Origin of the sequence: Amycolatopsis sp. MJM2582 (genome assembly GCF_000754115.1) — a bacterium.
Classification (GTDB): Bacteria; Actinomycetota; Actinomycetes; order Mycobacteriales; family Pseudonocardiaceae; genus Amycolatopsis; species Amycolatopsis japonica.
In genome coordinates this window covers 1581475-1637987 of the sequence record NZ_JPLW01000002.1, presented here as the reverse complement: position 1 = coordinate 1637987, position 56513 = coordinate 1581475, and the positions used below count along the sequence as shown (strand labels likewise).

Annotated in this window: 55 protein-coding genes (2 of these 55 only partly in view); 27 read left to right on the top strand and 28 right to left on the bottom strand. The window is 68.8% G+C overall.

Features of this window, described 5'->3' with window-relative positions:
- The 6 genes in view from ED92_RS17740 to ED92_RS43750 are tightly spaced (each overlapping or abutting the next) and all read left to right on the top strand, a layout consistent with a single transcriptional unit that may run on beyond the window.
- Positions 1 to 83, top strand: the 3' portion of a protein-coding gene (locus tag ED92_RS17740; RefSeq protein WP_037339342.1) for an MFS transporter. 1306 nt of this gene lie to the left of the window's left edge; 83 of the gene's 1389 nt are visible here — the last part of the coding sequence; the start codon falls outside the window, past its left edge; its stop codon occupies positions 81 to 83.
- Positions 80 to 946, top strand: coding sequence for a xanthine dehydrogenase family protein subunit M (locus ED92_RS17735; RefSeq protein WP_037339339.1), 867 nt, complete (start codon positions 80 to 82; stop codon positions 944 to 946). The genes ED92_RS17740 and ED92_RS17735 overlap by 4 nt, the downstream gene beginning before the upstream one ends.
- Complete coding sequence (locus ED92_RS17730) at positions 943 to 3348, top strand: xanthine dehydrogenase family protein molybdopterin-binding subunit (RefSeq protein ID WP_037339336.1); 2406 nt, start codon at positions 943 to 945, stop codon at positions 3346 to 3348. Before ED92_RS17735 ends, ED92_RS17730 begins: the two co-directional genes overlap by 4 nt.
- Positions 3345 to 3845 (top strand): (2Fe-2S)-binding protein, encoded by a 501-nt coding sequence (locus ED92_RS17725; RefSeq protein ID WP_037339332.1) that lies wholly within the window; start codon positions 3345 to 3347, stop codon positions 3843 to 3845. Before ED92_RS17730 ends, ED92_RS17725 begins: the two co-directional genes overlap by 4 nt.
- Positions 3842 to 4474 (top strand): SRPBCC family protein, encoded by a 633-nt coding sequence (locus ED92_RS17720; protein ID WP_037339330.1) that lies wholly within the window; start codon positions 3842 to 3844, stop codon positions 4472 to 4474. The genes ED92_RS17725 and ED92_RS17720 overlap by 4 nt, the downstream gene beginning before the upstream one ends.
- Positions 4461 to 5930, top strand: coding sequence for an isochorismatase family protein (locus tag ED92_RS43750; RefSeq protein WP_081975835.1), 1470 nt, complete (start codon positions 4461 to 4463; stop codon positions 5928 to 5930). The genes ED92_RS17720 and ED92_RS43750 overlap by 14 nt, the downstream gene beginning before the upstream one ends.
- Before the next feature lie 85 nt (positions 5931 to 6015).
- Here ED92_RS43750 and ED92_RS17710 read toward each other — a convergent pair whose 3' ends face one another.
- The 5 genes from ED92_RS17710 to ED92_RS41945 all read right to left on the bottom strand — a co-directional run bounded on the left by ED92_RS17710 (position 6016) and on the right by ED92_RS41945 (position 11798).
- On the bottom strand, positions 6016 to 6294 hold the full coding sequence (locus ED92_RS17710; RefSeq protein WP_152610948.1) for a hypothetical protein: 279 nt from the start codon (positions 6292 to 6294) through the stop codon (positions 6016 to 6018).
- A gap of 86 nt (positions 6295 to 6380) precedes the next feature.
- On the bottom strand, positions 6381 to 7421 hold the full coding sequence (locus ED92_RS17705) for a hypothetical protein (RefSeq protein ID WP_037339325.1): 1041 nt from the start codon (positions 7419 to 7421) through the stop codon (positions 6381 to 6383).
- A complete protein-coding gene (locus ED92_RS17700; RefSeq protein WP_037339322.1) occupies positions 7418 to 9472 on the bottom strand; it encodes a hypothetical protein in 2055 nt (684 codons plus the stop codon). The genes ED92_RS17705 and ED92_RS17700 overlap by 4 nt, the downstream gene beginning before the upstream one ends.
- 233 nt (positions 9473 to 9705) lie before the next feature.
- Positions 9706 to 10944: a hypothetical protein gene (locus tag ED92_RS41405; RefSeq protein WP_152610947.1), complete on the bottom strand. Its 1239-nt coding sequence runs from the start codon at positions 10942 to 10944 to the stop codon at positions 9706 to 9708.
- A 47-nt stretch (positions 10945 to 10991) separates the two neighbouring features.
- Complete coding sequence (locus tag ED92_RS41945) at positions 10992 to 11798, bottom strand: Crp/Fnr family transcriptional regulator (RefSeq protein ID WP_052120657.1); 807 nt, start codon at positions 11796 to 11798, stop codon at positions 10992 to 10994.
- Between the two features lie 510 nt (positions 11799 to 12308).
- Here ED92_RS41945 and ED92_RS42795 point away from each other — a divergent pair.
- Complete coding sequence (locus ED92_RS42795; RefSeq protein ID WP_161791117.1) at positions 12309 to 12461, top strand: hypothetical protein; 153 nt, start codon at positions 12309 to 12311, stop codon at positions 12459 to 12461.
- A 6-nt stretch (positions 12462 to 12467) separates the two neighbouring features.
- Here ED92_RS42795 and ED92_RS17680 read toward each other — a convergent pair whose 3' ends face one another.
- The 5 genes from ED92_RS17680 to ED92_RS41400 all read right to left on the bottom strand — a co-directional run bounded on the left by ED92_RS17680 (position 12468) and on the right by ED92_RS41400 (position 17588).
- Entirely contained in the window at positions 12468 to 13154 is a 687-nt protein-coding gene (locus tag ED92_RS17680) for a Crp/Fnr family transcriptional regulator (protein WP_037339316.1), read from the bottom strand.
- Between the two features lie 69 nt (positions 13155 to 13223).
- The gene (locus ED92_RS17675) at positions 13224 to 14324 is read right to left on the bottom strand and encodes a cytochrome P450 (protein ID WP_037339313.1); all 1101 of its coding nucleotides are present in this window, start codon (positions 14322 to 14324) and stop codon (positions 13224 to 13226) included.
- A 10-nt stretch (positions 14325 to 14334) separates the two neighbouring features.
- Entirely contained in the window at positions 14335 to 14856 is a 522-nt protein-coding gene (locus tag ED92_RS17670; RefSeq protein ID WP_037339310.1) for a MarR family winged helix-turn-helix transcriptional regulator, read from the bottom strand.
- Positions 14857 to 14903: 47 nt separating this feature from the next.
- Positions 14904 to 16745 carry a WD40 repeat domain-containing serine/threonine protein kinase gene (locus tag ED92_RS17665; protein ID WP_152610946.1) on the bottom strand — a complete coding sequence of 614 codons (1842 nt, stop codon included), beginning with the start codon at positions 16743 to 16745 and terminating at the stop codon, positions 14904 to 14906.
- Between the two features lie 39 nt (positions 16746 to 16784).
- The gene (locus tag ED92_RS41400) at positions 16785 to 17588 is read right to left on the bottom strand and encodes a helix-turn-helix transcriptional regulator (RefSeq protein ID WP_152610945.1); all 804 of its coding nucleotides are present in this window, start codon (positions 17586 to 17588) and stop codon (positions 16785 to 16787) included.
- Between the two features lie 86 nt (positions 17589 to 17674).
- Here ED92_RS41400 and ED92_RS17655 point away from each other — a divergent pair, with 86 nt between their 5' ends.
- Positions 17675 to 17932 (top strand): hypothetical protein, encoded by a 258-nt coding sequence (locus ED92_RS17655; protein WP_037339305.1) that lies wholly within the window; start codon positions 17675 to 17677, stop codon positions 17930 to 17932.
- 109 nt (positions 17933 to 18041) lie between these two features.
- Here ED92_RS17655 and eno read toward each other — a convergent pair whose 3' ends face one another.
- Positions 18042 to 19325: a phosphopyruvate hydratase gene (eno, locus tag ED92_RS17650; protein WP_037339303.1), complete on the bottom strand. Its 1284-nt coding sequence runs from the start codon at positions 19323 to 19325 to the stop codon at positions 18042 to 18044.
- Between the two features lie 229 nt (positions 19326 to 19554).
- Between eno and ED92_RS17645 the strand changes: the two genes are divergently transcribed.
- The 3 genes from ED92_RS17645 to ED92_RS17635 are packed head-to-tail and all read left to right on the top strand — an operon-like array spanning position 19555 to position 21574.
- Complete coding sequence (locus ED92_RS17645) at positions 19555 to 20259, top strand: ABC transporter ATP-binding protein (protein WP_037339301.1); 705 nt, start codon at positions 19555 to 19557, stop codon at positions 20257 to 20259.
- On the top strand, positions 20256 to 20972 hold the full coding sequence (locus ED92_RS17640) for an ABC transporter permease (RefSeq protein WP_037339298.1): 717 nt from the start codon (positions 20256 to 20258) through the stop codon (positions 20970 to 20972). Before ED92_RS17645 ends, ED92_RS17640 begins: the two co-directional genes overlap by 4 nt.
- Complete coding sequence (locus ED92_RS17635) at positions 20969 to 21574, top strand: ABC transporter permease (protein WP_037339295.1); 606 nt, start codon at positions 20969 to 20971, stop codon at positions 21572 to 21574. The genes ED92_RS17640 and ED92_RS17635 overlap by 4 nt, the downstream gene beginning before the upstream one ends.
- Here ED92_RS17635 and ED92_RS17630 read toward each other — a convergent pair.
- Genes ED92_RS17630 through ED92_RS17620 form a run of 3 tightly spaced genes read right to left on the bottom strand, consistent with a single transcriptional unit; the run spans position 21549 to position 23839 of the window.
- Positions 21549 to 22244: a response regulator transcription factor gene (locus ED92_RS17630; RefSeq protein WP_037339289.1), complete on the bottom strand. Its 696-nt coding sequence runs from the start codon at positions 22242 to 22244 to the stop codon at positions 21549 to 21551. The two genes, ED92_RS17635 and ED92_RS17630, sit on opposite strands and share 26 nt — an antisense overlap.
- Complete coding sequence (locus tag ED92_RS17625) at positions 22241 to 23101, bottom strand: sensor histidine kinase (protein ID WP_037339287.1); 861 nt, start codon at positions 23099 to 23101, stop codon at positions 22241 to 22243. The genes ED92_RS17630 and ED92_RS17625 overlap by 4 nt, the downstream gene beginning before the upstream one ends.
- 27 nt (positions 23102 to 23128) lie before the next feature.
- Positions 23129 to 23839, bottom strand: coding sequence for a sulfite exporter TauE/SafE family protein (locus ED92_RS17620; RefSeq protein ID WP_235213306.1), 711 nt, complete (start codon positions 23837 to 23839; stop codon positions 23129 to 23131).
- A 178-nt stretch (positions 23840 to 24017) separates the two neighbouring features.
- On the opposite strand from ED92_RS17620, the gene ald reads away from it, so the two are divergent.
- The 5 genes from ald to ED92_RS17595 all read left to right on the top strand — a co-directional run bounded on the left by ald (position 24018) and on the right by ED92_RS17595 (position 30066).
- Positions 24018 to 25133 (top strand): alanine dehydrogenase, encoded by a 1116-nt coding sequence (ald, locus tag ED92_RS17615; protein ID WP_037339286.1) that lies wholly within the window; start codon positions 24018 to 24020, stop codon positions 25131 to 25133.
- A gap of 64 nt (positions 25134 to 25197) precedes the next feature.
- A complete protein-coding gene (locus tag ED92_RS17610) occupies positions 25198 to 26658 on the top strand; it encodes a PLP-dependent aminotransferase family protein (protein ID WP_037340277.1) in 1461 nt (486 codons plus the stop codon).
- A 104-nt stretch (positions 26659 to 26762) separates the two neighbouring features.
- Positions 26763 to 28409, top strand: coding sequence for an amidohydrolase (locus tag ED92_RS17605; protein WP_037339285.1), 1647 nt, complete (start codon positions 26763 to 26765; stop codon positions 28407 to 28409).
- On the top strand, positions 28406 to 28618 hold the full coding sequence (locus ED92_RS17600) for a DUF3311 domain-containing protein (protein ID WP_037339284.1): 213 nt from the start codon (positions 28406 to 28408) through the stop codon (positions 28616 to 28618). Before ED92_RS17605 ends, ED92_RS17600 begins: the two co-directional genes overlap by 4 nt.
- Positions 28618 to 30066 (top strand): sodium:solute symporter, encoded by a 1449-nt coding sequence (locus ED92_RS17595; protein WP_037339283.1) that lies wholly within the window; start codon positions 28618 to 28620, stop codon positions 30064 to 30066. The genes ED92_RS17600 and ED92_RS17595 overlap by 1 nt, the downstream gene beginning before the upstream one ends.
- Here the strand turns inward: ED92_RS17595 and ED92_RS17590 are convergent.
- Both ED92_RS17590 and ED92_RS17585 read right to left on the bottom strand, forming a co-directional pair.
- Positions 30063 to 31301, bottom strand: coding sequence for a polysaccharide pyruvyl transferase family protein (locus tag ED92_RS17590; RefSeq protein ID WP_052120649.1), 1239 nt, complete (start codon positions 31299 to 31301; stop codon positions 30063 to 30065). The two genes, ED92_RS17595 and ED92_RS17590, sit on opposite strands and share 4 nt — an antisense overlap.
- Entirely contained in the window at positions 31298 to 31813 is a 516-nt protein-coding gene (locus tag ED92_RS17585; RefSeq protein WP_081975832.1) for an OmpA family protein, read from the bottom strand. Before ED92_RS17585 ends, ED92_RS17590 begins: the two co-directional genes overlap by 4 nt.
- Positions 31814 to 32212: 399 nt before the next feature.
- On the opposite strand from ED92_RS17585, the gene ED92_RS17580 reads away from it, so the two are divergent.
- Positions 32213 to 32410, top strand: coding sequence for an antitoxin (locus tag ED92_RS17580; RefSeq protein WP_037339279.1), 198 nt, complete (start codon positions 32213 to 32215; stop codon positions 32408 to 32410).
- On the opposite strand, the gene ED92_RS17575 is transcribed toward ED92_RS17580, so the two are convergent.
- The 3 genes from ED92_RS17575 to ED92_RS17565 are packed head-to-tail and all read right to left on the bottom strand — an operon-like array spanning position 32393 to position 35820.
- Positions 32393 to 34081 (bottom strand): cobalt chelatase, encoded by a 1689-nt coding sequence (locus ED92_RS17575; protein ID WP_037339276.1) that lies wholly within the window; start codon positions 34079 to 34081, stop codon positions 32393 to 32395. The genes ED92_RS17580 and ED92_RS17575 overlap by 18 nt on opposite strands.
- Complete coding sequence (locus tag ED92_RS17570; RefSeq protein WP_037339273.1) at positions 34078 to 35010, bottom strand: AAA family ATPase; 933 nt, start codon at positions 35008 to 35010, stop codon at positions 34078 to 34080. Before ED92_RS17570 ends, ED92_RS17575 begins: the two co-directional genes overlap by 4 nt.
- Before the next feature lie 9 nt (positions 35011 to 35019).
- On the bottom strand, positions 35020 to 35820 hold the full coding sequence (locus ED92_RS17565; RefSeq protein ID WP_037339270.1) for an IclR family transcriptional regulator: 801 nt from the start codon (positions 35818 to 35820) through the stop codon (positions 35020 to 35022).
- A gap of 144 nt (positions 35821 to 35964) precedes the next feature.
- Here ED92_RS17565 and xsc point away from each other — a divergent pair, with 144 nt between their 5' ends.
- The 3 genes from xsc (at position 35965) to ED92_RS17550 (ending at position 40447) form a co-directional block, all read left to right on the top strand.
- Entirely contained in the window at positions 35965 to 37773 is a 1809-nt protein-coding gene (gene xsc, locus ED92_RS17560) for a sulfoacetaldehyde acetyltransferase (protein WP_037339266.1), read from the top strand.
- 246 nt (positions 37774 to 38019) lie between these two features.
- Positions 38020 to 39384 carry an aspartate aminotransferase family protein gene (locus ED92_RS17555; protein WP_037339264.1) on the top strand — a complete coding sequence of 455 codons (1365 nt, stop codon included), beginning with the start codon at positions 38020 to 38022 and terminating at the stop codon, positions 39382 to 39384.
- Between the two features lie 70 nt (positions 39385 to 39454).
- The gene (locus ED92_RS17550; protein ID WP_037339261.1) at positions 39455 to 40447 is read left to right on the top strand and encodes a phosphotransacetylase; all 993 of its coding nucleotides are present in this window, start codon (positions 39455 to 39457) and stop codon (positions 40445 to 40447) included.
- Here the strand turns inward: ED92_RS17550 and ED92_RS17545 are convergent.
- Positions 40425 to 41420 (bottom strand): YeiH family protein, encoded by a 996-nt coding sequence (locus tag ED92_RS17545; RefSeq protein WP_037339259.1) that lies wholly within the window; start codon positions 41418 to 41420, stop codon positions 40425 to 40427. The two genes, ED92_RS17550 and ED92_RS17545, sit on opposite strands and share 23 nt — an antisense overlap.
- 72 nt (positions 41421 to 41492) lie before the next feature.
- Between ED92_RS17545 and ED92_RS17540 the strand changes: the two genes are divergently transcribed.
- Positions 41493 to 42380, top strand: a complete 888-nt coding sequence (locus ED92_RS17540; RefSeq protein ID WP_037339256.1) for a LysR family transcriptional regulator — start codon at positions 41493 to 41495, stop codon at positions 42378 to 42380.
- Between the two features lie 194 nt (positions 42381 to 42574).
- Positions 42575 to 43951: an amino acid permease gene (locus ED92_RS17535; protein WP_037339253.1), complete on the top strand. Its 1377-nt coding sequence runs from the start codon at positions 42575 to 42577 to the stop codon at positions 43949 to 43951.
- Positions 43952 to 44008: 57 nt separating this feature from the next.
- Here ED92_RS17535 and ED92_RS17530 read toward each other — a convergent pair whose 3' ends face one another.
- Positions 44009 to 44917 (bottom strand): RNA polymerase sigma-70 factor, encoded by a 909-nt coding sequence (locus tag ED92_RS17530; RefSeq protein WP_037339250.1) that lies wholly within the window; start codon positions 44915 to 44917, stop codon positions 44009 to 44011.
- Between the two features lie 172 nt (positions 44918 to 45089).
- Between ED92_RS17530 and ED92_RS17525 the strand changes: the two genes are divergently transcribed.
- A complete protein-coding gene (locus tag ED92_RS17525) occupies positions 45090 to 45836 on the top strand; it encodes an SDR family oxidoreductase (protein WP_037339247.1) in 747 nt (248 codons plus the stop codon).
- 13 nt (positions 45837 to 45849) lie between these two features.
- A complete protein-coding gene (locus ED92_RS17520; protein WP_037339245.1) occupies positions 45850 to 46914 on the top strand; it encodes a DUF6348 family protein in 1065 nt (354 codons plus the stop codon).
- Here the strand turns inward: ED92_RS17520 and ED92_RS17515 are convergent.
- Complete coding sequence (locus ED92_RS17515) at positions 46911 to 48230, bottom strand: MFS transporter (RefSeq protein ID WP_052120647.1); 1320 nt, start codon at positions 48228 to 48230, stop codon at positions 46911 to 46913. The two genes, ED92_RS17520 and ED92_RS17515, sit on opposite strands and share 4 nt — an antisense overlap.
- Positions 48231 to 48426: 196 nt before the next feature.
- Here ED92_RS17515 and ED92_RS17510 point away from each other — a divergent pair, with 196 nt between their 5' ends.
- A complete protein-coding gene (locus ED92_RS17510; RefSeq protein ID WP_037339242.1) occupies positions 48427 to 48990 on the top strand; it encodes a dihydrofolate reductase family protein in 564 nt (187 codons plus the stop codon).
- Positions 48991 to 49014: 24 nt separating this feature from the next.
- Here ED92_RS17510 and ED92_RS17505 read toward each other — a convergent pair whose 3' ends face one another.
- From ED92_RS17505 to ED92_RS17480, 6 genes are all read right to left on the bottom strand, one after another.
- Entirely contained in the window at positions 49015 to 49473 is a 459-nt protein-coding gene (locus ED92_RS17505) for a GNAT family N-acetyltransferase (RefSeq protein ID WP_037339240.1), read from the bottom strand.
- Positions 49474 to 49582: 109 nt separating this feature from the next.
- On the bottom strand, positions 49583 to 50023 hold the full coding sequence (locus ED92_RS41395; RefSeq protein ID WP_052120644.1) for a DUF1579 family protein: 441 nt from the start codon (positions 50021 to 50023) through the stop codon (positions 49583 to 49585).
- Between the two features lie 39 nt (positions 50024 to 50062).
- Positions 50063 to 51412 (bottom strand): NAD(P)/FAD-dependent oxidoreductase, encoded by a 1350-nt coding sequence (locus tag ED92_RS17495; protein WP_037339238.1) that lies wholly within the window; start codon positions 51410 to 51412, stop codon positions 50063 to 50065.
- On the bottom strand, positions 51409 to 52449 hold the full coding sequence (locus tag ED92_RS17490) for an alpha/beta hydrolase (protein ID WP_037339236.1): 1041 nt from the start codon (positions 52447 to 52449) through the stop codon (positions 51409 to 51411). Before ED92_RS17490 ends, ED92_RS17495 begins: the two co-directional genes overlap by 4 nt.
- Positions 52446 to 53969, bottom strand: a complete 1524-nt coding sequence (locus ED92_RS17485) for an NAD(P)/FAD-dependent oxidoreductase (protein WP_037339234.1) — start codon at positions 53967 to 53969, stop codon at positions 52446 to 52448. Before ED92_RS17485 ends, ED92_RS17490 begins: the two co-directional genes overlap by 4 nt.
- Positions 53966 to 54361 (bottom strand): hotdog fold domain-containing protein, encoded by a 396-nt coding sequence (locus tag ED92_RS17480; protein WP_037339231.1) that lies wholly within the window; start codon positions 54359 to 54361, stop codon positions 53966 to 53968. Before ED92_RS17480 ends, ED92_RS17485 begins: the two co-directional genes overlap by 4 nt.
- Before the next feature lie 212 nt (positions 54362 to 54573).
- Here ED92_RS17480 and ED92_RS17475 point away from each other — a divergent pair, with 212 nt between their 5' ends.
- Together ED92_RS17475 and ED92_RS17470 are read left to right on the top strand one after the other, a co-directional pair.
- On the top strand, positions 54574 to 55224 hold the full coding sequence (locus tag ED92_RS17475; protein ID WP_037339228.1) for a hypothetical protein: 651 nt from the start codon (positions 54574 to 54576) through the stop codon (positions 55222 to 55224).
- A protein-coding gene (locus tag ED92_RS17470) for a glutamine synthetase family protein (RefSeq protein ID WP_037339225.1) crosses the window boundary here: on the top strand, positions 55217 to 56513 show its 5' portion. Its footprint extends 35 nt past the window's final position; only the first 1297 of its 1332 coding nucleotides appear in the window; the start codon lies at positions 55217 to 55219; its stop codon lies beyond the right edge, outside the window. Before ED92_RS17475 ends, ED92_RS17470 begins: the two co-directional genes overlap by 8 nt.

The following is a 56513-nucleotide window of genomic DNA, read 5'->3' as shown; positions in this document are numbered from 1 at the left end:
GCGCGCCGGAGACCCGCGGCCGCGAACTCGACCGGATCGTCGACCCGGTCGAGGCGCCCGCCGAGACCAGGACGGCTCTGTGAAGCCCGCCGCGTTCCGGTACCACCGGGCCCACGACGTCACCGACGCCGTCGGCCTGCTCGGCGAACTCGCCGCGGCGGGCGAGGATCCGAAACTCATCGCCGGCGGCCAGAGCCTGATGCCGATGATGAACTTCCGGCTCGCCCGCCCCACGGCGCTGGTGGATCTGGGACCGTTGCGCCGGGACCCGGCGCTGAACTCCTTCCGGCGCAACGGTTCCAGCCTCACCATCGGCGCGCTGGTCACCCATCGGGCGGTCGAGCTCGCCGAGCTGGGACCGGATTTCGACGTGCTCTCCCGCGCGATGCGGTGGGTGGGGCATCTGCCGATCCGGTCCCGCGGCACGGTGGCGGGCAGCGTCGTCCACGGTGACGCGACCGCGGAATGGTGCCTGCTCGCTCTGCTGCTCGACGCGGTCATCGTCGCCGAAGGGCCGCGCGGCCCCAGGGAGATCCCGGCCGAGGAGATGTTCCACGGCTTCTACACCACCGCCGTCGAACCGGACGAGGTCGTGACCGCGGTGCGCTTCACGAGGCCGTCGCCCCGGGCCGCGCTGACCGAATTCGCCCGCCGTCACGGCGATTTCGCGATAGTCGACGCCGCGGTGAGCATCGACGCGGAGCAAGGCAGCCGCGTCGTGCTCGGCGGCGTCGCCCCCGCGCCCGTCCGGGTGCCCGAAGCCGAAGCGCTACTCGACGGCGGCGTTCCCGGGCCGGAGCTGTTCGCCGCCTGCGGGGCTGCCGCCGCCGCGGCGATCGAGCCGCCCGACGACGCGACGGGCAGCGCGGCCTACCGCCGCCGGCTGGCGCGCACGCTCGTCACCCAGGCGCTCCACGCAGCCTGGGAGAAAGGGGAAACGCGATGACCGCACGGTTCGACGGGCGCCAGGGCCGCTGGGTCGGCGCGTCCGTGCCCCGGCGCGAGGATCCCCGCCTGCTCACCGGCCGCGGCCGGTTCGTCGACGACATCCAGCTGCCGGGAATGCTGCACGCGGCCTTCGTCCGTTCGACGGTCGCGCACGGCAAGCTCGCCGGGATCGACCTGTCGGCCACCTTGGCGGTCGAAGGAGTGGTCGCCGCGTATACGGCGGAAGACCTGGGGCTCGGGGACATCGTCGCGTTGCTCGACCGTCCGCCCGAGGAGTTCTCGCCGACCGCGATGCCGATCCTGGCCAGGGAGAAGGTGCGGTTCACCGGCGAACCGGTGGCGCTGGTCGTCGCCCGCGATCCGTACAGCGCCGAAGACGGTGTCGAGGCCGCGGTGGTGGACTACGAGCCGCTCGGGGCGATCGTGTCGGAGGAGTCGGCGTTCGCCGAGGGCGCTCCGCTCGTGCACGACGAGGCGCCGGGCAACGTGCTCGTCGACGTGTCGATGTTCGACACGCCCGGTGTCGACGCGGCGTTCGAGGCGGCCCGCGCGGGCGGCGGCCGGGTGGTCGAGGTCGTCACGAAGAGCGGGCGGCAGAACGCGCTCCCGCTCGAAACACGGGGAGTCTTGGCGTCCTGGGACGACCACGACGACCAGTTGCTCGTCCAGATGTGCACGCAGGTGCCGCATCAGGTGCGCACGGCGATGGCCCGTTCGCTGCGGGTCCCCGAACGCACCGTGCGGGTCACCGTCCCGGACATGGGCGGCGGCTTCGGCCAGAAATGCGTCGTCGGCCGCGAGGAGATCGCGGTCGCGGCGGCGGCCCGGCGGCTGAACCGGCCGGTGAAGTGGATCGAAGACCGGCGCGAGGCGCTCACTGCCGGATTCCTTGCCAGGGAACAGCGTTACCGCACGCTGGCGGCGTTCGACGAGGACGGGCGGATCACCGCGCTGGACGTCGACGTCGTCTGCGACATGGGCGCCTACTCCTGCTACCCGTTCACGGCGGGGATCGAGCCGCTGATGGCGTCGGCCGAGATGCCGAGCGTGTACCAGGTGCCCGAATACCGCGTCCGTGCCCGCGCCATCGCGAGCAACAAGGCACCGACGGCGCCGTATCGCGGGGTCAGCCGTCCGCAGTACGTGATGGCGATGGAGCGGATCATGGAACGCGCGGCGAGGGAACTCGGCCTCGATCCGGTCGAGATCAGGCGGCGCAACGTGATCACGCAGTTCCCGTACACCGGGGTCAACGCCATCACCTACGACCCCGGCACCTACCGCGAATCGCTCGAACTCGCCGAGGCGGCGATCCGGGACGAGGGCTGGTACGAGATCCGGGACCGTGCGGCCGCCGAAGGCAGGCACATCGGCATCGGTTACTGCTGTTTCTCCGAGCGGACCGGATACGGCTCGGGCGCCTTCGCCAAACGGAAGATGGCGGTGGTCCCCGGTTTCGACATCTCCGAGATCCGGATGGACACGACCGGCTCCGTCGTGGTCACCAGCGGGACCATGAACCACGGCCAATCGCACGAGACGACGCTGGCGCAGATCGTGGCCGACCGGCTCGGGCTGCACCTCGACCAGGTCAAGCTGCGTCAGGGCGACACCGAGCGCATCGCCTACGGCTGGGGAACTTTCGCCTCCCGCTCGGTGACGATCGGTGGCTCGGCGGTGTCCCTCGCCGCCGGGAAACTCGGGGAACTGCTGTGCAAGATCGCCGCGCATCTGCTCGAGACGAGTCCCGACAACGTCCGCCTCGACGGTGACGGCGGCGTCGTCCAGATCGACGATCCGGAGCGCCGCGCGTCGTTCGAGGAGATCGCCGACGTGGCGTACCTGCGCAGTCATCTGCTGCCCAAGGACGTCGAGCCGACGCTGACGGCCACGGCGAGCTTCGACGTACCCGGCGACGGCACCTTCTCGAACGCCACGCACGCCGTGGTCGTCGAAGCCGATCCGGGCACCGGCCAGATCAAGATCCTGCGCTACGCGTGCGTCGAGGACTGCGGGGTGGTGATCCACCCGCAGGTCGTCGACGGCCAGTGCCGCGGCGGGATCGCGCAGGGTATCGCCGGCGCGTTGTTCGAGGAGATCACCTATGCGGGTAACGGGGAACCGTCGGCCGCGAGCTTCATCGACTACCTGGTCCCGACCGCGACGGAGATCCCGGACATCACCGTCACCCATCTCGAAACCCCTTGCGCGTTCACGGAAAACGGCGCGAAGGGGGCGGGGGAGGGCGGCACCATCGGCGCACCCGCCGCGGTGCTGAACGCGATCAACGACGCGTTGCGCCACACGGGAGTCGAACTCGACGTGACCCCGGTGCATCCGCAGACCGTGCTCGCCGCGCTCGACGCGGGGGTCCACAAGGAAATGAGCGTTCCGTCATGAGCGACCGGCACCTGATCGACCTGAACGTCAACGGCGAGACGCACGAAGCCCTCGTCGAGCCGCGCAAGACCCTGCTCGACGTGCTGCGGCACGACCTCGGGCTCACCGGCACCCATGTCGGCTGTGAGCACGGCGTGTGCGGCGCGTGCACCGTCCTCGTCGACGGCGAACCGGTGCGGGCGTGCCTGATGTTCGCCGTGCAGGCGGAGTCGGCCGAGATCCGCACGGTCGAATCGCTGGGGCGCGACGGCGAACTTTCCGATCTGCAGCGGTCTTTCAGCGAGCACCACGGCCTTCAGTGCGGCTTCTGCACCCCCGGATTCCTCATGCTGGCCGAAGGATTTCTGGCCCAGCGGCCGGACGCCGACCGCGAGGAGATCCGCGAGGCCGTCTCGGCGAATCTGTGCCGCTGCACCGGTTATCAGACGATCGTGGACGCGATCGAGGCGACCGCGACCCGTCGATGCCACGCCAAGGAGAAGGAGGCGACAGCGTGATCCTGGAGAACCAGCTGTCCGTACCGGCCGGACCCGACGAGGTCTTCGCCTTGATCAACGACGTCGAACGGGTGGCGGGCTGTCTGCCCGGCGCGACCCTCGACGGACGGCAGGACGACGCCTATCTCGGCCGCGTCAAGGTCAAGGTCGGCCCGATCACCGCCGCCTACTCGGGCACCGTGCGGTTCACCGACGTCACCGAGGCCGATCGCAGCCTGCGGCTGGTGGCCAGGGGAGCGGACGCCCACGGCAACGGTGACGCCGAGGCCGACGTGACGCTGACCGTGCGCGAGGCACCCGGCGGCGCCACCATCGAGTTGCGCACCGATCTGTCGATCCGCGGCAAACTCGCCCAATTCGGCAAGGGCGCGATCGGCGCCGTCTCCACCCGGCTGCTCGACCAGTTCGCGCGGAATCTCGCCGACCAGCTGCGGGCGGGCCCCGTCGCGGCCGCTCCCGCGCCGGTACCGGAGGCCGTCGACGGTCTCGCCATGGTGCTTCCGGAGGGCGTCAAACGCTACGGCGTGATCGCGGCCGCCGCGGCGCTCGGGCTGTTCCAGGGCTGGCTGCTGGGCCGGATCCGCACCCAGGACAAACTGATCAAGGAGTTGCAGCGTGCCCGTCGATGAAAGTCTCGATCGCGTGTACGACCGGGCCGGTTTCGGGGCGAGCGTGCCACGCGGATCGCGTCCGGCGCTGGTCGTGGTCGACCTGACCCGGGGCTTCACCGAACCCGCGTTCCCGTCCGGCGCCGACCTCACCGCCGAAGTCACCGCGACCGCCGCCCTCGTCGCCGAAGCCCGGCGACGAGGTGTGCCGGTGATCTACACCGCGATCAGTTACACACCGGCCGAGGCGGACGGTGACGCCGTCGCGTGGCTGCGGAAAGCGCCCGGGATGCGGGCGCTCCGCGAAGGCAGCGACGCGGTCGCCCTCGATCCGCGGCTCGAACAGCGTGAGGGTGACCATCTCATCCTGAAGAAGGGCGCGTCGGCGTTCCACGGGACGTCGCTGGCCGCGCTTCTCACGAGCCTGGGCACCGACACCGTTGTCGTTTGCGGCGCGACGACTTCGGGATGTGTCCGCGCGACCGCCGTCGATGCCGTCCAGTCCGGCTTCGACACCCTTGTCGTCCGGGACGCCTGTGGTGACCGCGCCGCCGGACCCCACGATGCCGCTTTGTTCGACCTGCAAGCGAAATACGCGGACGTCGTCGACCTCGACGAGGCCCTGACGTATCTCGGGAATCCGGATCGCCGCACGCTCGGTCAACGCGCGTTGGCGGATCTCGGCGACGTGCCGGCGACCAGCCGCTGGGTGACGTCGGGTTCGGTCCGCCTGCACGTACTCGACTACGGTCCCGCCGACCGCGTCCCGGTGCTCGTGCTGCCGGGGATCACCAGCCCCGCGGTCACGATGGACTTCGTGGCACGGGAACTCACCGATCTCGCGCGCCCGCTCGTGCTCGACGTCCGCGGCCGCGGGCTGTCCGATGACGGCACGGAGTACGACCTGGCGAGCTACGCCGCGGACGTCGACGCTGTCGTGGACGGCCTCGGGCTGCGCGATCCGATCCTTTTCGGACACTCGATGGGTGCGCGGATCGCGGCCCGTGCCGCCACTACCCGGCCGTTCCGGGGCACGGTGCTCGCCGATCCGCCGCTGAGCGGTCCCGGGCGGGCACCGTATCCGACCACACTCGACGCGTTCCTCGGCCAACTTGGCCAGGCCTGCCGGGGGACCGACGCCGACGAAGTGGCCCGATCCTGGCCGCGATGGCCGCGCCGCGAACAGGAATTGCGCGCCCGCTGGCTGTCTTCGTGTTCCCGCGACGCGATCGTCGTCACGCACGCCGGGTTCGAATCCGAGGACTTCTTCGACGACTGGCCGAAGGTGCCCGCTCCGACGTTCTTCCTGTACGGCGGCGCGAGCCCCGTCGTCACCGCTCGTGGTGCGGCCGAAGCGGCCGAGCGCAATCCGTCGGCGGAGTTCGTCGAGATCCCGGAGGCGGGGCACATGATCTTCTGGGACGAGCCGGAGGCTGCTCTCTCCGCGCTGCGGGAGGCGTTGCGAAAACTGGTGTAGCCGCCGTCGTGAGTGATTCGGGCACCCGTGCCGTCCCGGCAATCACGCGAACCGCAGGCGCGGTGCAGGGGAGTCACGATCATCGTCACACCGACGTGACGACCTGCCACGCCACCACGACGACGGCGACGGCGATCGGGTGCACCGCGACCGCGGCTCGCGCCAAAGAACGCAGCAGTAGAACAACACTCCGATCGCCGAGGGCGGCCAAACGGACGACACCGTCGCCGTATACGTAGGCGAAGTGGTGTGGTGTACCGCCGTTTCGACGGCGGGCGCGGCTGATCCAGTACTCCGGTAGGACGAGCACGGCCGCGATCAACGAAACGACCTCGCGTGCCGGCTCGACCAGGGTTCTGAGCAACGCAGGGAGGACGAACCTGACGGCGATACAGGCCATCGCGACAAGGAGTACCGAAGTCGCCAAAGCGTGGGGGAGCGCAGACCACATCATTCGCCGCCGGGATCGTCGGCGGGAGACGATGGGCCGTCCTGCTCCGGCCTGGAAGGGTCGCTGTGCCGGTGGTCGTCGAAGGACAACTGACGCGCGGTGTCCGTGCCGGTCAGCACTCTGTTGATCGAGGCCTGCATCCACTGCATCATGACCCGGACCTGGTCGTCGATCTGCCAACGATCCAACGCGTCCGACTCGATGAGCCGGGTGATGAACTCGACGACCTCCTTGCGGTGGTTGTCCCGCTCGGCCACCAAGACCTCCACCACCGCTTGGACGTCCTGCGGATTCTGTGCCAGTTGCAACGCGAACTGGTCGAGGTCGCCGTTCTCGATGAGGTGCTTGAACGCCCGAACCTCTGCTTCGAGCCGTATGTTGCGTTCCGTCTGCGCGTCCATGCGCAAACGCACAAGGATGTTCGTCCAAAGCCCGTATTCGTCGAGGAGCCACTTCGAGTCGAAATAGGCGTTCGTCTCCTTCTCCGCGGTCTCGACATCGGACGTCTCCAGTGCCCTGCTCGCCTGCCGGAGTCCGGCCAGCAACCGGGGGACCACGACCGGACGGATGTCTGTGAGCCCTTTCGTGACAACGGTCTCCGGTACCTCGACCCGCCACTGGACATCTACCTCCGTGCGGAAGACGAAGGCTTCCCCGGCACTCGGGAGTGTGACATCCAGGGAAAGATTGCGAAGTGAAAGGTCGACGTCGTAGACGGACCGATAGCCACTCCACACGAGTTCCCCGATCGTCGGCTGGTGCGTCCAGGAAAAGACGTCGAGCCGGCCGTTTCCCTTGACGAACACGCGGGCGACCCAGGGGCGGGCAATCGAGCCTTTCCGGACGAGCTTCAGCCTGCCGACCCGGCCGCCACCCGCGATCGGTGAGTAGGCGGACGAGGGCAGGGTCTTCACCGCCGAGGGATAGTTCTGCGCCGCCGCCTCCTGCCAACCGCCGTCCGATGGTGCTGACGGCGAGACCGTCACGGTCTGTGCGGGCTTCTCCTTGGCTTCTTGCGGGTCAGCCGTCTTCTCGGTCACGCTGCAGTCCTCCTCTGTTCGCCCTCTTTTACCGCCGTGCTCAACTGGTCCGCCACCTTCGGCTGGAGTGGGTCCGCCCAGTCGCCGACCAGCCTGTTCAGCAGGTAATGCAACCGTTGAGCGTCGCCCGCGTGAGCCACCAGGCCCGTCATGAATCGCGCGAGTTCGTCGAGCAGGGCGGAGTCGTGCTCCCCGGAGCGGACCCACCGAGCCAGCAGGAATCTGGCCAAGGTGTCGCCTTCACGGCTTCGCAAGGCTTGCGTCAGGAGGCCGGTGACCCGGCGGGCGACATCATCGTCCTTAGTGGACAGTGCCAGCAGTAGCGGCCACCGCTCGGCATGGGGTGGCAGGACAGGCCGGTCGTCTTCCATCGACAACCAGAGGTAGTCGAGCTCGAAGCCGTAGAAACTCGCTAGGTGCTTGAGGCTTGTCAGAGCGAGCCGGCGCAAGCTGCTCCGGTCGCTCGCCAACCACCGGTGCAGGTGGTCGAGCACCTCGGTAACCCTGCCGAAAGCGAGCAGTTTGGCGACGCTGAACCCGGCTATCCAGACGATCTCGCTGTCGGCGTCGCCGGTCAACGGCATTCGGCGTTCCGACGGTGTGCCGAGTACGCGGAGTTCTTCCAGCGCGTAGCGGATGTCTCGTCGTCCCAGGGCGAAACCGTAGGTGGCGGCGGCCGTCCAGCGCTCCTCCGGAGTTCCGTACCGACGCCATTTCCGGAGCCGTTCGAGGATCGCCGGCCGGATTTCGTCGTCTTGTGCTGCTTGATCCAGGGCGATCGCGGCCGACCGTCGCCTGATGAAGAGGAAGTCCTTCCACTCATCCGAGGAAGCGTTCGGCGAGATCATCTTGGTGTACACGTATACGAAATCGTGACGGCCCAGGTAGCCGGTCGCCTGTGCGGCCCGGACCCACATCATCGGCCTGCTGTCCTTGCCGAGTTCCTTGAACCACGGACCGAACTGCTCTCGCAGTCGGTGATGGTTCTTCCAGACATGGTCCAGTACGGCCGTCGGGTAGCGCGGATCGTGGAACTCCAGCAACTCCATCGGGATCAGCTCGCGGCCGAACGTCGCGTGTCCGTCGATGATCCTCGCGCGAAGCGCAGGCAACCGCGCACCTTGATCGTCGGCGAACAGTGAGCCTTGACGCTTGTCCTTCTTGGCTTTGTCGTCGTTCCCGACGAGTTTCCGGGTCAGCAGGTCGGCGGCCTCGGTCACGACGGTGTACGGCGACCGGTTGAGCACGGCCAACGCGATCCGGAACGCGGCCAGTCGCAACGCCTCGTCCAGTTCGGCTCCGGGAGTGAGGCCGAGCAGTTCCGCGAACCACTCGGCGACCTGGAAGTGCACCGCACGTTCGGCTTCGCGCTCGACCTCGTCCCGGTCGATCTCACCTCGCGCGTGTTGTGCGAGCAGAGCCGCCATCCTGACCGACTCCAGCGGGCAGGGACACGGCCCCAGTGCCGCCATCGCCCAATCTGCTTCACTCAACCGGAGAAGCTTCTCCTCGAAGCCTGGAGGATCGTCGGGAAGGATCTCGTGCTGAATGTGCTTCCTGAGAAGTTGAGAGGGTTCTGGAGCCTGGTAGTCGAAGGCGTAACCCCCGAACGATTCGATATCCCGAGGGTCTTCCGGAATGACCAGAACGCCGTAGGATTTCGAGTCCTTGAGTTGTTTCTGGAGATCATCGAGTATCGTTTCGGTCAGACCGCCACTGACTCGCGGTGACAACTCCGCCAGATAGCCGACGTTCTTGCGGTCGAACTTGCCCCGGGTGAGTGACTTCGCGGTCTTGCCGCATTCCCATCGGGAAACCTGGTTCGGCGCGAGCCGGTCGAGCAGATGCAGCGCGGTGGTGACCCGGCCCGTACCCGGACGGCCGCGCAGCACCAGGAGATGTCGCTCCTCGAGTCCGGAGAGGAACTCCAGGTATCGATCCACTTGGAAGTACCGTTCCCTGACCCAGCGAAGCAGTTCTTGGCGCACCGCTCCGACGGTTCGTTCCACGGTCTGCCCGACGAAGATCTGATAGCGATCTCCGACTTGCATGTCCTGGGTTTGCAAGGACCCGATGCTCAAGGCCGGTCCATACCGGGTGCCGCTGTGCGTGAAGTAGCGCGCACCAGTGAAGAGCGCTTGATTCTCTCCGCGTGCGTCGTCACTGGAGAGCCGTTTTTCGTCGTCGGGCGCACTGCTTTCCGTCGACTTCGCCGTCGGTTGCGCGGCGGGAGGCGGTGAGGTCGCTGGTGTCGATGCGCCCGGTGCGTCGGTGGCTTCTTCGCTCATCGGAGTGATCCGTCGCCGTTGTACACGGTCCCGTTGATGTAGGACCCGTGTATGACAGCGCTCCCGATGTTGGAGACAGGTCCGTGGAACGCGCCCGCGGCCGGGGCGGGCGGTACCGGCGCGGCGGTACCGGCGGGCTGCCCCGCAGCCGGCGGTACGGAATAGCCGGGGACCCGGATCCACGATCCGGGATGGGCATCGATCTTTCGGTAGCTGTCGGGCATGACCAACCGAGCGCTGGTCCCCTGGACGAATCGCCGGTGGACTTCGTCGGACAGCACGACGGCGATGCTCGCGTCCGCGACGCGACCGAGGACGGCCATAGCGGCTTCTTCGGAAGCCAGCTCGCGTGCCTCGGCGGTGCCGTGGCCGAACGCGATGCCGACGGATACCTTGGGGCAGCCGCCGGTCGCGAGCGCCTGCTGCAAATGATGCAACCAGACGCCGAGCACAAGGCCGCCGGTGACACGAGACGACAAGGCCACGACCACCTCGGTGCCGTCGTGGTCCTCGGCCGGTGAGATTCCAGCGGCATCGAAGGAAGCCCGCACAGCCTGCGCTACGGAACCCTCAGCGGCCTCCGGGACGCTCGCGGGTTCGACGCGAATGGCGAAGGCGGCCTGGCCGGCAGGGTCGGCCGGTCGCGCGGGGGAGTAACCGGGCACGCGGATCCAGGCCCCGCTACGGAATCGCTTTTCCGTCTCTTCGATCTGGACTCGGGTGAAGTCGTGGACAGGCAGGGTGGTGAGCCCCTGCCGGACGGATCCGTCGAAGATCGCCTCCGAAACGACCTGCACGAGGTTGGCTTCGGGATGGTCCGCCAGCGCCGCCCGGACCGGTTTGGCATCTCGGAGCCGGCAAACGTGTACTGGGCCGTCCGAGGCGAAGCCGTAAGCGGCGGGCAGGGCGCCACCATGATGTATCGCCAAGCGCAGTCGAAGCCGCGCTTCGGGTCGTCGATCGCGGTTGAACAGCTCGAGCCGGTTGTCCAGCTCCCGGACGAACGGGTCGATCAGGGTGAGTTCGGCTCCGTCCGCGATGACGGCCAAGAATCCGTCCCCGGCCTCCTGTATCCGCCAGCTCGCGGGGTCGAGGCCCGCTGCGTTCCCGGCTGCGTTGACCGCCGAATGGAGCGCCTCCTGAAGGTCGAACTGCTGCCGCGCGTCACGATCGCTGTAGCGCCACGCGTCCACGGCGAGAAGCAGCACCCTTGAGAATTCGTTGTGGTCCGGCAACCCGTCCTCCTCCGAGGATCGATGAGCGATCCGATGACTTCGAGTCCCTAACTCTGAGCCACGTCCGCGTCGACGATCCCGTATTGATACGGGTTCTCCCGTTCGAGTACGCCGAATCGGCGCAACCCGGGAAGATCGGCGACTACGATTCGTCGAGATTTCCGGTGTACCAGACCGAATTGTTGCAACAGGCGCAGAGTCTTCTCGAACGTCGCCAGAGAGACGCCGGCCAGCGAGGCCATCTCGGTCTGTGTCAACGCCACATCGAGGTCCAAGCCCTCCGCGGTCCTGATGCCGTACACGTCGGCGATCTCGGCGATGACCCGGCCGACCCGCACGGGCGCCGGACAGGCGACGAACTCTGTCCTGCCGATGTCCGCCCTGTGCAGCCGCGTGCCCAAGGTACCCGCCAGCGCGGCCCAGGCATCGGGATGACGATCGAAGAAGTCGCACAACTGCAAGTTCTTGATCAACTTCGCCTGGGCGGGTTTGCAAGTCATCACGTTGGCCGAGTGCGGCAGTCGCTCGAGCATGGAGATCTCTCCGAGCAGGTCGCCGCGGCCGCGCAGAGCGAGAAGCACGGGCCTGCCGAACTCGGTGTGGACGAAGACCTTCATCAGGCCGTCGAGCAGCAGCACCACGTGGTGGCTTTCCTCGCCCTGCCGAAATACCTGGTGCTGCGCCTCGTAAGCCACCGCCGTGCCCAACCTGAGAAGGCCTTCCCGGGACCGGGCCGACATTCGGCCGAGCAGGGTGTCGGTGGGCCAAGACTGCTGGTTCAGCTCCGCTCCCTCGTCATGCCGTGCGTGCACGTGCCCGCGCGAGCTGCCATTGGACCCCTCCAAGGCAGCCATGTCACGGCGATCCACACCCCGTCTCGGGACGGGATGCGGCTGGGAAATGACCCGACGAGGAGAACCCGTCCTGGGGCGGCATGTGTGAGTCGCGGTCACACGACGATGGTGAAGACAGCGAGGAGAGTCACGATGCGAAGCGCTAGCAAGAAGCCACCGGCAGGGCTGAGGGGCGGCATTGTCCGGGCGGAAGCAGAGCTCAGCACGATGCTGAACACGATCTCGTCCTTCCAAGGCGCGGTCCAACACGCAGATGAAAAGGTTCGGACCGTCGTGGCGATACAAGCCATGATCACCGCTATGGTGACCGCTCAGCTCGCCCTGCTCGGACCACCGCGGTTGATCTCGGCTCCGCATTTCGCGATCTTGTTCTGTTTCGTGGTGGCGTATCTGTATTCGTCGTTTCACCTAGTACAGGCCGTCCGGCCTCGGACAGGCGCACCCCCCGGGGGCAACAGGTTCGCTTTTCCGAGCGTCGCGACCGGCAAGTCCGCGGCAGTCTCTCGATCCGTGCGAGACCAGTGCGATGAGGCCCGCGAGTTGACCAGGTTGCTGGCCGCCCTCGCCATGCGGAAGCACCGCCACGTCCGATTCGCGCTGACCGGCATCTGGGTGCTCTTCCTCAGCGGGCTCGGACTCCCGCTCATGACGATGTTGTCGTGAGCGTGGTCAACCGTCGGCCACGGCGGCGAGTCGAAGCCGATCGCGGATGCGCAGACTGCGGTATCCGGTCTCGACGATGTCTTCCCGCCGGAGAAGCGCCAGGGCCCGGTGCACGGTCGGCTCCGCGGCCCCGACCAGCGCCGCGAGTTCGGGCTGTGACAGCGAAACGCCGAGTTCGACATCGGGGCCGGCGGGGATACCGTAGGACGCGGACAACTCGACCAGCACACGGGCGAGCCTGACCCTGACTTCGCGGCTCCCGAAATCGATCCGGCGGCGGGTGGCCCAGCGCAGTTTCACCGCGACATTGCTGCTCGCGGCCAGCGCGACCTCCGGAGTCTCGGTCAGGAACCGGCGAAACTCGGCCTGTGCGACGATCCGCGCCCGGACCCGGCCAGCCGTGGTCGCCGTGGCGATCCTCGGCTGGCCGTCCATCGCCGCGAGCTCACCCACCAGATCTCCACCGACCCGGATGGCCAGGAGTGCCAGCTGCCCGTCCGGCGTCGTACCGGTGATCTTCACGCAGCCGTTGAGGAGGAGGAAGGCGTGTGTGCTCGAGTCCCCTTCGTGGAGAAGGACCGTGTCGGGGTCGTATTCCCTCAAAGTGCCGAGGGCCAGCAAGGCGGAGCAGGCTTTCGGTGGCAGGCCCGCCAAGAAGCTGCCGGTCGGGAACCGCAAGGTTCGATCACTCAATGCGACAGCCTCCTCACCCGTTCGAATATTAGGACGGCAGGCGAGGACGCGCCAGGGGCACGCAGCCCGTCACCAGTCGATCGGCACCGCGACCGGACCTCGGAGCGTCAGGAACATCCGCCGCCAGGCGACTTCTTCGAGCGGTACCGCGAGGCGCAGTCCCGGGGCGGCGGCCAGCAGTGCGGTGACACCGGTCCGCAGTTGCAGGCGGGCCAGTGCCGCGCCGAGGCAGTGGTGCGGTCCGTGGCCGAAGGTCAGATGTCCTTGCGTGCGAAGGGGATCGACCCGCTCCGGAGCGGGAAACCGTCGAGGGTCGTGGTTGCCCGCCTGCAGGGAGGCGAGGACGAACTCGCCCGCGCGGATCGGCACCCCGCCGAGGTCGGCGTCTTCGACCGCGACCCGCCCCTGGTCGGCGGCCGAACCTTGGTCCTGGCGAAGGAATTCCTCGATCGGCGCGGGATCGCGGGGCAGTCCGGGGTCGGCCGCCAGCCGTAGCACGATCTGGGCCAGGGCGTTCGCGGGCGGGACATATCCGCCGAGAAGGATCGCGAAGGCGAGTTGGGTGACCTCGTCCGGCCGCAGCGCGTCGCCGTCGTCGTCCCTGGCCTGCAACAGGCCGGTCAGGAGGTCCTCGCCGGGCGCGCGGCGCTTCGCCTCGACCAGTTCCGTGAGGTAGTCACCCAGCTTCCGGGAGGCCTCGGTCATCTCCTCGTAGCTCGGCGCGGTGAACACCGCGAGCATGCCGTCCGCCCAGCTTCGCAGCGCGTCACGAGCCGACGGCGGAACACCGAGGAGTTCGTTCAGCACCGAGAGGGCGAACGGGATCGCATATCCCTCAAGGACTTCCGCGGGCGGACCCGGGGCGAGCAGCTTCGCGACCAGGTCTTCCGCGATCGCTTCGACGCGCGGCCGCAGGAACTCCACCCGGCGTGGGGTGAGTGCCTTGCCCGCGATGCGCCTGAGCCGCGCGTGCTCGGGGCCGTTCATGGTGAAGAGCAGAGCGTCGGCGCCGGTCTCGGGAACCCCGGGCAGCCAGACGCGGAATCGCGGATCGGTAAGCAGGGCGCGGATGTCGTCGTAGCGGGTGACGAGCCAGGCGTCCTCGCCGGTCGCGAGACGCACGCGGCTCACGGGCTCCTCGAGTTCGGTCGCCGTGAACGGGTACTCCATGTGCTTCCCCCTATTTCTTCGGTTTGCCGGTGACCTCTTCGGCCAGCGAGTGCAGCGGCATCAGCGCGGCGGGGTCCCCGCCCACCTTGAGGGCGCGGGCGGTGAGCAGGCGGTACAGCTCGTCGGCGGCCTCGACCAGACGCGCCGCGCGTTCCGCGGCCGAATCCTCGTCCGGATCGAGTTCGGTGAGCGCCGCCGCGAGAACCTGCTCGGCGTCACGCTGCTGGCGCTGCGCGACAGCCGTGACCAGGCCGTCGACCGGGGAGACCAGGGTGCGACGGCGGTCGGCCGGATCCGGATGCGTGCGCAGGGCGCCCCGCTCACGCAGCTTGGCAACGGCGGCGGAGACATGGCTCTGCGCGAAACCGGTGCGCGCGGTCAGCTCGCTGATCGACAGACCCGGCGCTTCGACGACCACCGAGATCAGTACGAGATAGATCTCCGGCACCTCGGGATCGGCTTCGTCGCGCATGCCCCGGGACGCGAGCTCCATCAGGTGCTTGCCGAGCAGGTACAGCTCACCGGCTTTCATATCGGAAACGATACATCTAAAACGATGTATCTCGCCAGCCGGTGGACCTAGGGGAGCGGGGCGTTGCTCCACATACGGATGGTCTTGTCGTGGCCGCCGGTGGCGAGCAGCCTTCCGTCGGGGCTGAACGCCATCGCCGTCACGGGGCGAGTGTGGTCGGTGAGCGGGTCACCGAGCGGTCGGCCGGTCGCCGGATCCCACCAGAACCGGACGCTGTTGTCTTGGCCACCGGTGGCGAGCAGACCGCCGACGGGATCGAAGGCGAGTGCCGTCACCGGACCGGTGTGCCCACTGAGGGGATGGCTGACGGGCCGCCCTGCCGCCGGATCCCACCACAGTCGGACGATGGCGTCTTCGCTTCCGCTGGCAAGGAGCCGCCCGTCCGACCTGAACGCCACGGCCTGCACCGCACCGAGATGGGCGATGAGGGGGTGGTCGACGGGTTGTCCGGTTTCGGGATCCCACAATCGGACGCTCTTGTCAGTGCTGCCACTGGCGAGGAGACGGCCGTCGGGGCTGAATGCCAGCGACAGCACCGGGCCGGTGTGTCCGGTGAGTCGTCGGCCGACCGGTTGCCCGGTTGCCGGGTTCCACAATCGGATGGTCTTGTCGGTGCAGCCGGTGGCGAGGAGACGCCCGTCTGGGCTGAACGCAACTACGCACACCCCAGGGTGGATCCCGTTGCCCGGGTGTTCTTTGAGGGGTTCACCGACCGGCTGTCCGGTCGCCGGATTCCACAACCGGATGGTCTTGTCCGGGCCCGCGCTGGCGAGCAGCCGGCCGTCGGGGCTGAACGCCACTGTCAGCACCTGCTTGGTGTGTCCGACAAGCGGCTCGCCGATGGGCTGCCCGGTCTCCGGGTTCCACAACCGCACGGTCTTGTCGCCCCCGCCGCTGGCCAACAGTCGTCCGTCCGGGCTGAACGCGAGCGCTTCCACTCCGGGGCATATCCAGTTCCCTGGGGCGGCACGGGCCCACACGCAGTGGTAAGCGGGTACCTTGCCCGGGGTCGGCCCGGTGATCGTCTCGTGTTTCGTGAAGTGGCGGGTCTTTTCCGGTGGCTTCGGTAGCTGGCCCACCAGCGCGAGTGCTTCGCGAGTCGTCAGGCGTTGTGCCGGGTCCTTGTCCAGCAGGCCGGTGATCAGAGTGCTGAGCTCGCCCGCGTGCTCAGGCTCCGGGACCGGTTCGAACAGGACCGCGGCCATCGAAGCCGCGACGGTGTCGCGATGGAAGGGGGAATGCCCCTCGACGGCCGCGTACAGAGTGGCGCCGAGTGAGAACAAGTCGCTGGTGGTGCCCTGATCGCCAGTGCCGTTCAGTCGCTCGGGAGCGGTGTACTCGATGGTTCCGATGACCATTCCCGTGGCGGTCAGCGCGGTGTCGGTCCGGTGGACGGCGATACCGAAATCGGTGAGCAGCGCCCCTTCGTCGCCGGCGAACAGTACGTTGGCAGGCTTGACATCCCGGTGCGCTATCCCGGCCTGCTCGGCCGCGCTCAGTGCCCGCAGCAAGTCCGCGGCCACCCGCCGGACCTTGTCGACAGGCAGCCGTCCATCGGCACTGATGCGCTCTTCCAGCGAGGCGCCGTCGACAAGGCGCATCACGATCCAGGGCAGGTCGCCCTCCACCAGCACATCGTGCACGGCGACGATGTTCGGGTGATCCCGCAGCCGGGCGGCGTTGCGGGCTTCGCGCGTCGCGCGCTTGAGCCGCGCGGTTCGTTCGGTTTCGGCGGCGGCGTCCGGCAGCCAGATCTCCTTGACCGCGACGTCCACTTCCAGCGTTTCGTCCCGCGCCCGCCAGACCCGCCCGAACCCTCCGGATCCCAGCTCCGCCAAAAGTCGGTAGCGATCGCCGACCACCCGACCGGGTTCCGCCCTCCGCGTCATGATCACAGCATGTAGACGCCGCTACACACGGTCAAGGCGCTAGCAGGAACCTGCCTCGCGCGCTCGAAGCGCCCTAAATGCTCGCCACCGGCGAGCCGGTGGAGATCTCACGCGGGTGGCCAGATCGGCGATGTTCCAGCGGCGCTCGTGCTCGGCGGGCTTGGAAAGCGGCCGGTGGGGAACCGTGGCGATCAAGGTGGCGCCGTCGTCCGCCAGTCGGAGGGCGGAAGGCGGGACCTCGGTGGTGATCGTCGCCGCGAGGCGGGGAGCGGTGATGTCCTGCGTATCCCACAGGCGAATCACGCCGTCGCCTTCGGTGAGCGCGGCCCGTCGGCCATCGGTACTGCTGACTCGAAGGTCGCCCCGGATGTGGGTCGCCGTGTGCTGAGCGGACAACGGAACCGGTGCGGTCGCGGGGACCCGGTCGTCCGACGCGGCGGTGGTGAGTACGGCCAAGACGGCGAGGCAGGCGGCCGCGGCGAGGATCTCGGTGCGCCGGACCGCCCGGGCCGGGACGGTGGGCGGGAACCGTGCGGACTCGATCCTGTCGCCGCCTGTGGGCGCTGGAGATTCGGCGGACGACGCGACGTAGGCGTCGCGCCAGCGCTGTTCCCACTCGTCGGGGTCGGCACCACAGGCGGCGGCGAAGGCACGCGTGACCGGCAGCGTCGGTAGTTGTTTCCCGGCAGCCGCGGCCGCATGGGTGCTGGCCGAATAGTGCGCGCGCGTCGCCAGTTGTCGGTAGGGCGGAGTGCCCGCCTCCTGGCGTAGTCGCCGTAGCGCCGCCGCGAACTCGCAGACAACGCCGCCGTCGCTTTCCAATGGCCGCTCCGGCCTTGGCATGGCTTCACCCCTCGAATCCGTATCCGGATCGATCATCGCACCGTGTCGCACCACTTCGGCGAATGGTGAAACGAAGGGGGAGATCCATGATCATGCGAAGGTTCGGTCTGCTGATCGCCGCCGGTGCGGCGGCACTCGCGATAGCGCCGGGCGCGTCCACCGCGGAAGTTCTCATCGGTGGCTGGCACGGACCGTATCCGAATATCGGCGAGTGCGGGTATTGGACCAACGAGGAGGTGAAGCTCGGCCATCCACCGATGGTGCCGTGTGGCTATTACGCGTCCGATCCGGGCACCGGCAAGGACGCCGGAAGCGGGTTCTACTACCGGAGCAGCCATTACTGAGGGGGCGATGAACGTCCAGAGAATCTGGGCTTCGGGGAGGGGCTCGGGATGATCTGGTCGACGCGGGTGCCGGTTCCGCTCCGGGCGGAGCCGGCACCCGGCCGGTTCGTCAGCGGCGGCCGCTGAGCGTGGTGGAACCAGCGTAGCGGGCTTCGGTGCCGAGTTCCTCTTCGATGCGGATGAGCTGGTTGTACTTGGCGGTGCGGTCGGAGCGCGACAGCGAGCCGGTCTTGATCTGACCGCAGTTGGTGGCGACGGCGAGGTCGGCGATGGTGGTGTCCTCGGTCTCGCCGGAGCGGTGCGACATCACCACGGAGTAGCCGGCCTTGTGCGCGGTCTCGACCGTGGTGAGGGTTTCGGTGAGTGTCCCGATCTGGTTCACCTTCACCAGGATCGAGTTCCCGATGCCTCGCTCGATACCGTCGTTGAGCAGATTCACGTTGGTGCAGAAGACATCGTCGCCGACGAGCTGGACATGGTCGCCGATGGTGTCGGTGAGCTGCTTCCAACCGGTGAAGTCGTCCTGGGCGACACCGTCCTCAATGGACACGATGGGGTAGCGCGACGTCAGGTCGGCGAGATAGGCTACGTGCTCCTCGACGCTGCGTTTGCGTCCCTCGCCGGTGTAGTCGTAGACGCCGTCGGTGTAGAACTCGGACGCGGCCGGGTCGAGCAGCAGGGCGATGTCCTCGCCGGGGGTGTAGCCGGACTGCTCGATGGCGCGCAGTACGAACTCGAGTGCTTCGTCGGCGGAGCTGAGGTTCGGCGCGAAGCCGCCTTCGTCGCCCACGTTGGTGCCGTGCCCGGCTTCGCGCAGCGACGCGCGCAGGGTGTGGAACACCTCCGAGCCCATGCGGACGGCGTCGGCGAAGGTCTCCGCGCCGAGCGGGCCGATCATGAACTCCTGGAAGTCGATCGGGTTGTCCGCGTGCGCCCCGCCGTTGATGATGTTCATCATCGGCATCGGAAGCAGATGCGCGAACACGCCACCGACGTAGCGGTACAACGGAAGTCGCTTCGAGGCCGCGGCGGCCTTCGCCACGGCCAGCGAGACGCCGAGGGTGGCGTTGGCGCCGAGCCGAGCCTTGTTCGCGGTGCCGTCCAGTGCGATCAGCGCGCGGTCGACGTCGAGCTGGGCTTCGGCGTCGAGCCCGGCGACGGCCTCGGCGATCTCGGTGTTGACTGCGTCGACGGCTTTGCGGACACCCTTGCCGTGGAAACGGGTCTTGTCGCCGTCGCGCAGTTCGACGGCTTCCTTGGTGCCGGTGGAGGCGCCCGACGGCACGGCGGCCCGTCCGAGCGAGCCGTCCGCGAGTTCGACGTCGACCTCGACGGTCGGGTTGCCCCGGCTGTCGAGGATCTGACGACCGTGGACGCGGATGATCGCGGTCATGTGCACTCCTTGCCTGGTCGCGCCGCCCCCGGTGAGCAGCGGGACGTCCGCGAGGCTAGCAGAGAATTCCTGAATCGATCCCGATCTCTGACCAGGCAAATCAGGTCATGACGTAGGCCCCAGGGCCGACTGGCACCAGTCAAGATCGGTCCTCGGTCCGACGCGAGCGGATGCCCGGCCGGGATGGACTGGCGAGCGACGTGATCAAGCTCGACGGGAAGAAGACCTGATGATCCAGTTCGACCGGCTCACCAAACGACGAGGATCGGCGACGATCCTTTCCGACGTCGGTTTCGAAGCGCGCCCAGGCCGTGTGACCGGCTTCCTCGGGCCCAACGGCGCCGGGAAATCGTCGACCCTGCGGATCCTGCTCGGGCTGGACCGGCCGACGTCGGGAACCGCTCTGGTCGACGGCGTTCCGTTCGCCGGGCTGCGCGATCCCCTGCGCAAGGTCGGCGCCGTACTCGACGGCTCGGGAGCACATCGCTCGCGCACCGGCCGGGCTCATCTGAACTGGGTCGCCGCGGCGGGCGGCATCCCGCGCGGCAGGGTGGACGAGGTCCTCGCGGAGGTCGGACTGTCCGCCGCCGCGGGCAAACGCGTCCGCGGCTACTCGCTGGGGATGGGGCGGCGGCTGGCCCTGGCCGCGGCACTGCTGGGCGATCCCGAGGTGCTGGTGCTCGACGAACCGGTCAACGGCCTCGATCCGGAGGGCATCCGCTGGATCCGCGGTTTCCTCCGTGCGCGGGCCGCGGCCGGGCGGACCGTCCTGCTTTCGAGTCATCTCATGGGAGAACTGTCGGAGACGGTCGACGACGTCGTGGTCATCGACCGCGGCAGGATCGTCGCGCGGGGAACACTCACGGAAGTCGTCGGCGGGCACCGAAGCCTGGAGGACGCCTTCTTCGCGCTCACCACGGGGGCGGCGCGATGAGGGCCTATCGGGGAGAACTGCGCAAGCTCGCCTCGCTGCCGTCTGTCTGGGCCGCGGTCGCGATCGGCGTACTGCTTCCGGCGGCTCTGACGTTCCTCAACGCGAGGGCGGCGGCCAGACGCGGCGGCAACGTGGACCTCGGGTTCCAGGAACTCGCGTTCGGCGTGGTGGGCGCGATCATCCTGGGCGTCGTCGCGGTGAGCAGCGAATACACCACCGAAGGGGAGAACGCCGGTGGCGGACGCCAGATCACCACGAGTCTCACGGTCGTGCCGTCCCGGTGGCGCTTGCTGATCACGAAGCTGGCGGCGATGATCACCGTGGTCGCGGCGCTGGCGACGGTTTCCTCGGCCGTCACCCTCACGATCGTCGAAGCGCTGGGCGTGAGCGATTTCGTGCGCCTGCCCGGAGTCGTCCTCTACTGGGTGCTGACCGCCCTGCTCGCGTCCGGCCTGACGTTGTTGACACGCAACGGAATCCTGCCGCTCACCGTGCTGATCCTGAACACGTCGGTGGTCACGGTCACCTACCTGCTCACGAAACTCACGCCGCTGGCCGCGTTCTTCCCCGACCTGGCCGGATTCCGGATGTTCATCGAGCGGGTGGAGCTGCCCGTCCGGCTCTCTCCGGTCACCGGGGGCCTGGTGATGACGGCCTGGGTCGCGGCGCTGCTCGCCGCGGGCTTCCTGGCTTTCCGCGGGAGGGACGCGTGACGGGCGGCCGGGCACTCCGGGCCGAGATCCTCAAACTGCTCAGCCTGCCGGCCACGTCCTTCACCCTGTTCGGCACCTTGGCGGTTTCGGCGATCCTCGCGACCGCGTTCGCGCGACAGGGCGTCTCGCCCGTCGGCTACACCCAAGCCGGGTTCCTCGTCCTGGGTGTCATCGCGGTGACGTCGGAGTACGGCGGAGGCCAGATCCACCGGACCCTGACCGCCATGCCACGCCGGATCACCTTGCAGCTGGCCAAAATGGGCGCACTCCTGATCGTGGCCGTTCCGGCGGCCGTCCTGACCGCGCTGGCCGGTGGACCGTGGTCCGACGTGGTGGGAGCGAGCGCCTACCTCGCACTCACCACGGTCTTCTCCGCCGCCGTCGCGACGGTCGTGAGGTGGAGCGTCCCGGCGGTGGCCGGGCTGCTCGGGTACTACTTCATCGCGGGCCCGCTTCTCCGTGACCGGGGCACTTTCGCGGACTACCTGCCGGACGCCGCGAGCCACGACGTGCGCTCACTCGGCGGCTCGGCCGTCGTGCTGGTCTGGGCGCTCGTCGCGGTGGGGATTTCGGCGATCACTTTCCACCGGCGGGACGCTTGACCGCGCGCGGGGCCACCAAGCCCAGGTCGTACGCCGTGATCACCAGCTGAGCGCGGTCGCGGGCCGAAAGCTTGCTCAGGAGCCTGCTGACATGCGTCTTGACCGTCTTGACCGAGATGGTCAGCGTCTCGGCGATCTCCGTGTTGGACAGCCCGCGGCCGACGAAGGTGAGGATCTCGATCTCCCGCTGGGTCAGCCCGGCAGGCGGGGGCGGGCTGCGGTGCGGCGGCGTCGTGACGTAGTGCTCTATCAGCCGGGTGAGGATGGCGGGCGCGAAAAGGGATTCGCCGCTGTGCGTCCGGCGGACGGCGGCGAGAAGCTCGTCCGGTTCGGTGTCCTTGAGCAGGAAACCACTCGCTCCCGCGCGGAGCGCGCCGTAGACGTACTCGTCCAGTTCGAACATGCTCAGCACGAGGATCCTGGTCCCGGCCAGGCCGGGGCAGGCGCCGATCTCCTGGGTGGCCACGATCCCGTCCTGGCCGGGCATGCGGATGTCCATCAGCACGACGTCCGGGCTCAGCCGCCGCGCCATTTCCACAGCTTGGATCCCGTCCTCTGCCTGTCCGACGACGACCATGTCCGGCGTGGCGTCGATGATGATCGCCAGGCTGTGTCGCAGCAGCCGCTGATCGTCGGCGAGCAGGACCCGGATCGGTGGCTGTTCGGTCACCGGCGTGCTCCGTCCGGAAGTCGTGCGGTGAGGCGGAATCCGGTCCCGGCCGGTGCCGCGTGCAGCTCGCCGCCGAGGATCTCGGCACGTTCCCGAAGTCCTGCCAGGCCGTGGCCGGCCCCGGTGGCGGGGGACCAGGCACTTCGCGGCCCGTCGTCCTCGACGGTCACGACGATCGTGTCGCCCTCGCGCCGCAACCCGACGCGAGCGGTCGTCGGTCCGGCGTAGCGAGCGGTGTTCGCGACGGCTTCGCGGACGATCTCGCAGACAGTCGCTTGTATCCCAGGGGAAACGTCCCCGAGTTCGCCGACGTCCAGTCGCGGTTCGAGGCCCAGCGGGCGGACGGCCTCGACGATGGCGGGAAGATCCGACAGGTTCAGCACAGGCCGCAGCGGCGCGCCGCGCTCATCGGGGTCGCGAAGCACAGCCAGCATGCGCCGGAGTTCGGTGACCGCGTCCCGGCTCGTCCGCTCGATGTCGGCGAGCGCCTGTTCGCGCTCCGCTTCCCGGACTTCTCCTTGAACCCGCCGTGCCGCACTGGCGCGCAACGTGATCACGCCGAGGCCGTGGGAAACGATGTCGTGGAGTTCCCGGGCGATCCGGAGCCGCTCGTGTTGCGTGGCGTGCTCGGCCGCCCAGCCGGTGAGGCGGGCTTCGTAGTCGAGGCGCCGCTTGCGCGCGCGGACCACCGTCCACGTCGTCACGCCGATGGCCGTGGCCACGACGAGAATCGGCACGACGACCGCGCCGGGACCGTTCGCGCCGACGGCCAGCAGCGCGACCGCGGCCACGACCAGCACCGCGGAGGCGACCAGCCACGCACGCGATCGCCATTCGGGGCGGTCCGGCGGTGTCATCACCGGCCATCGTATTACCGGCGGTGCTCAGGCCGCGTGCGCCAGCGTCAGCGCGCCACCCGCCGCCGAAAGCAGCAGGACGGACCAGCGGACGGACCGTTCGCCGACCCGGCGGCTCAGCGCCCGTCCCAGCAGATCGCCGGCGAGCGCGGCGAACGCGACCGCGAGGAGCACGCTCACGGGCACCTCCACCCAGCCGAGACTGGGCAACGCGACCAGGCCGAGCAGGAAGAAGTAGATCGACAACGTCCCGCGTGTCTCGTCCGCGCCCCAGCCCGCGCTCGCCCCGTACACCGCCACTGCGGGACCGGAAAGCCCGGCGACGGAGTTCATCGCCGCGCTCAGCACGCCCGCGCCGACGGCGGCCGTTCTGCCCGCCAGCCGTCTGCTGGTGACACCGCTCGCCAGCACACCGACGGCGAGGACACAGCAGCCGCCCGCGGCGAGCAGCAACGGCCGTGCCGGGACATCGCGGACCACGAGCGCGACGACCGGGGTGAACACCACCGCGGGCACCGTCAGCCACGCGACCTGCGTCCACCTGATCGCCCGCCAATGGGTGATCGCGACCGCGAGATAGACCGGGAAGCCGAGCAGCAGGGTGAGCCGGACGGCGTCGAGCGGGCCCAGCGCCAGCGCCAGGAACGGTACGCACAGCAGGGAAAGCCCCATCCCGGAAAGGCGCTGGGCGACGACCCCGGCCGCCGCCGCGAGCGAGGTCAAGGCCAGGGTTCCCACGAGTCCATTGTGGAGCCGGGCGCGGAGTGGCGGTAGTCGTCGCTTGGCGAAGACGTCATAGCCCAGCGCTATGAGCGGCGAACTGGACCCGTCGAACGCGCGGGTTCTGGCACTTCTGGCCGTTCCAGCCGTGCCGCACGCTCAGCGTCACTGCCTTTGGAACAGACGGGAGCGTGAGATGAAGATCGGTGTCCCTCGTGAAGTCAAGAACCACGAGTACCGGGTCGCGGTGACGCCCGCGGGCGTACACGAGTTCACTTCGGCCGGGCACGAGGTGTTCGTCGAGCGCGGAGCGGGCGAAGGGTCCTCCGTGCGCGACGAGGACTACGCCGCCGCCGGCGCGAAGGTGCTCGACAGCGCCGACGACGTCTGGGCGACCGGAGACCTCGTGCTCAAGGTCAAGGAGCCGATCGCCGAGGAGTACCACCGCCTGCGCCGCGATCAGCTGCTGTTCACCTACCTGCACCTCGCCGCGAGCGAGCCGTGCACGCGGGCGCTGCTGGACGCGGGCACGACGTCGGTGGCGTACGAGACGGTGCAGCTGCCGAACGGATCGCTGCCCCTGCTGTTCCCGATGAGCGAGGTCGCCGGACGGCTGGCCCCGCAGGTCGGCGCGCAGACGCTCATGCGCGCCAACGGCGGGCGCGGGGTACTCATCGGCGGTGTCTCCGGGGTGGCCCCGGCGCGGGTGGTCGTACTCGGCGCCGGTGTCGCGGGGATGAACGCGGTCGCCGGCGCGGCCGGGACCTGGGCCGACGTCGTCCTGTTCGACAAGAACGTCGACAAGCTCCGTGCCGCCGACCGGATGTACCAGGGGCGGATCCGCACCGCCGCGGCCAACGCGTATTCGATCGAAGAGGCGGTGGTCGAAGCCGACCTCGTGATCGGCGCGGTGCTCGTGCCCGGTGCCAAGGCGCCGAGCCTGGTGTCGAACGATCTCGTGTCCCGGATGAAGCCGGGCAGCGTGCTCGTCGACATCTCGGTCGACCAGGGTGGCTGCTTCGAGGACACGCGGCCGACGACGCACGCGGAGCCGACGTTCCAGGTGCACAACTCGGTGTTCTACTGCGTCGCCAACATGCCCGGCGCCGTTCCGCACACCTCGACGTACGCGCTGACGAACGTCACGCTGCCATACGCGCTGGAGCTGGCGAACCACGGTCTGTCCGGCGCCGTCGCGCGGTGCCCGGAGCTGCGCGGCGGGGTCAGCACGGTCGACGGCAGGCTGACGTCCGCGCCGGTCGGCGAGGCGCTCGGAATCGGCTCCGTTTCGCTCGACGACGTGCTCGGCTAGGTGGTGCGGGCCGGGATCCGGAGTTAGGTTCAGATCCCGGCCCGTCGCCGAAAGGGAGGTGCCGTTGCCGCGAACGTTGATCGAAATCGACCGGACGTCCACCGAGCCGCTCTACCGGCAGGTGCGGCGCGCCATCGAGCACGGCATCGCGATCGGCACGTTCGATCCGGCGCACCGGCTGCCGAGCTCGCGGGAGCTGGCCGCCGAACTCAGCGTTTCCCGCAACACCATCAATCTCGCCTACCAGGAGCTGGTGGCCGAGGGGTTCGTGGAGAGCCGCGAGCGCAGCGGGCTGTTCATCAACGCCGAGATGCGGCCGCACTGCGCGGTGCAGGAACGCGGCACCAGCCCGGCCATCGACTGGAGCGCGCGGGTGCGCCGGTATCCCGACGCCGGGGTGCCGCATATCGAGAAGCGCCCGGACTGGCACACCTATCCGTACCCGTTCCTCGCCGGTCAGGTGGATGTCACCGCCTTTCCCGCGCGCTCGTGGACCCGCTGCCTGCGCGACGCGCTGTACCGGCCGCACGTGTTCCCGAGCCTGCAGGACAGCGTCGGCTCCGACGACCCGATGCTGGTCGACCTGATCTGCCGTCAGCTGCTCACCGCGCGGGGGATCGAGGCAGACCCGTCGGAGGTCCTGATCACCGTCGGCTCGCAGCAGGGCCTCGACCTGCTCTGCCGCGCGCTGCTCGGGCCGGACAGCGTCGTGGCGATGGAGAACCCGGGATACCTCGACGCCCGGCACATCTTCCTGCGCACCGGCGCCGGGCTGCGCGGCGTGGACGTCGATCAGAGCGGCCTGCGCCCGCCGGACACGCTCGACGGCGTCGATCTCCTGTATCTCACCCCGAGCCACCACCACCCGACGAACGCGACGTTGAGCATCGGCCGCCGACGAAGGCTGCTCAGCCTCGCCGCGAGTGCGGGCACGGTGCTCGTCGAGGACGACTACGACAGCGAATTCCGGTACCACGGCAGCCCCACGCCCGCGCTCAAGGCGCTCGACGGCACCGGAGACGCGATCTACCTCGGCACCTTCTCCAAGTTCCTCTCGCCCGGCCTGCGGTTGGGATACCTGGTCGGCCCGCGCGAACTGGTGCGGGAGCTGCGGGAGATCCGGCGATACGTGCTGCGGCATCCGCCCGGTCATCTCCAGCGGGCGCTGGCGTTGCTCATCGACAGCGGCGAGTACCACCGTTCCCTCCGCCGGTATCGCACGAAACTGATGCGGAAATGGGAGGCGACCTGCGCCGCGGTCACCGAACACCTGCCGTGGACGCAGACGGCGTATCCGCCGGGCGGGGTCAGCCTCTGGATGACCGGACCGTCCGAACTGGACTGCCGGGCGCTGATGGAACGAGCCGAGCGTGACGGCGTCCTGATCGAGCCCGGCGACATCTTCTTCGTCGGGGACGACCCGCCGAAGAACCATTTCCGGATCGGGTTCGCGGCCGTCCCCTTGCGCGACATCGACCCCGGCATCCGTCTGCTCGGTGAGGCCTGCCGCGACCTGATCGCGTAACTGGTACCACCGCGCCGGACCGTTCTGGACCTGTTCAGGCGGCCAGACGTGCCGCAGTGTCTGGGGATCGCTCGTGAGCCAGGACACGTCGCCAGGAGGTCCGTGTGGTGGAGTTCGTTCGAGAAGCCGATTTCGTCGCGTTCGGTGGCACCGTGCTCACCCTGGACGCGGCGGGGAGACGGGTGCGCGCGCTGGCCGCGAGCGGCGGCCGGATCACCGCGCTGGGTTCCGAACGGGAGATCTCCCGGCTGATCGGCCCGGAGACCACCGTGCTCGACCTGGCCGAGCGCACGGTGATCCCCGGTTTCGTCGAATCCCACAACCATCCGGCGTTCTTCGGGATGACGCTGGCCGCGCCGGTCGACGCCGGCAGCCCGCCCAACGACACCATCGCCGACATCGTGGGCCGGGTCGCGCAGGCGGCGAAGGAGCTGGGCCCGGGGGAGTGGATCCGGGGTTTCCGGTACGACGACACGCTGCTCGCGGACGGCCGTCATCCGACCCGCGCGGACCTCGACCCCGTCTCCGGTCGCAATCCCGTGGTGCTGACCCATGTCTCCGGCCATTTCTGTACCGCGAACTCGCTCGCCCTGCGCGAGGTCGGGATCACCGCCGAGACCCCGGACCCGCCCGGCGGGCTCATCGTGCGCGACGCCCGTGAGGAGCCGACCGGTGTGCTCGTGGAGACGGCGGCCTTCCTCGTCACGTCCCGGCTGCCCGGGCAGAGCGCGGGCGAACTGGCCGATGCCCTCCTGCTGGCGGACGAGGAGTACCTCGCCAACGGCGTGACCTCCGTGCACGACACCGGTATCGGGCTCATCGGCGGAGCGGCGGAACTGGAGGCGTACGCGCTGCTGAGGCGCGCCGGGAAGCTGCGGGTCCGGGTGCGCGGCTACCTGTTCGACGGTCTGCTGCCCGGCCTCGGCGAAGGCCGGCCGGAATCGCCGGAAGCCCAGGTGGACGACAAGTTCGCGATGACGGGGGTGAAGATCGTCGCGGACGGTTCGATCCAGGGCAAGACCGGCTGTCTCGCGGAGGGTTACACCTGCGCTCCGGACGAGCACGGCATGATGCTGCTCGAACCCGCCGACCTCGGCCGCCGGATCGCCGCGCTCGACGCGGCGGGCTGGCAGGTCGCCGTGCACGGCAACGGCGACGCGGCGATCGATGCGATCATCGACGGCTACTCCCGGCTGGGCTCGCCGCGGGGCACCGGCAGGCGGCACCGGATCGAGCACTGCCAGACGGTGCGCGAAGACCAGCTTGACCGGATGGCCGCCCACGACGTCCTCGCGTCGTTCTTCATCAAGCACGTCTACTACTGGGGAGACCGGCATCGCGACGTCTTCCTCGGGCCCGCGCGGGCGCGGCGGATCAGCCCGCTGGTCTCGGCCCGCTCGCGCGGAATCCATTTCGGACTGCATTCGGACACCCCGGTGACGCCGGTGCCGCCGCTGGAGGGGATCTGGTGCGCGGTGCGCCGGATCACCAGGCAGGGCAAGGTACTCGGCGCCGAACAGGCCGTGGACGTCGACGCCGCGTTGCGCGGTTACACGATCGACGCCGCGTATCTCGCGGGTGAGGAAGACGTCAAAGGCAGCCTGGAGATCGGGAAACTCGCCGATCTCGCGGTGCTGTCCGGCGATCCCACCACGGTCGACCCCGACCGGATCCGCGAGCTGACCGTGGACGCCACCGTCAGCGGCGGCGAGATCGTCTGGCGGCGCGAGACGACGGGAGCACGACGATGATCCGCAGCTGGCCGAGTGTCCTCATAGGACTATTCGTCCCCGCTTTCGCCCTGCTGGCGGGAATTCTGCTGCTGTCCGGATCAACGGCGTCGGTACTGGGCATCCCGGTGCTGTTCTTCTGGGTGTTCTGCTGCTGCCCGCTGACCACGCTGTGCCTGTGGATCAGCTGGCGTTTCTTCGACCGCGCCCACTACCCGGAGGACGACTGATGCTGATCGCGATCGTGGCGGTGGTGATGGCGGGCTCGATCGGGCTCGCGGTGTGGGCGGGACGGTCCACCCGGGGCGGCGGGATCTCGGAATTCCTCGTCGGCGGCCGGTCGTTCCCGGCGTGGCTGGTGTACTTCCTCGCGGTCGGCGAGGTGTACAGCATCGGGACGATGATCGGCTTCCCGAGCGGGATCTACGCGCACGGCGCGAGCTACGGGATCTGGTTCCTCGGCTACATCCTGCTCGCGTACTCGCTGGGCTACTTCCTGGCCCCGCTGGTGTGGCGGGCGGCGAAACGGTACGACGCGATGACCGTGCCCGACGTGTTCGGACGGCATTTCGGCAGCAGGCGGCTCGAGCTGATCACCTGTGTGACGATGCTGATCGCACTGGTCCCGTGGGGGCAGTACCAGTTCATCGGGCTCCAGGTGGTGCTGAGCAATCTGGGGCTGCGGCTGGATCCGGTGCAGTGCGTGGTGCTGGCGGGCATCGTGGCGTTCGTCTACATCGCCGTCTCCGGCGTACGTTCGCCCGCGTTCGTTTCGATCCTCAAGGATCTCTTCATGCTGCTCGGCGTCGTGCTCGTCGGGGTGGCGGTCGTGATCGCCGCCGGCGGCACCGCGAAGGTCAGCGGACCCGAGGTGCTCAGCGCGGCGCAGACCACCATGGGCGGCTCGGAACTCACGTTCGCGATGACGACGATCCTCTTTCAGAGCATCGTGTTCTACCTCGGCTTCGGTGGCGCGTACGTGTTCCCGGCCCGCTCCGAACGCGCGGTGAAGAGCTCGACCGTGTGGATGCCGATGTACATGCTGATCTACCCGTTCCTCGTGCTGGCCGCGTACTACGGCGTGCGCGCGCATCCGGACCTGAAGAACCCGAACACGGTGTTCATGGTGACGGCCAAGGGTTTGCTGCCCGACTGGCTGCTGGGACTCGTCGCCGCCGGCGCCGCGCTCTCCGGTGTGCTGGTGCTCGCGGCGACCGCGCTCACCATCGGCGGCATGGTCTGCCGCAACCTCGCGCCGAACGTCCCGGCCGCGGCGCAACGACGGTGGACGGTCGTCGCGGTGGCGAGTTTCCTGGTGCTGGCGGCGGTCCTGACCCTCGTCGCGTCGACGTTGATGCTCACGATCCTGAACCTGACCTACAACCTGCTGGCCCAGGTCGTCCCCGGCTGGCTCGCGATCCTCTTCGTGCGCCGGGTGCGGACGGCCGCGGTCGCCGCCGGGATGATCGCCGGGGTGCTGACCGCGATCGCCCTGTACGTCACCGGCGCGACCTTCGGCGGGTTCAACGCGGGTCTGGTGTCGCTCGGGGTGAACCTGGCCGTGGTGGTGGCCTGGAGCCTGGTGAAACCGGACGTGGCGCGGGCGCCGGTGGCGCGATCGGCCGAGAGCGCCCCGGCCGCCGAGGCGGTCCCGTCACTCAGCACGTCATCCGGTTAGCTTGACCGGGTGCGCCACGAGCGCAGGGCGAGGCGCCGCGTCGCGGGCCGGACCTCTTCGATCACTTGACTCCCGTACACCGCCGTCGCGACCGAGCGTTTCAGGTCACGGCAGCGCCTGAGGACGTGCGGCGGGAACCCGGTACCGGTCGGCCGGTCCGGGGTTCCGCCCTCCTCGGCGTCGAACGACGTCCAGCCCGAGCCGAGGTCGATGAGGCTGCGGTGCTTGGTCGTGTAATACCCGCGCGACACGCTGAACGCGAGACCGCTCGCGCCGGCCGCGGCGGCGACGAGATGCAGGTGGTAGCGGCTGGAGATCCAGGTCTGCCCGGGCGCCAGCGGCAGGCCGTGACGCCAGATGTCCCGGAACGGGTGGAATTCGGCACCGGCGAGTTCGTGTTCCAGCAGCGCCGGAACCGCGCGGTCGACGCGAGGAATCCCTTCGACGACGGCGAGTTGCTCGGGGTGGACTTCCCAAGCCCGCAACAAACCCAGCACCTGGGCGGCCAGCACGGACGGCTCGAAGGCGCCGATGTCGGATTGGACGCACAGCACGAATTCGCGCGCCTGCGCGGCGGGTCTCTGCTCGGGTGGTTCCAGGAAGACGTCGTCGCACGTGCGGACGACCCCCGGCAGTAGTTCGGCCGACGGATCGTCGCGGACGTCGACGACGTCGAAACGGTCGGCGAGCGAGCGGAGGAGGTCGGTGGCGCCGGGCGGGAACGGCGTCAGTCCCTGCCCGGTCATGGCGGTGCGGGCCCCTGACCGCCGGGCGGCGGCCGCGGCGCCTGCGAGCAGTCCGATGTGCCGCGGCCACAACGCGTTGAGGTAGCCGCCGCCGATCAGGTGCAGCACGTCGGTCCGGCCGAGCAGGTCGATGCCCGCGTCCCAGCGTGGCGCGAGCCCGGGGTCGTTCACCGCCGACTGCACCCAGTTCGCGACCTCCCACGGATCGTCCGACGGCGCTTCACCGCACAGCCGCCACAAGGTGTCCGTGCACCGGAGGCGCGGGTGCAGATCGTTCAGCAGCAGTTGCGCGGGCCCCGGCGAGTGCGTGTCGAGCCAGACGTCCGCCTCCGGCTCGGTCCGCGCCAGATACCGGAGCCAGGTCGCCGCGATCAGCTCGTCGCCGAAATTCGGGAAACCGCTCGGGCCGATCAGATAGTGGCAACGGCGGGGACGCGGTGCGCGGGCGGGGGATTCGCTTCCCCCGCCCGCGCTTCCGTCGAAGGTCACTGCGCGACGGTGATCTGCGTGTCCAACGCCTTGTCGCCCTGCGTCTTTTCGTTACCGGTCGCTTCGGTCTTGACGCGGTCCTTGGCCACGCCCGCCCCTTCGAGCGCGGCGGCGATCGCTTCCGCCCGCTTTTCGGAAAGGGTCTTGGACTTTTCCGCGTCGGGATAACCCGCGTGCGTGGCGACGGCGATTTTGACGTCGTTGCCCTGCATGGCCTTGGCGATTTCGCCGAGGGTCGATTTGCTCTTTTCGGACAGTTCCGCACTTTCCGTGGTAAAGGTGATCGGTGACTGCTGCAGCGCCTGCTGGATCGCGGCGGTCACCTTCTGGGCCGCCTCGCCACCGGCCTGGCCCGCGTCGCCGGTTCCCGCTCCCGACGAGGCCGAAGCGTCGGCGCCGGAGGACGGCGCGCCCGCCGCACTCGAAGCGGTTCCATTCGTGCCAGAAGACCCAGCCGCACCGTTTTCGCCTTCGGAGCCGCACGCGGCCACGAGGCCGGCCACGATCGCCACGCCCGTTACCGTTCGGGCAATTGTCCTGCGCATGAAGTTCGAACTCCCTTTGGCCGTCTCCGCATTGGCTGACGCCAGGGATACGAACACGAAAGGACTAAAAGCGCCAACCGCGAGCGAGTGCGTCCCTCGGCCGTCGTCCGCGGCCGAAGTGCGGATAAATCGCTTCGACCAGGAAACTCGTTACAACCATGAGCCGGTGAAGAGATCGGCAAGTCCACCCGAGTGAGCGACCGTCAGCGTCGTCTCTTCCCGGTCGAGGCGGATTTTCCTTACCTGGTCGAAGGAAAACGCGCCGGACTCACCCACCCGTCGCCCCCGAGTTGCCCCGCGACGCGAATGCACTTTGATGGAAGACAGGCGCCGGATCGACGGCGTACCGAAAAGTGAGGAGTTCTCATGGGTATCGACTTCGAAGGCATGAAGGACAAGGTGAGCGGCGAACACGTCGACAAGGCCGCCGATTTCGCGAAGTCCCGCTTCGGTGAACACTCCGACAAGATCGACTCGGCCGCCGACAAGGCGAAGGACTACCTCGGTGAGTCCGGTGGCGAGCAGCAGAACGAGGGCCAGCAGGATTCACCGCAGGGCCAGTAATCCGAGGACGTCGCGGAACGGCGCGTACCCGGACGTGACCGAAGTGTCGAGCACTCGCGAGCGGCGGTAGAAGGGGCTGAGGTCGAGGCCGACGCCGACCCCACGGATCTCGACGGTGCTTTCCTCCCGCAGCACCGTTTCCCGCAGATGCTCGTCCAGGTAATGAGGATCGTTCGCCAGGCTCGTCGCGCTGTCCATGGGGCTGCCGTCGGAGAGGACGAGCAGGATCCGGCGTGCTTCGGGTCGCGCGCGCATCCGGGCGCAGGCCCAGGCCACCGCCTCGCCGTCGATCCCTTCGCGGAACAGATCGGCTTTCAGCAGTGCGGCGAGATCGGGCCGTGCCCGCCGCCACGGCGTCTCGGCGGCCTTGAACACGAGGTGGAGTCGTTCGTTGAGCCTGCCGGGATGCCGTGGGCGTCCGGCCCGGATCCAGTCCCGCTTCGGCCTGCCCCCGTTCCAGCCGCCGGTGGTGAACCCGAGCACTTCACAGGTCGCCCCGGCGAGTTCGATCGAGCGCGTGAAGAGGTCGACCAGCGCGGCGACGGGTTCCGCGTGCGCGGTCATCGAACCCGAGCAGTCGATCAGGAACGTCACGAGTGTGTCCGCCACCGGTTCGATCCGCTCGGTGCGGAAGATCCTCCGCTCCGTGGGGAAACTGATCAGCTGCGCCAGGGTCCGGCCGTCGAGGAGCCCTTCCTCCTGCGCGCCGTCCCAGCCGTCGCGGGCCGGTTCGGCGAGCACCGCCTTGAGGTCGCGTGCCAGCCGTCCCGGCCCGACGCCCTGCCTGCCGACGCGCCGGTCGAGCCGCTCGCGGAGTTCGGCGAGCATCGCGGGGCGGACCAGCTCCGACGCCCGCTGTTCACGGTCGTACGCGGTGGTGTGAATCCGGTACGCCGCACCGGATTCACCCAACGTCCGGCTGGTGCCCGCGGTCGCGACGGGAATCTGTTCGCCGTGGCTCTTGTCGAAGTCGATCACGAGGCTGAACCGCGGGTCGGTGGGATCGCCCTCGTTCTCGGCGTCCTGCTCGGTCCCGGCGAGCAGTCCGCCGGTCGTGCGGGCGATCGCCAGCGCGTGTTCGGCGAACGCCTTCTGGTCCGTCCGGTGTCGTCGAAGTCCGGCGAGGTCGTGACCGAGAGAAGGCGCCAGCGCGAATCTGGTCGCTTCGATGAGATCCTCGGTCTCCTCGACCACCGGTTCGCCGGTGATCCGAGACCGGCAGATCTGCGCGACGGTGTACAGGAGCAGTCCACGCGCGGTCTCGGTCAGCCCGGACCGGTGGAACTCCAGTGACCAGCGCAGATGACGCAGTCGCAGGTTCCGTCGCATGCCCGGCATGTCCGCGGGCGGGAGCGACTCGACTCGGAACTGTTCCAGCAGCTCGAAAATCCCGCGTTCGGCCGGGTCGGGCGGGCACAGGCTCCGGTGCAGGCCGGCGTCGGAGGACGTCAAGCGCAGTGCCATCCCGTCCGCGATCCCGCGGGACGACACCAGATCGTCGTCGGCGGACTGACGCAGATGCGGCGCGTGCAGGGGGAGCGGCTCGCGTCCCCGATGCAGCCGCCGCGCCCGGAAATGCAGGGCCGGGTCGCCGCTGAGCGCCCGGACCGCGGCCGCGCACAGTTCCTCGACCTGCTTGCGGCGCCGGGTTTCCGCCTGCCCGGCGGTCATGCCGAGAGCAGGTGGAGTTCGTCGTCGAAGCAGCGCTGGAAGTACTCCGCCACCAGGTCGCGCTCGGCTTCGTCGCATTTGTTCACGAAGGACAACCGGAAGGCCGTCGCCGGATCACCGAAGATCTCGATGTTCTCCGCCCAGGTGATCACCGTGCGCGGGGACATCAAAGTGGACAGATCACCGGCCTGGAAACCCTTGCGGGTCAACGCGGCGACCGCGACCAGGGACGCCGCCAGGGATTCCGGGATGCCGGGCACCCTGGCCCGCACGATCGCGATCTCCTCGGCGGCGGGCAGGTAGTTCAGCGACGCCACGATGTTCCAGCGGTCGATCTGCGCGTGGTTCAGCCGCTGCGCGCCGTGGTAGAGCCCGTTGAGGTTGCCCAGCCCGACCGTGTTGGCGGTGGCGAACAGCCGGAACGACGGATGCGGCCGCAGTACCCGGTTCTGATCGGTGAGGGTGAACTTGCCGTCGCGTTCGAGGACCCGTTGCAGCACGAACATCACGTCCGGGCGTCCCGCGTCGTACTCGTCGAGCACCAGCGCGACCGGCCGCTGCAACGCCCACGGGAGGATGCCCTCCTGGAATTCGGTGACCTGCTTCCCCTCGCGCAGCACGACCGCGTCGCGGCCGACGAGGTCGAGGCGGTTGAGGTGACCGTCCAGATTGACCCGCACACACGGCCAATTGAGCCGCGCGGCGACCTGTTCGATATGGGTCGACTTCCCGGTGCCGTGAAGCCCCTGCACCAGCACGCGGCGGTCGCGGGTGAACCCGGCGAGCAGCGCCAGCGTCACGTCCGGGTTGAAGCGGTACGCCTCGTCGACCTCGGGGACGTGCTCGGTGCGTTCGCGGAACGCGCCGACGACGAGATCCGAATCGATGCCGAAGACGTCACGTACCGGGAGCCGAAGCTCGGGGATCATGAGAACTCCTTACGACGGAACACTTTCCGGTTCGGACCCGCCCTCGGCGTCGACGCTGCTGATCGCCTCGGCCGCGCGCTGAAGCGCGGGGAGCGTCTGCAGGGCCTTGTCCGGCGTCAGCCGCATGACCGGCGCCTGCACGGCGACGCAGAGGTTGGCGCGCCCCGGCACGAGGACCGCGACGCACACCAGACCGGGCAGGAACTCCTCGTCGTCGAGCGCGAACCCGTCCCGGCGGACGCGGGTGAACTCGGCCTCGAGCGCGTCGAGGTCGGTGATGGTCTTGTCGGTGTACCGCTTGAGCGGCGCGTGCGCGAGCAGTTTCCGCCGCTGCGACGGGCTCATCTGCGCGAGGATCATCTTGCCGCTGGCCGAGCAGTGGATCGGCACCCGCGAGCCCGGCCGGAGGTAGAACCGCAGCGGCTCCGGGGTTTCGACCCGGTCGAGGTACACGATCTCGTTGCCGGACAACGTGGTCACGTTGCAGCTCTCGCCGAGTTCGTCGACGAGGTGACGCAGGACGGCGTGCCGGGCGCCGTGGTGGGTGGCGTTGAGGAGCAGGTTCTCCGCGAGCCGTCGCAGCCGGTGACCGGTGCCGTAGTGGCGCCCGTCGGCCTGCCGGATCAGCAGACCCGCGCCTTCGAGCTGTTGCAGCATGCGGTGCAGGGTCGGTTTCGGCAGGCCGGTCTCCTCGACAAGACCCTGCAGGGAGACCAGCTGGTCCTTGGCGGCGATCAGTTCGAGCAGGGAGAACAGCCGCATGGTCGGCGTGTCCCCGTTGATCGGATCCGGTTCGCGAAGCAGCTCCATGTTCCGAAAAGTAGCACACAGCGTCTCGGTTTCCAGAATCTGGCGTTGACGCTGGACGGTTGGCGTCCTATCGTCGGTCGCATCCTGATTTCAGGAACGCCACGTACCGATTTTTGTAAATCTCGCCTGTCGAAGGAGCGGAACATGACGGAACGGAAGACGGGTGACGGCCGCGTGGTCGTCAGCGGCCGGAAGAAGATGACCCCGTCCGAGGCCTTCGTCGAGACGCTCGTGGCGAACGGCGTCACCGACATCTTCGGCATCATGGGGTCGGCGTTCATGGACGCGATGGACATCTTCGCGCCGGCGGGCATCCGGCTGGTACCGGTGGTGCACGAACAGGGCGCCGGGCACATGGCCGACGGTTACGCCAGGGTGAGCGGCAGGCACGGTGTCGTCATCGGGCAGAACGGCCCGGGTATCAGCAACTGCGTGACCGCGATCGCGGCCGCGTACTGGGCGCACAGCCCGGTCGTCATCGTGACGCCGGAAGCGGGCACGATGGGCACCGGCCTCGGTGGCTTCCAGGAGGCCAACCAGCTGCCGATGTTCCAGGAGTTCACGAAGTACCAGGGGCACGTCAACAACCCGAAGCGGATGGCCGAGTACACCGGCCGCTGCTTCGACCGCGCCCATTCGGAACTCGGCCCGACGCAGCTCAACATCCCGCGCGACTTCTTCTACGGCGAGATCGAGGCCGAGATCCCGGAACCCGCCCGGCTCGACCGCGGCCCCGGCGGCGAACGGAGCCTCGACGAGGCCGCCGCGCTGCTGGCCACGGCGGAGTTCCCGGTGATCATCTCCGGCGGTGGCGTCGTGATGGCCGACGGCGTCGAGGAGTGCAAGGCACTCGCCGAACGCCTCGGCGCGCCGGTGGTGAACAGCTACCTGCACAACGACTCGTTCCCGGCGAGCCACCCGCAGTGGTGCGGGCCGCTGGGGTACCAGGGTTCCAAGGCCGCGATGAAGCTCATCTCGCAGGCGGACGTCGTGATCGCGCTCGGTTCACGGCTCGGCCCGTTCGGCACCTTGCCGCAGCACGGCATGGACTACTGGCCCAAGGACGCGAAGATCATCCAGATCGACGCCGACCACAAGATGCTCGGCCTGGTCAAGAAGATCACCGTCGGCATCTGCGGTGACGCCAAGGACGCGGCGGTCGCGCTGACCAAGCGGCTGGCGGACCGGACGCTGGCCTGCGACTCCACAAAGGACGCTCGCGCGGCGAAGATCAAGGCGGAGAAGGACGCGTGGGAGGCCGAGCTCGACGCCTGGACGCACGAGACCGACCCGTTCAGCCTCGACATGATCGCGGAACAGGAAGGCGAGGAGGGCAACTGGCTGCACCCGCGGGAAGTGTTGCGGGAACTGGAGAAGGCCATGCCGCCGCGCGTGATGGTGTCGACCGACATCGGCAACATCAACTCGGTCGCGAACAGCTATCTGCGCTTCGAGGAACCGCGCAGCTTCTTCGCGCCGATGAGTTTCGGCAACTGCGGCTACGCGCTGCCGACCATCATCGGCGCCAAGGCCGCGGCGCCCGACCGGCCCGCGATCTCCTACGCCGGCGACGGCGCGTGGGGGATGAGCATGGGCGAGATCATGACCGCGGTCCGCCACGACATCCCGGTCACCGCGGTGGTGTTCCACAACCGGCAGTGGGGCGCGGAGAAGAAGAACCAGGTCGACTTCTACAACCGCCGGTTCGTCGCGGGCGAGCTGGAGAGCGAGAGCTTCGCGGGGATCGCCAAGGCGATGGGCGCGGAGGGCATCGTCGTGGAGAAGCTCGACGAGGTCGGCCCCGCGTTGCGACGCGCCGTCGAGGCGCAGATGAACGAGGGCAAGACCACCGTCGTCGAGATCATGTGCACCCGCGAGCTGGGCGACCCGTTCCGCCGGGACGCGCTGTCGAAGCCGGTGCGGTTCCTGGAGAAGTACAAGGACTACGTGTAGGGCTCGTTTTGCGCGTGAAGGCCCCCTTTCCTCGGCTCAGCCGCGGGAAGGGGGCCTTCACGCGCATCGGGGGAGGGCTGCGGGGAGGCGTCGGTCCAGTTGGTCGTGAGTGGCGATTCGGGTTCTAACCCGAATCGCCACTCACGACCAACTGGACCCATCGAACGTCGCCGCTCTGGTGCTGGGCCGGTGCCAGCCGGGTTGCGAAAGTCAAAGCACAGACTCGTGTCTCGAAGGAGGTCTCCGGTGGACGTCACCCAGCTGCGAGCGCAGGCTCGACGGCATCTCGGCCCGCACTTCACCCGCAAGGACACCTGGGCCTCGGATTTCCCGGTGTTCGTACGCGGCGAGGGAAGCTACCTGATCGACACCGAAGGACGCCGTCATCTCGACGGGCTCGCCGGGCTCTTCTGCGTCAACATGGGCCACGGACGGGCCGACATCGCCGCGGCCGCCGCCGACCAGGTCGGCACCCTGGCCTACGCGAGCAACTGGGGTTCGGCGCATACGCCCGCGATCGAGGCCGCCACGCTGCTGGCCGAACTGGCCCCGGGCGACCTCGGGACGACGTTCTTTGTCAACTCCGGCTCGGAGGCAGTCGAAACGGCGCTCAAATTCGCCCGGCAGTATCACCGCAGCCAGGGGCAGCCCGAGCGGACGAAGATCATCAGCCGCGACATGGCCTATCACGGCACCACCATCGGCGCCCTCTCGGTGACCGGGCTCGCGAAGATCAAGGAACCGTTCGGCCCGCTCATGCCCGGCGTCCGCCACGTGCCGAACACGTTGGGCCTGCTGGGAGACTGCGGCCCGGCGTCCGAATTGGACTGTGTCACCGCGATTGAGCGGGTCATCCTCGAAGAAGGGCCGGAGACGATCGCGGCGCTGTTCGCCGAGCCGGTGCAGAACGGACGCGGCGCGCTGGTCCCGCCGAAGGGGTACTGGCCCGCTTTGCGCGCGCTGTGCGACAAGTACGGCATCCTGCTCGTCTCGGACGAGGTCATCTGCTCGTTCGGCAGGCTCGGGCACTGGTTCGGGCACGGGCTCACCGGCGTCGTGCCGGATCTGATCACCTTCGCCAAGGGATCGACGTCGGGGTACGCGCCGCTCGGCGGGGTGATCGTGCGCGAGAAGCTGGTCACCGAGCTGTACGACTCCCCGAAGGGCGGCGTCTTCACCCACGGCGCCACCTGGGGCGGGCATCCCGTCGCCACCGCCGTCGCGGTCGCGAACCTCACCGCGATGCGGGACGAGAACGTGCTCGGCAACGTCCTCACCGAGGGCCCGGAGCTGTTCGCCGCGCTGAACTCCCTCAAGTCCGCGCACCGCTGCGTCAAGGACGTCCGCGGCACCGGGTTCTTCTACGCCATCGAGCTGATGGCCGACCGCGACAGCGGCCGGGAGCTGACCGACGCGGAGTCGCTGAAGGTGCTGCGAGAGGTGCTTCCGGAGGCGTTCCGGCGCACGGGCGTCATCCTCCGCGGCGACGATCGCGGCGCGACGATGCTGATGATCTCCCCGCCGCTGGTCGCCGACCGCGAGGTGCTCACCGAACTGCTGCACGGCGTCGACGCGATGCTCAACGACGTCGAGAAGGCCGTCCAGCCCTGAACCAGCCGTTTTCACCCGGTGGGGGTCGCCGTCTTCCGGCGGCCCCCGCTTCGTACGTGGAGGTACTTCGATGAGCCTGACCACCGAGGTCACGCCGGACGCGACGCTCGACGGATGGCGGAAGGCCTTGCGCGGCCGGAATCTCCGCGTCGCCTTGCCGGACGGCGACGACGACCGCGCCGTCCGTGCCGCGCTGGCGCTCCGGGACGAAGGTGTCGTTCGGCCGTTGCTGTTCGGCGACGGGGCGCGCCTGCGCGCGGCAGGGGCCACGGACGACTTGATCGTGGACGTCGCGGAAGCCCTTGCCGACGAACGAACCGAAGCCGCGCTGGCGGCGGGATTCGCGCGGCATCCGGAGAAGCTCGCCGCCGCCCGGCGCGATCCGGTGTTCGTGGCGGCCGCCGCCCTGCGGGCAGGCAAGGTGGACGCCTGCGTCGCCGGGGCGACGCGGCCGACCGCCGACGTCCTGCGCGCGGGGCTGCGGGTCGTGGGTCTCGCCCCGGGTGTGTCCACTTTGAGCAGTTGCTTCCTGTTGCTGCTTCCGGATGGACGACGGCTCACCTTTTCGGACTGCGCGGTGGTGCCCGAGCCGGGCGCGGCGCAGCTGGCGGACATCGCCCTCGCCGCCGCGGAGACCCACCGCGGTCTGACCGGTGAGGACCCCGTCGTCGCGATGCTGTCGTTCAGCACGCAGGGGAGTGCCGACCATCAGCGGGTCGAGGTCGTCCGCGAGGCGACTTCGCTGGTGCGGCAGCGCGAACCCGGCCTTCCGGTGGACGGAGAGCTGCAGTTCGACGCCGCGCTGGTGGCGTCGATCGCGGCGGCCAAGGCGCCCGGTTCCGCGGTCGCCGGCCGCGCGAACGTCCTCGTGTTCCCGAATCTGGACGCGGGCAACATCGGCTACAAGATCGCCGAACGGCTCGGCGGCGCCGTCGCGCTCGGCCCGATCCTCCAGGGCCTCGCGGCGCCGCTCAACGACCTCTCGCGCGGCTGCTCGGCGTCCGACATCGAGACGCTGTCGCTCTTGACCGCCGTTCAAGCTAGCCGAGCAGCGCGAGGGTGACGTAGGCGATGGTGCCGACGAGCAGCGTGGAGAGCAGGCCGAGCAGCAGCGCCCGGCCACCGGTGCGGACCAGCGTGCCGATCCGGACCGCGCAGCCCAGCCCGAAGAGCGCTCCCGCCAGCAGCAGCGTGCAGACGACCTTGGCGACGTCGAGTGCCACGCCGGGCAGGATCCCGGTGCTCCGCACCACCACCATCGCCAGGAAACCGAGGACGAACAGCGGGACCAGCGGGGCGCGCTTCCCGGCGGCGGACGGGCGGCGCCGCCGTTCGTGCACGCTCACCGCGGCGACCATCGGCGCCAGCAGGACGACACGGCTCAGCTTCACCACCACGGCGACCGCGACGGCGGCGGTCCCGGCCGGGGTGGCGGCCGCGACGACCTGGGCGACCTCGTGCACGCCCAAGCCGGCCCAGCCGCCGATCCGCAGCGCGTCCATCCCCAACCAGCCGCCGATGAGCGGGACCGCCGCGATCGCCAGACCGCCGTAGAAGGTGACCAGTGCGACCGCGGTCGCGACGTCGGAGTCCTCGCGTTCGACGACCCCCTCCATCGCCGCGATCGCCGACGCGCCACAGATCGAGAAACCGGTCGCGACCAGCATCGCGAGTCCCCGTGGGACACTGATCAGCCTGCCGAGCCCGATCGTGCCGAGGAACGTGAGGCCGACCGTCAGCACCACCGCGAGCAGCGTGCCGGGGCCGAGGGAAAGCACCGAAGGGAGTGCGAGTTGCAGACCGAGAAGGACGACACCGGCGCGCAGGAGCTTCTTCGTCACCTTCGCGATCGCTTGCCGGGTTCCGTCCGAGAGCACCGGCAACGACCCGGCGAGCACCCCGAGCACGACCGCGAGAGTCAGCGCGCTCAACACGGGAACGGCGGTGCTCAGCAGGTACGCGACGCCCACACCGAGGGAGGTGACGGCCAGACCGGTGAGGTGCGGCTTCGTTCGCCGCGCAGACGTGGTGCTCATACCGACGAGCGTCGTCCGGAAAGGACGGCGCCGGTAGCCGGGAGAACGACGGATAGGTCATGCACTTTGGCTATGACCGCACCGGAGCTGGACTCCTTGCGCCTGCTCGTCCTCGTCGGTGAACTGGGCAGCATCGGTCAGGCCGCCGTCGCACTCGGGATGACGCGGCCGTCGGCGGGTAAGCGTCTGTCCTTTGTGGAACGAAGGCTGGGTCTGGTGCTGGTGGACCGGACCCGTCGCGGTTCCGCGCTCACCCCGGACGGCCGGGTGATCGCGGGCTGGGCGCAGCGCGTGCTCACCGAACTCGACGGACTGCTCGACGGTGCCCAAGCCCTGCGGAACCGGCACGAGACCGGGCTCCGGATCGCGGCGAGCATGACGCCTGCCGAGCATCTGGTCCCGCGCTGGATCGGCGAACTCAACCGCGCGCACCCCGGGCTCCACCTCGGCTTGGAGGTCACGAATTCGGATCGGGTCGCCGGACTGGCCCGCGAGGGCAAGGCCGACATCGGCTTCGTCGAATCACCCGGCCCCTTCACCGGGCTCACGTCGCGGAAGGTCGGCGTGGACCATCTCGTGGTCGTGGTCGCCCGCACCCATCCTTGGGCGCGCGAACGCCGTCCCCTGACGCCGGCGGAGCTGGCGGCCACGCCGCTCGTGGTGCGGGAACGCGGCTCCGGAACCAGGGAGACCGTCGACATCGCGTTGCGCATGGCCGGCGCGGGACCGGTGAAACCGTTGCTGGAACTGGGTTCCGCCTCCGCCGTCCGCAGCGCCGTGGTGGCGGGCGCCGGGCCCGCGGTGATCAGTGCCCTGGACGTCGCGGACCATGATCTCGTGCCCGTCGCGGTGGACGGTGTCGACTTCGGACGGGTGCTGCACGCGGTCTGGCCGGAGGGGCGGCGCCTCACCGGTCCGGCGGCGGAACTGCTGGCCTTGGCCGTGCGGCGCTCGTCCTGAGAGTGATCTGGACCCCTTTCCCACATCGTAACTGGCACTCGCCCCTGGCCCGACTTGTTCCTACGGTGACCGGAACCACAATGGAGCTCCCAGCGCCACCGCTCCGGCGGTGCGTGCGAGAAGGAGGAGACGTGACTTCAACGTCCGGTCCCGCACAGAGCAGCGGCCTGAAACCAGGGCTCAAACAGCGACATATGAACCTGATCGCCCTCGGCGGCGTCATCGGCGCCGGGCTGTTCGTCGGCAGTGGCGTGGTCATCCAATCGGCGGGCCCGGCGGCGGTGGTCTCGTTCCTCATCGCCGGTCTGATCACCGTGCTCATCATGCGCATGCTCGCGGAGATGACGATCGCCAAACCCGCGCTCGGGTCGTTCTACGTCTACGCCAGGGAGGCGCTCGGCAACCGCGCGGGCTTCGCCGTCGGCTGGATGTACTGGTACTTCTTCGTCATCGTCGTGGCGGTCGAGGCCGTCGCGGGCGGCCGGATCCTGCAGCTGTGGGTACCCGACGTGCCACTGTGGGTGCTCAGCCTCGGCCTGCTGCTGATCCTCACCGGTACCAATATGGTCTCGGCGCGGTCCTACGGGGAGTTCGAGTACTGGTTCTCGTCGATCAAGGTCGTCGCGATCGTCGTGTTCCTGGTCGTCGGTGCCCTGTACCTGTTCGGTTTCTGGCCGGGTGCCAACGGCGGCCTGACGAACCTGGTGTCCCACGGCGGGTTCGCGCCACTCGGGATCGGCGCGGTACTCGCGGCGGTGGTGCCGTGCATCGGGTTCTACACCGGCGCGGAGATCGTCACCATCGCCGCCGCCGAATCCGCGGAGCCGCAGAAGGCGGTCGCGAAGGCCATGCGCTCGATCATCTTCCGCGTGGTGCTGTTCTACGTCGGATCCGTGTTCCTCGTCGTCGCGATCAAATCCTGGGACGATCCGGCGACGGCGGTCAGCCCGTACGCGGCGGTGCTGGACGTGCTCGGCATCCCGGCCGTGGCGACGATCATGAACGCGATCGTCCTGACCGCGGTGCTCTCGTGCCTGAACTCGGCCCTGTACACCTCGTCGCGGATGTTGTTCGCGCTCACCAGCAACGGCGACGCGCCGAAGGCGTTCACCCGCCTTTCCGGCAGCGGCGTGCCGAGGCGCGCGATCCTGGCCGGGACGGTGATCGGCTACGTCTCCGTCATCGCCGCCTACACCTCGCCGGACCTGATCTTCCAGTTCCTGGTCAACTCCTACGGCGCCGTCGCGCTGTTCGTGTACCTCTCGATCGCGCTCGCGCAGGTGCGGCTCCGCCGTCGGCTGGAGCGGGAGGATCCGGACAAGCTCACGCTCAAGATGTGGCTGTTCCCGTGGCTGAGCTACGCGACCATCGCGCTGATGGGCGGCGTGATCCTGGCGATGGCGCTGCTGCCGTCGACCCGCTCGCAGTTCTGGCTCAGCGCCGTGACGCTCGCGCTGATCCTCGTCGGGTTCGAAATCCGCAGGCGGCGCGGTAAGCCGGCGGTTCCGGCCGCGCCCGTCGATCCCGTTCCGGACGAACCCCAGCGTGCCCCGGCCACCGTCCGGGAGTGACCCTGGACGGGCTGAAAGCGTCCTTCGCCGCGTCTGATGCGGCGAAGGACGCTTTCGTCATCGGCTCATCGTGATTTCCCTGGCCACACCTGAGAGTTTTTCGGGATTGCGGACGTGGTAGGCGCCGGTGACGTAGCCGTTTTCGACCCGCACCGCCAGCACGCCGTCGATCTCGCCGCCGATCCGGATGAGCAGACCGGGTCCGCCGTTGACCTGGACCGGTTCGACGGTCCGTTCCGCCCCGCGTTTCCACCAGCCGACGGCCAGCAGCCGCGCCACCGCGTCCGCGCCGACGACCGGCCGCGGCAGGGCGTGCTTGAGCCCGCCACCGTCGCTGAGGGCGACGACGTCCGGCGCGAGGATGTCGAGCAGCCCCTGCAGATCGCCGGTTTCCACCGCGGCCTGGAACGCCTGGAGCGCGGCCCGGTGCTCGGCCGGGGAGCCGGTGCCGCGTGGTTTGCGCGCGGCGACGTGGGCTCGCGCCCGATGAGCGATCTGCCGTACGGCGGCGGGAGTCTTGTCGACGGCCTGGGCGATTTCGTCGTAGTCGACGGCGAAAACCTCCCGTAGCACGAAAACCGCCCGCTCGGTGGGCGCGAGTGTCTCCAGCACGAGCAGCATCGCCATCGAAACGCTCGCGGCCAGTTCGACGTCCTCGGCCACGTCCGGTGTGGTCAGCAGTGGTTCGGGCAGCCACGGGCCGACGTAGGACTCTTTGCGGCGGCCGAGCGTCCGCAGACGTTTGAGCGCCTGCCGTGTCGTGATCCGGACCAGGAACGCGCGCCGGTCCAGCACCGTGTCGAGTTCGACGCCCGACCAGCGCAGCCAGGTCTCCTGCAGGACGTCCTCGGCGTCGGCGGCCGAACCGAGCATCTCGTAGGCCACGGTGAACAGCAGATTGCGATGGGCCACGAAGGCTTCGGTCGCCGGATCCAGGGCGCCGGATCCCTCGTGCCGCTCGCTCATCGCAGTTCCCCCTGTTCGTGTTCGTCCCTACGATCCCGGCCGCCGCTGGTTTGTGACACCCGGGAACGGTGACCTGCGCCACAAGGCGGACTTGTCACACCGGGCGTGCCGCCGGGATCTCTTGCTCGTCATCAAGCGACAGACCCTTCCACCTCCACGAAAGGCCTGAACCATGAGCAAGTTCGCAGTGGCGGGAGCGACCGGGCGGCTGGGACGCCACGTCGTCGACGTCCTCACCGAACGCGCGCACGAAGTCGTCCCGATGTCCCGGGCCACCGGCGTGGACATCATCACCGGTGAGGGGCTCGCCGAGGCGCTCACCGGGACCGACGTCATCATCGACGTCGCTTCCTGGCACGCTTCCGACCAGGAGGCGGCGACGGAGTTCTTCCGTACCTCGGCCCGCAATCTGCACGAGGAAGGCAGGCGGGCCGGAGTCGGCCTGATCGCCGCGGCGTCCATCATCGGCGTCGACAACGCCACCACCGGTTTCCTCGCCGCGAAGAAGGAACACGAAGAGTTCCTCTTGTCGGGGCCGCTCCCGGTCCGTCTTCTGCGGGCGGCTCAGTTCCACGAGTTCGTGCTTCAGCTGCTCGACTGGCGGCGGGACGACGTCGCTTATGTTCCGGCGGCGCCCACTCGACTCGTGGCCTGCCGCGCCGTGGCCGAGGAGCTCGCCGATCTTGCGGCCGCTCCGGTCGCGCCGGGAACTCCGATCCCAGAGATCGCCGGGCCACGCCAGGAGATCATGGCGGAGGCGGCCAGGCTCGCCGGCGACGCCCGGGGGATCAAGGTCGTCGGCATCGACGCGGCGGACCTGCCCGACGGTGAGATCGCCGCCAAGGGCGGGTTCCTGCCCGGCCCGCACGCCAAGCTGGCGGGCCCCACCTTCCAGGAGTGGCTCGAAACCCGCTGCTGACTAGACTTCGGCAATGATCGCATCATGGGGGCTCGATGCCGCGCTCGAAATCGGGATCGCCGCGTTCTGCGCGGGCGAAGAACCGCCGAGCGACGACATGTTCTGGGAACGGCTGACCGGCGCGGGAGTGGAGCCGTGGCTGGCCGAGCGGCTGTTGGTTTTCCTGCCGATGGCCTACGTCCGGCGGTTGCTGCCGGACGTCACGTATCCGGACACCGTGCGCGACTCCCGCGGGCAGGTCTTCCTCGCGCAGGAGCCGGTTTTCGTGGCGGCGTATGAGCGCGCCCAGTACGCGAACCGTGCGGAGTTCGAGCGGATCGCGTTTCGCAGCAGCACGTTCGCCGTGATCAACGAGGCGCTGAACGCCGGATCGCAGCTCGCGGACCTGGAACTCGGCGAACCCGTGTTGTTCAAGGATCTGGAACCGGTCGTCGAGGGCGACGGCGGTGTGCCTTCACCGCAAGCGGTATTCGAGGCTTTCCTTCGCGAGCACGGTGTCCTGCTGGGCGATGACACTCGTGTCGATACGAAACTCATCGTGCATCCCGCCCCGGAAGGCATGGTGATGGCTCAGGTCGACTTCGCCGTGTCGCATCCCGCGCTGGCCGAGCCCTGGCTCGTCGAGAGCTTCGCGGGGCACGGCACCACTTGGCGTGAGGCGATCGGCCGTGCGGTGGACGGTTTCCGCCATGGGGCGTTGCATCCGATCGTCGACGGGTTGCTGTCGCCCGGCGCTGCGACCGATCAGGTCGACCGCGAGCGGTACGACCATCCGGACGGTGCGTTCGAACTGGTGCTGGGCGCGCAGATCACCCTGTTCGCCGAGAACGTGCCTTCCGTCGAACCGCTGCTCGACCGGTTGCTGGAAGCGTTGCGCGCGGAGAAGCTCAGCCGGAAGGTGCACGGGCTCCGGTTGTTCGTCGCGCACAACGAGGGCGCGTTGCTGAACAACGAAGTCCTGCTGGACAGCCGGCCGTGGTCGGGCGGCGAAGCGGTGGTGGCGGATCACCCGGCGCTGGTCGCCGAGGGGCGGATCGCGACGCGGGTGTTCGGGCTGCTCGTGCCCATCGGCGCCTAGTTCAGGTCGGCTCCACGGGTTTCGGCGCTGAGGAGCAGGGCGACGACGGTGACGGCGATCGTGCCCACGAGGTACAGCACGACCGCCGTGGGGCCCTGTTTTTCGGCCAGCCACACCGCGATGAGCGGGGCCGGCGCACCGGCGATGATCGAAGATCCTTGGAAGACCAGGGAAGCACCGGCGAAACGGCGGCGCGTCGGGAAGAGTTCGGCGATCCAAGCCGCTTCCGGCCCGGCGAGGAGCCCGTGCAGCGCGGCGCCGACGCCGACACCGAGATACAGCAGAGGCAGCGCGTCGGCCTGGACGATCGCGAAGAAGACCGGCGCCCAGACCGCGAGACCGAGCGCGGGGACCAGCATCGCGGTGCGCCGTCCGACGCGGTCGGACCAGTGGCCGCCGGCGAGCATCCCCGCGAATTGCAGCAGCGACCCGATGGCGACGGCGAGGAGCACGTCGGATTTGTCGTAGCCGAAAGTCTTTGTGGCGTAAGCGACCACGAAGACGGTGTAGACGTAGAAGGCCACGTTTTCGCCCAGACGCACGCCGAGACCGCGCAGGACGGGGCCGGGGTGGGCGAGCGTTTCGAGGATGCTCGACCGTTCGCGGACGGGTTTCGCGGCTGCCCGTGCCTGTGCTTCCTGGAACACCGGCGACTCGTCGATGCGGCGCCGGATCCAGAAACCGATGACCAGGAGCGGGATCGCGAACAGGAACCCGACTCGCCAGCCCCACTGATCGAAGGCGTTGCCGGGAAGTACCAAGGCGATCCCGCCGACCACGGCCGTGGCCAGCACCGTGCCCAGAGGCGCTCCCGCCTGCGGCCACGCCGACCAGAACCCGCGTCGTTTCGGGCTCCCGTATTCGCTGACCATCAGCACCGCCGCGCCGAACTCGCCGCCGAGGGCGAATCCCTGGATCAGCCGCAGCACGACGAGCGAAATCGTCGCCCCGATCCCGACCTGCGAATAGGTGGGGAGCAGCCCGATCGCGGAAGTCGACAACCCGAGTAGCAGGAAAGTGGTCACCAGCATGGGTTTGCGTCCGAGGCGGTCGCCGAGATGCCCGAAGACGATGCCGCCGATCGGGCGGGCGACGAAACCGAGCCCCTGTGTCGCCAGCGCGAGCAGCAACTGGGCGAATCCGTTACCACCGGGGAAGAACAGCGGGCCGAGAACAGTGGCCGCCAGGATCCCGTAGAGCGCGAAGTCGTACCACTCGAGCACGGCGCCCGCGGTACTGCCCGCCAGGACCCGCCGGAACGCCGACCGGCTGACACTCGAATCGGCCGTCGCGCGCGAGGCGGGCACGTTCGTCACTTTCGCTCCTCGTCTTCGGCCGATTCCGGCGAGGTGTCCGATAAACGGACAGTCCGGGACGCTATCCGGACACGTAGGAACATAGACCGCGTCGGCCGGATCGCGCAATCTCCGATGTCGAGATGGCCGGGCCTGCTCCGACTCTTCGATGAACGCGCCCGGATCGCGGCGCCGCGGAGAAGAAGGAGGCCTTGCGATGAGCAAGGTGGTGCTGGACGTGTCGATGTCGCTGGACGGTTTCACCGCCGGGCCGAACGTGCGGGCCGACGAGCCGATGGGGGACGGCGGTGAACGGCTGCACGAGTGGATGGCGGGAGAAGGGCCCGACGCCCGTGCCGTCGAGGAGGTGAACGCGATCGTCGGGGCCACCGTCATCGGGCGGCGCACCTTCGACCTCGGCCTGCGGCCGTGGGGAGGTACGCCGTGGCCCGGCGTGCCGAGCTTCGTGGTGACCCATCGGGTCGAGGAAGACTTCCGCGGCGACAACGGCGGGACGTTCTCCTTCGACGGACTGGAGGCCGCGGTCCGGCGGGCCAAAGCCGCCGCGGGAGACAAGGACGTCCTGGTGCTGGGCGCGGACGTCGCCGGGCAACTGCTCGTCGCGGGCCTGCTCGACGAGGTGCATCTCCACATCGCCCCGGTGCTGCTGGGGCAGGGGACCGGGCTGTTCGGCGGACGCGGGGGTGAGTTGGTGCCGGAGGGTGAACCTGTCGCGGGGGTCGCCACTCACCTGCGTTTTCGGGTCGCCTGCGCCTCGTGAGTAGCGTGACGCTCTGAGTGCGTCTCAACGACCGCAGCGATCCACCCGTTCCCACGGCCAATCCGAGACGACCCAGCGCGCGACCGCGTCCGCGAGCGCGCCATCCAGGTCCCCTTTGTCGGCCCGCACCCAGGACTGCACCGTGACGTCCCAGTCCTCGGAGGCCGTGGGATACAGGTACACGCAACCGATGACGTCGCCGTCGGCCGGGCTGAGGACGGTGAACGTGAAGCCTTTGTGTCGCGCGAAGTCTTCGGCGTGGCGGCGCAGGTCGGCGAGGTTCTCGTCGAGGGTCATGCCGCCGCGCGGCGGCCAGTCGCCGTCGGGATAGCCGGGAGTGGAGCGGATGTGCTCGATACTCGACATCCAGGCGGCATGGTCGGCCTGATTGTGTTCCGGTCCCAAGGGTTCGAGGCGGAATTCGTCGGTGACCAGCGCGGTCGGCGGGGCGAAACCGGCTGGTACGAAAGCATCCGCGGGCATGGTCGGGACCGTAGCGGCAGACCAGGCCGATCGCACCCGAGTTTCGCGCTTGCCGAGCCCTGCAGCTGGCGGCGCGGGCTTCACCGGCGCCGTCCGGAAGACCTGACGGCTACCTCTCGAAAACGAGGTCGAAATCCTTGCGCCAGGTGGATCCCTGATCTTCGGACGCCTCCCAGCGGCCCGTGATCCGATCCGGCCCCACCTCGGCGACGAACCGCTGGAACATGTCGGGGTCTTCCCGGCTCAGGCTCCAGTTCGTTCCGTCGAAGGTCATGGCGAAGACCCGGCACACACCTCGTTCGTCGTGGTACAGAGCCGTATACGCGTCGCGGGCGTCGCTGCGACCGAGAACCAGGACCATCTCGCTCGCGGCTTGACCTTCCTCGCCGTCCATCGTCCAGCGAAGGACCACGAACGCGTCACCGAGCCATTCGATCGTCGCCGAACCCGGCACCTTTTGATCGGGCGGTTCCAGGAACCACGCGTCGCTCAGCGTCGTCCGCCACGAACCGACCAGGACGTCCAACCGTTCCATGGCTTCGTTGCGCATCGCCGCCTCCTCGCGTGGCCCGGTGATCCGCCAGCGTAGTCAGTCCGCCGAACGGGGCAAGCTCGCGCGGACCTGCTCGGCGGCCCGCTCACCCGACGAGGCCGCGTCGGCGAGTGAAGGCATGTCGAGCTGATAGTCACCGGCCAGGTGCACCGGGCCGAGGGGCCGCCGCAAGGTCGGCAGCGAGGCACGTCCGCCGGGTGCCCAGAACGGCACGACCCGGTGGTGACGCCGGACGATCCCCTCGTCGAGTTTCCCTTCGAGCTCCGGGTAGAGCGAGAGGAGATCCGCGGTGAACCGGCTGACGATCTCCTCGTCGCTGAGTTCGAACAGGCTGTCCGCCACCGCGCCGCCCGCGAAGCAGGCCAGCGCGCCGCCCGGTTTCCGCGCACCGGGACCGCGCAAGGCCGCGGCGTGGTTGAACATCGCCTGAAACGACAGCTGCGGCGTCGACACGGCGATGTAGTCGTCCCACCGTTGCGGGCCCTCTTCGTGGGTGAAGAAGCCGACCACCACGTACCGCCCGTAGTGGATGTCGTCGAACGCCGACCGGTATTCGGTCGGCAGACCGGGCATGAGCTTCACGGCCACGTCGCTCGGAACAGCGACGATCGCGCGAAGGGCCCGTATCCGCGCCGGTCCGTTCTCGTCGGAGTAATCCACGACGACGCCGTCCTCGGTCCACTCCACCGACGTCACAGGGGAGTTCAGCCGCAGGCGATCGCCGAGGTCGGCGGCCAATACGTCGGTGAGGGTCTGATTTCCCCCTTCCGGTAAGGAGAAGTTGGGCACCTTCGCCGGATCGGTCAGGAGGATGCCCATCGAGAAGACGAACTGGGTCGCCGCGGTCTCCTCGGGTTCGCAACCCATCCATTGCCCGGACCACGACCGGACCATGTCCCGCGCGACCTCGGAGCCGATCCCTCGAAGCACGTACGACGCGGATGTCGCGTCGAGCTTCGCCCTGACCCGTTTCGCCAGACGGTTGTCGGGGTTCATCTGCAGGAACGGTGCCGCGGCGAGGATACGGGCGCCGACGGCCGCCAGTCCGACCCGGTCGAGGAAGGTCATCCGGGAGCGGAACATCAGGCCGAACGGATTCGAGGTGTCGACCTGCTTCCCGTGGAGCGCGAGGGCCACCTTCTTGCCCGCCAGCGTCCCCATCTCGACCCGGTGGCGTTCGAGGGCTTCGATCAGGGGGCCGGTCCCTTCGGTGAACTGGGTGCCGAGGTTGATCCAGTAATCGCCTTGGCGCACCGACTCCACCCGGCCCCCGGCGCGATCGGTGGCTTCGAGTACGACGACGTCCCGATCGGACAGGGCGGTCGCCGCCATCAAACCCGCCATACCGGCGCCGATCACGACGACTTCCGTCTCGGTTTCGATCATGGTTCGCTCCGTTCAGGTGTCGGCTTCAATGCCGTGGAGACGGCGTCAACCAGCCGTCCCATGGCGGCTTTGCTGCTCCGGCTGATCGCCGTGAAGGAGATGTAGCCGTGCACGAGTCCGGGTTCGTGGATCACCTCGGTCGGCACGCCGCTCGTCAGCAACGCGGTCGCATAAGCGAGTCCGTCGTCGCGGAGCGGGTCGAATCCGGCGACCGTCACGATGGCGCGGGGGAGACCGCTCAGGTCGCCGGCCCGCAACGGCGACACCCGTGGATCCACGCGGTCGGTTCCTTCGGGCAGGTAATGCCCCATGAACCATTCGATCTGTTTGGCCGACAACGCGGGAGAGCCGGCGAACTCGTCCTGGGACGGACGCCGCTCGGAAACATCGGTCACCGGCTGGATGAGCACCTGCGCCATCGGCTGGACCGCTTCGCCGCGAAGCCGTTGGCAGAGAACGGCGGCGATGTTGCCGCCAGCGCTTTCGCCCGCGACGACGATCCGATGCGGGTCCGCGTGTTCGACGGCGTACCGCCAGGCGGCGAGCGCGTCGTCGTGCGCCGCCGGGAACGGGTGCTCGGGCGCGAGACGGTACTCGACGGACAGGACGTCGGCGCCCGTTCCGTGGGCGAGCATCCGCGCGGGCGCGGCGTAGCTCGCACGGCTTCCCAGCGCGAATCCGCCGCCGTGGAAGAAAAGAATCAGGCTTCCGGAGGGGTCGCCGGAGCCGTAGCGGGTCGCCGCCAGCCCACCGCCGAGGTCGAGTTCCCGCTCGACCGCGCACGGGCCGACCCGGTCGGCGAACAACGCCGCGTCGCGCTCGGTCACCTCCCGGGCATCCGTCGGCGGCAGGTCGCTGTAGTCGTCACCTGCCTCCGTGAGCCTCATCAGGAAGGCGACGTCGGAGGCCATCCGATCGCCGGCGGCGTTGACCGGCGGGCGTACCAGCCGCGCGAGGAGCGGGGCCGGAGTGCGGCTCAAGGCGATGACGAAGGCCCGCTGGAGACGCTGGCCGAAGGTGAGACGCGCGGTGGTCACGAGTCGCTCGCGACGCTCGTGAGACCTGCGGTGGCGGAGTCCCGCACGGAGAAACGGATGTGCCGGTCGACCAGTTTTCCTTTGAAGAGCCGGTTGTCCTTGACGAACGTCGTGTGCATCCGCCACGGAAGTTCGGTGCCCTGCCGCGGAAGTTCGGGCTTCGCGCGCTGCATGTAACCCGCGGTGAGGTCGAGGAGATCCGTGGTGGCGAGTCCTTCCGGCACCACCGGGACCGCGATGTCGTACCCGTTCGTGTCCATCCGGCGGATGACGTCACCGACCAGGCGGCACACGTTGCTCAGGCGGAGCGTCCACGACGCCTTCGTGTAGCCGAGCATCATGGCCCAGTTCGGGATCCCGGAGATGAGGGCGCCGCGATAGAGGAGGGTTTCGGACATCTTCACCGGACGACCGTCCACTGTGGGCTGAATACCGCCCAGCATCTGCATGACGAGACCGGTCGCGGTGACGATGAGATCGGCTTCCAGTGTCTTGCCCGACTCCAGCAGGACACCGTTCTCGGTGAAACGGTCGATCCGGTCGGTGACCACGTCGGCGTTCCCGTCGCGGAGCGCCTTGAAGAATTCGCCGTCCGGCGTGACGCAGAGGCGCTCGTCCCAAGGGGCGTACGGCGGATTGAAATGCGTGTCCACGTCGATGTCCGGCGGAAGCTCCTTGAGCGTCCACTTGCGTAGCGCCTTCCGCCCGAAATCGGGGAATTTGCGCAGGGTGGAAACGAGCAGGAAGTCGATCCAGATGTTCTTCAGGCGCGTGGCCGCGTAGCCGCGCTTGGCTCCGAGCAGTTTGGTGAGCTTGACGGCGATGTTGTCGAACCGCGGCTGTGAGGCGATGTAGCTCGGGGTGCGCTGCAGCATCGTCACGTGTGCCGCGGCGCCGTCGCCCATCAGCATGGCCGGGAGCATCGTCACCGCCGTCGCGCCGCTCCCGATGATCACCACACGCTTGCCGCCGTGATCGTAGTTTTCGGGCCACTGCTGGGGATGCAGGATGTCGCCCCGGAAATCGTCACGCCCTTCGAAATGGGGCGTGTATCCCGCGTCGTAGCGGTAATAGCCGGTCGCACTGAAGACGAAGCGGGTCTTGATGGTCTTCGTGTGTTCGGCGCCGGTGTCGTCCGTCGCGGTCACCTGGAGTGTCCATCGCGCTTCCGCGCTCGACCAGTCGGCGGAGGTCACGCGGTGCCTGAGCCGGAGGACGTCGGCCAGGCCGAAATCGCGCACCGTCTCGTCGAGGTATTCACGGATCAACGGCGCTTCGGCGATGGCGCTGCGATGCCGCCACGGCTTGAACTCGTAGGCGTAGGTGTGCAGATCGGAGTCGGACCGGACACCGGGATAGCGGAACAGGTCCCAAGTGCCGCCGATCGAGTCGCGGGACTCCAGCAGGATGACCTTCTTGCCGGGGAAGTCGTCCATCAGGTGCCTGGCCGCGCCGATACCGGAGATGCCGGCGCCGATGACGACGATGTCGGCGGCCTCCGTGGCGTCCGTGTCCTTCATGCTGCACTTCCTTTGCGGTTCCGGTCCTGGGGGAGGGCGGGGACGACGCCGGTCCCGCGGGCACGGGTGGCGACGATGGGTTCGGCGAGGACTTCCGCGCCGCCGGTGCGATCGGTGGCCCTGGCGATGACGCGCAATTCGAAGTCGATGGTCCGGCTTCTGGTGCCTTTCGCCGCGAGCCTCGCCTCGACCTCGATGACGTCGCCGCCGCGCACCGGCGACAGGAACTCCACGGACGAGTAGCCCGCGAAGAGGCTCTCGTGACCGTCCATGACGATCGCCAGATGAGTTCCGGCGTCGCCGAACAGCGCCAGGCCGAACGCTCCGTCGACGAGGTTGCCGGCGTAGTGAGCCTCGGAGTAGGCGACGTAGCGCCGGTGGATGACGTGCATGAGAGCTCCTGTTCGGCGGCCTAGTAGGTCATCCGATTAAGTCAGGTGACAGAGTGTGAGACAACTTTCCCGCGCCGTCAAGGGGCGGTATGGGCGCTCGCCCGAATGGGTCTGTTGACAACGCGCGACGGCACGCCCATCATCTTCGTCAATTGATCGAGTCATTTGACTAACTACGCCGCGGCAGCCGCCAAGATCGAAAGGGCCGACGAATGGCCGAGATCATGACGTTCCCCGAAACATCCGTGAGGGAGGGCCCGGCCTTCGCCATCGTGATCGAGAACGACGCGAGTCCCCTCGTCCGGCTGATCGGCCGCACCTTGCGCGACTCCTCGCGAATCGGTCACGCGCACGAGGTCTTGGGCCGGTCCGGCGGCACCGTGGTGGTCCGCTCCCACGACACACCACAGTCCGCGACGATCGCGTTCCGCGGCGACACGATCGCGGTGACCGGCGGCGTGGTGAGCGAGCCCGACGCGACCGTCGTCGTCGACCTGCGGGCACGTTTCGCCGCCGCGCGGGAGTCCGCCGGTGATGTCGTCCTGGCCGCCGACACCTTGCGCGCGCTGACGCCGCCACTGCCGCACTGGCGTGCGGCCGCCCGGCATTTCTGGGCGGTGACAAGGGAAATCCCGGGTATCCCCGACGTCTTGATCGTCGACGCCGATGGCTCGGAGCGGCACCGGTTCGGCGACGGGGCGACCGAGTACCTGATGGCGGGACCGCCTGACCTGCTCGCCGGGGTCTTCAGCGGTGCGGACGATTTCGCCGCCTCCTTGGCGGCCGGGCTGCGGATCAAAGGCACGTTGTCGCAGATGTCGGTCATGACGGCCGCTTACTGGAAGGTCCGGTTCGATGTCTGATCCGCGCGCCGTGCGCCTCGAAGCGACGAACCACGACGGAAGCTTTCTCGGGAAGAACGTGTCGCTCGCGAAGTTCGCCGCGGGCAAGGAAACCGGCTTCGCCTTCGCCGACATCCTGTTCGCGATCGACCTCGGCAACGAGATCGTCCTCGGTGACGCTTTCCCGGACTGGCGCGGCAATCTCCACGACATCCAGATGATCCCCGACCTGACGACCCTCGTCGAATGGAAGCCGGGCCTGGATTCGGTCATCGGCGACTACTGGCTGAAGGACGGCACACCCGTGCCGATCTGCCCGCGGAACCTCGTGCGGAAGACGGTCGACCGGCTCGCGGCTCTCGGGTACACGGCGACGATCGCCGTGGAGATCGAAGCGACGCTTTTCGAGGAGTCCGTTCAGGAGGCGCGAAAACGCGGGTACCGGGAGCTGACGCCGTTGGGCGGCGCCGCGGGAGCCACGTACCACTTGGCGAGGTCCAAGGACTGGGTCGACTACATGGAAGCGGTCGTCGATCGCCTCGATCGGGTCGGCATCGCCTGGGAGGCGTGGACCGACGAGGCCGCCGCCGGCCAGACGGAACTGAACCTGGCGCCCGCGGATCCGATCACGCTGGCCGATTCCTGGGCGCGTACGCGGCAGGTGATGCGCGAGGTCGCCTTCGACCAGGGCCACACGGTGACCTTCATGGCCAAGCCGACGGCGGGCTACGGACAGGGCGCCCACATCAACCTGTCGCTCCAGAGCGACGGGGTGAACCGGTTCTTCGCCGAGGACGGCCCGTCCCGGCTGATGCGGCACGCGGTCGGCGGACTGCTGGCCACGATGGCGGGCAACACCTCGATCGCGTTGCCACAGATCACCTCGTACCGGCGGCTGGTGGACTTCACCGGACCGCCCACCGTCGTGAGCTGGGGCGTCAACAACAAGACGGCCGCGGTCCGGGCCATCACCGGCCATCCCCGGTACTCGCGGCTCGAATACCGCCTTCCCGGCGCCGACGTCAATCCCTACCTCGCGCTGGCCGGGGTGCTGGCCGGGGTTCTGGCGGGTGTCGAGCGGGAGATCGAGCCGCCGGAGCAGGTCACGGACATGGCGTGGTGCCTGCCCGAGGGAGCCGGGCCCGCCCGGATCCCCGACACGATGTCGAAAGCGGGTGCCGCCTTGGACGCCGATCCCCTTCTGCGCGAATACCTCGGCGACGAGTTCGTCGACTTCTGGGTCGCGTCACGACGCTGGGAGTGGATGGAGTTCCACACCAAGGGCGGCGACCCGTTCGCCGAACTCTCGC

Excerpts from the sequence above, each read along its gene's own strand:
- ED92_RS17730 (WP_037339336.1), top strand. The coding sequence starts at position 943 with ATGACCGCACGGTTCGACGGGCGCCAGGGCCGCTGGGTCGGCGCGTCC.
- ED92_RS17725 (WP_037339332.1), top strand. The coding sequence starts at position 3,345 with ATGAGCGACCGGCACCTGATCGACCTGAACGTCAACGGCGAGACGCAC.
- ED92_RS17700 (WP_037339322.1), bottom strand. The coding sequence starts at position 9,472 with ATGCAAGTCGGAGATCGCTATCAGATCTTCGTCGGGCAGACCGTGGAA.
- ED92_RS41945 (WP_052120657.1), bottom strand. The coding sequence starts at position 11,798 with ATGGCTGCCTTGGAGGGGTCCAATGGCAGCTCGCGCGGGCACGTGCAC.
- ED92_RS17675 (WP_037339313.1), bottom strand. The coding sequence starts at position 14,324 with ATGGAGTACCCGTTCACGGCGACCGAACTCGAGGAGCCCGTGAGCCGC.
- ED92_RS17670 (WP_037339310.1), bottom strand. The coding sequence starts at position 14,856 with ATGAAAGCCGGTGAGCTGTACCTGCTCGGCAAGCACCTGATGGAGCTC.
- ED92_RS17665 (WP_152610946.1), bottom strand. The coding sequence starts at position 16,745 with ATGACGCGGAGGGCGGAACCCGGTCGGGTGGTCGGCGATCGCTACCGA.
- ED92_RS41400 (WP_152610945.1), bottom strand. The coding sequence starts at position 17,588 with ATGCCAAGGCCGGAGCGGCCATTGGAAAGCGACGGCGGCGTTGTCTGC.
- ED92_RS17655 (WP_037339305.1), top strand. The coding sequence starts at position 17,675 with ATGATCATGCGAAGGTTCGGTCTGCTGATCGCCGCCGGTGCGGCGGCA.
- eno (WP_037339303.1), bottom strand. The coding sequence starts at position 19,325 with ATGACCGCGATCATCCGCGTCCACGGTCGTCAGATCCTCGACAGCCGG.
- ED92_RS17645 (WP_037339301.1), top strand. The coding sequence starts at position 19,555 with ATGATCCAGTTCGACCGGCTCACCAAACGACGAGGATCGGCGACGATC.
- ED92_RS17640 (WP_037339298.1), top strand. The coding sequence starts at position 20,256 with ATGAGGGCCTATCGGGGAGAACTGCGCAAGCTCGCCTCGCTGCCGTCT.
- ED92_RS17625 (WP_037339287.1), bottom strand. The coding sequence starts at position 23,101 with ATGACACCGCCGGACCGCCCCGAATGGCGATCGCGTGCGTGGCTGGTC.
- ald (WP_037339286.1), top strand. The coding sequence starts at position 24,018 with ATGAAGATCGGTGTCCCTCGTGAAGTCAAGAACCACGAGTACCGGGTC.
- ED92_RS17600 (WP_037339284.1), top strand. The coding sequence starts at position 28,406 with ATGATCCGCAGCTGGCCGAGTGTCCTCATAGGACTATTCGTCCCCGCT.
- ED92_RS17595 (WP_037339283.1), top strand. The coding sequence starts at position 28,618 with ATGCTGATCGCGATCGTGGCGGTGGTGATGGCGGGCTCGATCGGGCTC.
- ED92_RS17580 (WP_037339279.1), top strand. The coding sequence starts at position 32,213 with ATGGGTATCGACTTCGAAGGCATGAAGGACAAGGTGAGCGGCGAACAC.
- ED92_RS17575 (WP_037339276.1), bottom strand. The coding sequence starts at position 34,081 with ATGACCGCCGGGCAGGCGGAAACCCGGCGCCGCAAGCAGGTCGAGGAA.
- ED92_RS17570 (WP_037339273.1), bottom strand. The coding sequence starts at position 35,010 with ATGATCCCCGAGCTTCGGCTCCCGGTACGTGACGTCTTCGGCATCGAT.
- ED92_RS17565 (WP_037339270.1), bottom strand. The coding sequence starts at position 35,820 with ATGGAGCTGCTTCGCGAACCGGATCCGATCAACGGGGACACGCCGACC.
- xsc (WP_037339266.1), top strand. The coding sequence starts at position 35,965 with ATGACGGAACGGAAGACGGGTGACGGCCGCGTGGTCGTCAGCGGCCGG.
- ED92_RS17550 (WP_037339261.1), top strand. The coding sequence starts at position 39,455 with ATGAGCCTGACCACCGAGGTCACGCCGGACGCGACGCTCGACGGATGG.
- ED92_RS17545 (WP_037339259.1), bottom strand. The coding sequence starts at position 41,420 with ATGAGCACCACGTCTGCGCGGCGAACGAAGCCGCACCTCACCGGTCTG.
- ED92_RS17540 (WP_037339256.1), top strand. The coding sequence starts at position 41,493 with ATGACCGCACCGGAGCTGGACTCCTTGCGCCTGCTCGTCCTCGTCGGT.
- ED92_RS17535 (WP_037339253.1), top strand. The coding sequence starts at position 42,575 with ATGAACCTGATCGCCCTCGGCGGCGTCATCGGCGCCGGGCTGTTCGTC.
- ED92_RS17530 (WP_037339250.1), bottom strand. The coding sequence starts at position 44,917 with ATGAGCGAGCGGCACGAGGGATCCGGCGCCCTGGATCCGGCGACCGAA.
- ED92_RS17525 (WP_037339247.1), top strand. The coding sequence starts at position 45,090 with ATGAGCAAGTTCGCAGTGGCGGGAGCGACCGGGCGGCTGGGACGCCAC.
- ED92_RS17520 (WP_037339245.1), top strand. The coding sequence starts at position 45,850 with ATGATCGCATCATGGGGGCTCGATGCCGCGCTCGAAATCGGGATCGCC.
- ED92_RS17510 (WP_037339242.1), top strand. The coding sequence starts at position 48,427 with ATGAGCAAGGTGGTGCTGGACGTGTCGATGTCGCTGGACGGTTTCACC.
- ED92_RS17505 (WP_037339240.1), bottom strand. The coding sequence starts at position 49,473 with ATGCCCGCGGATGCTTTCGTACCAGCCGGTTTCGCCCCGCCGACCGCG.
- ED92_RS41395 (WP_052120644.1), bottom strand. The coding sequence starts at position 50,023 with ATGCGCAACGAAGCCATGGAACGGTTGGACGTCCTGGTCGGTTCGTGG.
- ED92_RS17495 (WP_037339238.1), bottom strand. The coding sequence starts at position 51,412 with ATGATCGAAACCGAGACGGAAGTCGTCGTGATCGGCGCCGGTATGGCG.
- ED92_RS17485 (WP_037339234.1), bottom strand. The coding sequence starts at position 53,969 with ATGAAGGACACGGACGCCACGGAGGCCGCCGACATCGTCGTCATCGGC.
- ED92_RS17480 (WP_037339231.1), bottom strand. The coding sequence starts at position 54,361 with ATGCACGTCATCCACCGGCGCTACGTCGCCTACTCCGAGGCTCACTAC.
- ED92_RS17475 (WP_037339228.1), top strand. The coding sequence starts at position 54,574 with ATGGCCGAGATCATGACGTTCCCCGAAACATCCGTGAGGGAGGGCCCG.